Source organism: Streptomyces sp. UW30, from assembly GCF_008042075.1.
Taxonomy (GTDB): Bacteria; Actinomycetota; Actinomycetes; order Streptomycetales; family Streptomycetaceae; genus Streptomyces.
The window spans coordinates 1,648,042-1,704,737 of sequence record NZ_RDBN01000053.1 but is presented as its reverse complement, the minus strand read 5'-3'; the positions used below and the strand labels follow the sequence as shown (position 1 = coordinate 1,704,737).

52 protein-coding genes, 1 tRNA gene and 1 riboswitch (1 of these 54 running past the window's edge) are annotated in these 56,696 nt (G+C 70.0%); of the genes, 22 read left to right on the top strand and 31 right to left on the bottom strand.

Annotated features, from left to right (window positions below; genetic code table 11):
* Positions 1-47: the 3' end of a globin domain-containing protein gene (locus EAO75_RS42265; protein ID WP_261989639.1), read on the top strand. 1,015 nt of this gene lie to the left of the window's left edge; the window shows 47 of its 1,062 coding nt (coding positions 1,016-1,062); the start codon falls outside the window, past its left edge; its stop codon occupies positions 45-47.
* A 14-nt stretch (positions 48-61) separates the two neighbouring features.
* On the opposite strand, the gene EAO75_RS42260 is transcribed toward EAO75_RS42265, so the two are convergent.
* The 5 genes from EAO75_RS42260 to EAO75_RS42240 all read right to left on the bottom strand — a co-directional run bounded on the left by EAO75_RS42260 (position 62) and on the right by EAO75_RS42240 (position 3,893).
* A complete protein-coding gene (locus tag EAO75_RS42260) occupies positions 62-544 on the bottom strand; it encodes an NUDIX domain-containing protein (RefSeq protein ID WP_148000301.1) in 483 nt (160 codons plus the stop codon).
* Positions 545-678: 134 nt separating this feature from the next.
* Positions 679-1,584 (bottom strand): LysR family transcriptional regulator, encoded by a 906-nt coding sequence (locus tag EAO75_RS42255; RefSeq protein WP_148000300.1) that lies wholly within the window; start codon positions 1,582-1,584, stop codon positions 679-681.
* A gap of 230 nt (positions 1,585-1,814) precedes the next feature.
* Entirely contained in the window at positions 1,815-2,969 is a 1,155-nt protein-coding gene (locus EAO75_RS42250) for a cystathionine gamma-lyase (RefSeq protein ID WP_148000299.1), read from the bottom strand.
* A complete protein-coding gene (locus EAO75_RS42245) occupies positions 2,966-3,508 on the bottom strand; it encodes a low molecular weight protein-tyrosine-phosphatase (RefSeq protein WP_148000298.1) in 543 nt (180 codons plus the stop codon). Before EAO75_RS42245 ends, EAO75_RS42250 begins: the two co-directional genes overlap by 4 nt.
* Before the next feature lie 7 nt (positions 3,509-3,515).
* Entirely contained in the window at positions 3,516-3,893 is a 378-nt protein-coding gene (locus EAO75_RS42240; RefSeq protein WP_148000297.1) for a phage holin family protein, read from the bottom strand.
* Between the two features lie 60 nt (positions 3,894-3,953).
* On the opposite strand from EAO75_RS42240, the gene EAO75_RS42235 reads away from it, so the two are divergent.
* The 4 genes from EAO75_RS42235 (at position 3,954) to EAO75_RS42220 (ending at position 6,252) form a co-directional block, all read left to right on the top strand.
* Entirely contained in the window at positions 3,954-4,271 is a 318-nt protein-coding gene (locus EAO75_RS42235) for a cupin domain-containing protein (protein ID WP_148000296.1), read from the top strand.
* A 172-nt stretch (positions 4,272-4,443) separates the two neighbouring features.
* Positions 4,444-4,656 (top strand): DUF5326 family protein, encoded by a 213-nt coding sequence (locus EAO75_RS42230; RefSeq protein WP_148000295.1) that lies wholly within the window; start codon positions 4,444-4,446, stop codon positions 4,654-4,656.
* 200 nt (positions 4,657-4,856) lie between these two features.
* Positions 4,857-5,717 carry an IclR family transcriptional regulator gene (locus EAO75_RS42225; RefSeq protein ID WP_410092791.1) on the top strand — a complete coding sequence of 287 codons (861 nt, stop codon included), beginning with the start codon at positions 4,857-4,859 and terminating at the stop codon, positions 5,715-5,717.
* A gap of 97 nt (positions 5,718-5,814) precedes the next feature.
* Entirely contained in the window at positions 5,815-6,252 is a 438-nt protein-coding gene (locus EAO75_RS42220) for an SsgA family sporulation/cell division regulator (RefSeq protein ID WP_062707976.1), read from the top strand.
* Between the two features lie 453 nt (positions 6,253-6,705).
* Here the strand turns inward: EAO75_RS42220 and EAO75_RS42215 are convergent, their stop codons facing one another.
* A complete protein-coding gene (locus EAO75_RS42215) occupies positions 6,706-8,262 on the bottom strand; it encodes a YibE/F family protein (RefSeq protein WP_261989637.1) in 1,557 nt (518 codons plus the stop codon).
* 353 nt (positions 8,263-8,615) lie between these two features.
* A riboswitch (TPP riboswitch) is annotated at positions 8,616-8,805 on the top strand.
* Here EAO75_RS42215 and thiC point away from each other — a divergent pair.
* Positions 8,798-10,600 (top strand): phosphomethylpyrimidine synthase ThiC, encoded by a 1,803-nt coding sequence (gene thiC / locus EAO75_RS42210; RefSeq protein ID WP_148000293.1) that lies wholly within the window; start codon positions 8,798-8,800, stop codon positions 10,598-10,600. (Overlaps the previous riboswitch by 8 nt.)
* Before the next feature lie 216 nt (positions 10,601-10,816).
* Here thiC and EAO75_RS42205 read toward each other — a convergent pair whose 3' ends face one another.
* From EAO75_RS42205 to EAO75_RS42195, 3 genes are all read right to left on the bottom strand, one after another.
* On the bottom strand, positions 10,817-11,686 hold the full coding sequence (locus EAO75_RS42205; protein ID WP_148000292.1) for a hypothetical protein: 870 nt from the start codon (positions 11,684-11,686) through the stop codon (positions 10,817-10,819).
* A 193-nt stretch (positions 11,687-11,879) separates the two neighbouring features.
* Positions 11,880-12,956, bottom strand: coding sequence for a metallophosphoesterase (locus EAO75_RS42200; protein ID WP_148000291.1), 1,077 nt, complete (start codon positions 12,954-12,956; stop codon positions 11,880-11,882).
* Between the two features lie 242 nt (positions 12,957-13,198).
* A complete protein-coding gene (locus EAO75_RS42195; RefSeq protein WP_148000290.1) occupies positions 13,199-14,311 on the bottom strand; it encodes a LacI family DNA-binding transcriptional regulator in 1,113 nt (370 codons plus the stop codon).
* A gap of 452 nt (positions 14,312-14,763) precedes the next feature.
* Here EAO75_RS42195 and hisC point away from each other — a divergent pair, with 452 nt between their 5' ends.
* Entirely contained in the window at positions 14,764-15,843 is a 1,080-nt protein-coding gene (gene hisC, locus EAO75_RS42190) for a histidinol-phosphate transaminase (RefSeq protein ID WP_148000289.1), read from the top strand.
* A gap of 16 nt (positions 15,844-15,859) precedes the next feature.
* Here hisC and EAO75_RS42185 read toward each other — a convergent pair whose 3' ends face one another.
* The gene (locus tag EAO75_RS42185) at positions 15,860-16,252 is read right to left on the bottom strand and encodes a cyclophilin-like fold protein (RefSeq protein WP_148000288.1); all 393 of its coding nucleotides are present in this window, start codon (positions 16,250-16,252) and stop codon (positions 15,860-15,862) included.
* Positions 16,253-16,395: 143 nt separating this feature from the next.
* Between EAO75_RS42185 and EAO75_RS42180 the strand changes: the two genes are divergently transcribed.
* From EAO75_RS42180 to EAO75_RS42165, 4 genes are all read left to right on the top strand, one after another.
* Entirely contained in the window at positions 16,396-17,904 is a 1,509-nt protein-coding gene (locus EAO75_RS42180) for a cytochrome ubiquinol oxidase subunit I (RefSeq protein ID WP_148000287.1), read from the top strand.
* Positions 17,905-17,924: 20 nt separating this feature from the next.
* The gene (gene cydB, locus EAO75_RS42175; RefSeq protein ID WP_148000286.1) at positions 17,925-18,929 is read left to right on the top strand and encodes a cytochrome d ubiquinol oxidase subunit II; all 1,005 of its coding nucleotides are present in this window, start codon (positions 17,925-17,927) and stop codon (positions 18,927-18,929) included.
* Positions 18,930-18,941: 12 nt separating this feature from the next.
* Positions 18,942-22,442, top strand: coding sequence for a thiol reductant ABC exporter subunit CydD (cydD, locus tag EAO75_RS42170; RefSeq protein WP_148000285.1), 3,501 nt, complete (start codon positions 18,942-18,944; stop codon positions 22,440-22,442).
* A gap of 120 nt (positions 22,443-22,562) precedes the next feature.
* Positions 22,563-23,639, top strand: coding sequence for a peptidoglycan DD-metalloendopeptidase family protein (locus EAO75_RS42165; RefSeq protein WP_148000284.1), 1,077 nt, complete (start codon positions 22,563-22,565; stop codon positions 23,637-23,639).
* Between the two features lie 3 nt (positions 23,640-23,642).
* On the opposite strand, the gene EAO75_RS42160 is transcribed toward EAO75_RS42165, so the two are convergent.
* The 7 genes from EAO75_RS42160 to EAO75_RS42130 all read right to left on the bottom strand — a co-directional run bounded on the left by EAO75_RS42160 (position 23,643) and on the right by EAO75_RS42130 (position 30,514).
* Complete coding sequence (locus tag EAO75_RS42160; protein ID WP_187284790.1) at positions 23,643-24,530, bottom strand: HAD-IIB family hydrolase; 888 nt, start codon at positions 24,528-24,530, stop codon at positions 23,643-23,645.
* A gap of 130 nt (positions 24,531-24,660) precedes the next feature.
* Positions 24,661-25,563, bottom strand: a complete 903-nt coding sequence (locus tag EAO75_RS42155; RefSeq protein ID WP_148000282.1) for an LLM class flavin-dependent oxidoreductase — start codon at positions 25,561-25,563, stop codon at positions 24,661-24,663.
* Positions 25,564-25,604: 41 nt separating this feature from the next.
* Positions 25,605-26,051: a hypothetical protein gene (locus EAO75_RS42150; RefSeq protein WP_148000281.1), complete on the bottom strand. Its 447-nt coding sequence runs from the start codon at positions 26,049-26,051 to the stop codon at positions 25,605-25,607.
* Positions 26,052-26,076: 25 nt separating this feature from the next.
* Positions 26,077-26,625, bottom strand: a complete 549-nt coding sequence (locus EAO75_RS42145) for an RNA 2'-phosphotransferase (protein WP_148000280.1) — start codon at positions 26,623-26,625, stop codon at positions 26,077-26,079.
* 122 nt (positions 26,626-26,747) lie between these two features.
* Positions 26,748-27,680, bottom strand: coding sequence for a MerR family transcriptional regulator (locus EAO75_RS42140; RefSeq protein WP_261989636.1), 933 nt, complete (start codon positions 27,678-27,680; stop codon positions 26,748-26,750).
* Between the two features lie 216 nt (positions 27,681-27,896).
* Positions 27,897-29,654: an SDR family oxidoreductase gene (locus tag EAO75_RS42135; protein ID WP_148000607.1), complete on the bottom strand. Its 1,758-nt coding sequence runs from the start codon at positions 29,652-29,654 to the stop codon at positions 27,897-27,899.
* Between the two features lie 8 nt (positions 29,655-29,662).
* On the bottom strand, positions 29,663-30,514 hold the full coding sequence (locus EAO75_RS42130) for a M24 family metallopeptidase (RefSeq protein ID WP_148000278.1): 852 nt from the start codon (positions 30,512-30,514) through the stop codon (positions 29,663-29,665).
* A gap of 255 nt (positions 30,515-30,769) precedes the next feature.
* Between EAO75_RS42130 and EAO75_RS42125 the strand changes: the two genes are divergently transcribed.
* From EAO75_RS42125 to EAO75_RS42100, 6 genes are all read left to right on the top strand, one after another.
* Positions 30,770-31,759 (top strand): ABC transporter ATP-binding protein, encoded by a 990-nt coding sequence (locus EAO75_RS42125; RefSeq protein WP_148000606.1) that lies wholly within the window; start codon positions 30,770-30,772, stop codon positions 31,757-31,759.
* A complete protein-coding gene (locus tag EAO75_RS42120; protein ID WP_148000277.1) occupies positions 31,749-32,672 on the top strand; it encodes an ABC transporter permease in 924 nt (307 codons plus the stop codon). Before EAO75_RS42125 ends, EAO75_RS42120 begins: the two co-directional genes overlap by 11 nt.
* Positions 32,669-33,580, top strand: a complete 912-nt coding sequence (locus EAO75_RS42115; RefSeq protein WP_148000276.1) for an ABC transporter ATP-binding protein — start codon at positions 32,669-32,671, stop codon at positions 33,578-33,580. Before EAO75_RS42120 ends, EAO75_RS42115 begins: the two co-directional genes overlap by 4 nt.
* Positions 33,581-33,592: 12 nt before the next feature.
* A complete protein-coding gene (locus tag EAO75_RS42110; RefSeq protein ID WP_148000275.1) occupies positions 33,593-34,312 on the top strand; it encodes an ABC transporter permease subunit in 720 nt (239 codons plus the stop codon).
* 129 nt (positions 34,313-34,441) lie between these two features.
* Positions 34,442-34,684, top strand: a complete 243-nt coding sequence (locus EAO75_RS42105) for a hypothetical protein (protein ID WP_148000274.1) — start codon at positions 34,442-34,444, stop codon at positions 34,682-34,684.
* Between the two features lie 307 nt (positions 34,685-34,991).
* Positions 34,992-35,079, top strand: a tRNA-Ser gene (locus tag EAO75_RS42100).
* A gap of 55 nt (positions 35,080-35,134) precedes the next feature.
* Here EAO75_RS42100 and EAO75_RS42095 read toward each other — a convergent pair.
* The 9 genes from EAO75_RS42095 to EAO75_RS42055 all read right to left on the bottom strand — a co-directional run bounded on the left by EAO75_RS42095 (position 35,135) and on the right by EAO75_RS42055 (position 45,219).
* On the bottom strand, positions 35,135-35,914 hold the full coding sequence (locus EAO75_RS42095; RefSeq protein WP_148000605.1) for an HAD family hydrolase: 780 nt from the start codon (positions 35,912-35,914) through the stop codon (positions 35,135-35,137).
* Between the two features lie 98 nt (positions 35,915-36,012).
* Positions 36,013-37,290 (bottom strand): serine--tRNA ligase, encoded by a 1,278-nt coding sequence (serS, locus tag EAO75_RS42090; protein ID WP_148000273.1) that lies wholly within the window; start codon positions 37,288-37,290, stop codon positions 36,013-36,015.
* Positions 37,291-37,811: 521 nt separating this feature from the next.
* Positions 37,812-38,744, bottom strand: coding sequence for a prephenate dehydratase (gene pheA, locus EAO75_RS42085; RefSeq protein ID WP_148000272.1), 933 nt, complete (start codon positions 38,742-38,744; stop codon positions 37,812-37,814).
* Positions 38,745-38,795: 51 nt separating this feature from the next.
* Positions 38,796-40,136, bottom strand: a complete 1,341-nt coding sequence (gene efeB / locus EAO75_RS42080) for an iron uptake transporter deferrochelatase/peroxidase subunit (RefSeq protein ID WP_148000271.1) — start codon at positions 40,134-40,136, stop codon at positions 38,796-38,798.
* Between the two features lie 8 nt (positions 40,137-40,144).
* A complete protein-coding gene (locus tag EAO75_RS42075; RefSeq protein ID WP_148000270.1) occupies positions 40,145-42,181 on the bottom strand; it encodes a copper resistance CopC/CopD family protein in 2,037 nt (678 codons plus the stop codon).
* 13 nt (positions 42,182-42,194) lie between these two features.
* The gene (locus EAO75_RS42070) at positions 42,195-42,650 is read right to left on the bottom strand and encodes a copper chaperone PCu(A)C (protein ID WP_148000269.1); all 456 of its coding nucleotides are present in this window, start codon (positions 42,648-42,650) and stop codon (positions 42,195-42,197) included.
* Positions 42,647-43,300, bottom strand: coding sequence for an SCO family protein (locus tag EAO75_RS42065; protein ID WP_148000268.1), 654 nt, complete (start codon positions 43,298-43,300; stop codon positions 42,647-42,649). Before EAO75_RS42065 ends, EAO75_RS42070 begins: the two co-directional genes overlap by 4 nt.
* 169 nt (positions 43,301-43,469) lie before the next feature.
* Positions 43,470-44,207, bottom strand: coding sequence for a YcnI family protein (locus EAO75_RS42060; protein ID WP_148000267.1), 738 nt, complete (start codon positions 44,205-44,207; stop codon positions 43,470-43,472).
* A gap of 178 nt (positions 44,208-44,385) precedes the next feature.
* Positions 44,386-45,219, bottom strand: coding sequence for a hypothetical protein (locus tag EAO75_RS42055; RefSeq protein ID WP_148000266.1), 834 nt, complete (start codon positions 45,217-45,219; stop codon positions 44,386-44,388).
* Between the two features lie 277 nt (positions 45,220-45,496).
* Between EAO75_RS42055 and EAO75_RS42050 the strand changes: the two genes are divergently transcribed.
* The 3 genes from EAO75_RS42050 to EAO75_RS42040 all read left to right on the top strand — a co-directional run bounded on the left by EAO75_RS42050 (position 45,497) and on the right by EAO75_RS42040 (position 47,848).
* Entirely contained in the window at positions 45,497-45,946 is a 450-nt protein-coding gene (locus EAO75_RS42050) for an ATP-binding protein (protein WP_148000265.1), read from the top strand.
* Between the two features lie 119 nt (positions 45,947-46,065).
* Positions 46,066-47,004 (top strand): intradiol ring-cleavage dioxygenase, encoded by a 939-nt coding sequence (locus EAO75_RS42045; RefSeq protein WP_148000264.1) that lies wholly within the window; start codon positions 46,066-46,068, stop codon positions 47,002-47,004.
* A 10-nt stretch (positions 47,005-47,014) separates the two neighbouring features.
* Positions 47,015-47,848 (top strand): triphosphoribosyl-dephospho-CoA synthase, encoded by an 834-nt coding sequence (locus tag EAO75_RS42040; RefSeq protein ID WP_148000263.1) that lies wholly within the window; start codon positions 47,015-47,017, stop codon positions 47,846-47,848.
* 251 nt (positions 47,849-48,099) lie between these two features.
* On the opposite strand, the gene EAO75_RS42030 is transcribed toward EAO75_RS42040, so the two are convergent.
* Together EAO75_RS42030 and EAO75_RS42025 are read right to left on the bottom strand one after the other, a co-directional pair.
* Positions 48,100-49,584: an aminopeptidase P family protein gene (locus EAO75_RS42030; RefSeq protein WP_410092783.1), complete on the bottom strand. Its 1,485-nt coding sequence runs from the start codon at positions 49,582-49,584 to the stop codon at positions 48,100-48,102.
* 146 nt (positions 49,585-49,730) lie between these two features.
* On the bottom strand, positions 49,731-51,242 hold the full coding sequence (locus tag EAO75_RS42025) for a PP2C family protein-serine/threonine phosphatase (RefSeq protein ID WP_148000261.1): 1,512 nt from the start codon (positions 51,240-51,242) through the stop codon (positions 49,731-49,733).
* A 503-nt stretch (positions 51,243-51,745) separates the two neighbouring features.
* On the opposite strand from EAO75_RS42025, the gene EAO75_RS42020 reads away from it, so the two are divergent.
* Together EAO75_RS42020 and EAO75_RS42015 are read left to right on the top strand one after the other, a co-directional pair.
* Positions 51,746-52,405 (top strand): bifunctional DNA primase/polymerase, encoded by a 660-nt coding sequence (locus tag EAO75_RS42020; protein WP_148000260.1) that lies wholly within the window; start codon positions 51,746-51,748, stop codon positions 52,403-52,405.
* A gap of 55 nt (positions 52,406-52,460) precedes the next feature.
* Entirely contained in the window at positions 52,461-53,132 is a 672-nt protein-coding gene (locus tag EAO75_RS42015) for a hypothetical protein (RefSeq protein ID WP_410092781.1), read from the top strand.
* A gap of 243 nt (positions 53,133-53,375) precedes the next feature.
* Here the strand turns inward: EAO75_RS42015 and EAO75_RS42010 are convergent, their stop codons facing one another.
* The 3 genes from EAO75_RS42010 to EAO75_RS42000 all read right to left on the bottom strand — a co-directional run bounded on the left by EAO75_RS42010 (position 53,376) and on the right by EAO75_RS42000 (position 56,164).
* On the bottom strand, positions 53,376-54,365 hold the full coding sequence (locus EAO75_RS42010; protein WP_148000259.1) for a DUF5926 family protein: 990 nt from the start codon (positions 54,363-54,365) through the stop codon (positions 53,376-53,378).
* A gap of 166 nt (positions 54,366-54,531) precedes the next feature.
* On the bottom strand, positions 54,532-55,170 hold the full coding sequence (locus EAO75_RS42005; RefSeq protein WP_148000258.1) for an ATP-binding protein: 639 nt from the start codon (positions 55,168-55,170) through the stop codon (positions 54,532-54,534).
* A 166-nt stretch (positions 55,171-55,336) separates the two neighbouring features.
* Entirely contained in the window at positions 55,337-56,164 is an 828-nt protein-coding gene (locus EAO75_RS42000) for a glycerophosphodiester phosphodiesterase (protein WP_148000257.1), read from the bottom strand.
* Positions 56,165-56,696: the final 532 nt, after the last annotated feature.

Genomic DNA, 56,696 nt, shown 5'->3' with positions numbered 1-56,696 from the left:
AGCGCATACGCCATGACTCGGTGGAGGAGCTCGTCGCCGCGAACTGACCCACCGTCGACTGTCAGCCCAGGTCGGGCGCGTGCATCGCCCGCACGCCCTCGATGTTGCCGTCGAGATAGTGCCGCAGCGACAGCGGCACGAGATGGACGGACGCGATCCCGACCCGCGTGAACGGCACCCGCACGATCTCGTACTCGCCAATGGGCTCGTCCACCTCGGGGCCATGCCGCAAGGACGTGTCCATGGACCCCAGGCGGCAGACGAAGAAGTGCTGCACCTTCACACCGGTCGCTCCGCCGTCCTCGCCGATGTGCTCCACGGTGTCGACGAAACAAGGCACCACATCGGTGATCTTGGCGCCGAGCTCCTCGTAGACCTCGCGGTGCAGGGCGTCGACGACGGTCGAGTCCGTCGGCTCGACGCCGCCACCGGGCGTGAGCCAGTACGGATCCATGCCGGGCTTCGTGCGCTTGATCAGGATCAGATCGTCGCCGTCCAGCAGAACGGCACGTGCGGTGCGCTTGACCACGGGTCGGACGGTCATGGGAGAAATGTGGCCCGGCTGGTTCCACGTGAAACATCGCGAAACGTCACCGGTTGAGCTCACCGCGTGATGTCCCGGAAAGCCCTGCTCAGCTCGGTGGGGAGTCGCTGCTCAGGTCTGCCGGAAGCCGCTGGTCAGGCCCAGTTCGAAGCCGCCCGCAGCAGCCACTCGTGGGCCCGCGCTATATGCGGCATCGCCAGCGTGCCGGTCCGGACCACCAGGAAATACGTCCGCAGCGGCGGCACCGGCGGATCGTGCAGGGCGACGACCTCGCCGCACTCCAGGGCGGCCGCGCACAGATAGCGGGGCAGCACCGCCAACCCCGCTCCCGCGACCGCACAGGCGAGGACCGCGCGCAGGTCAGGGACGATCACCATGCCCGGGGCAGCAGGACGGGAGTCGTAGACCGAGGCCCAGTAGCGGGAGACGAACGGGAGGGACTCGTGCACCTCCACCACCGGGACGTCCTCCAGAGCGTGCGCTCCCTTGTGATGCAGCTGCCCCGCGCCGATCCGGTCGACCCAGTGGGGGGCGGCGACGAGGACGTGCTCCTCGTCGCAGAGCGGAGTCGCCGTGAGCAGAGCGCCGCGCGGACGGGCCGTACAGATGGCCAGATCGTGATGCCCGGCGGACAGCCCTTCCAGGCTTTCCTCGGCGTTGCCGAAGGACGCACGCAGTGCGAAGCCCAGGCCGTCCTCGCCGGTCAGTTCGGTGAGCGCGGGCAACGCCCGCTCGGCGATGAACTCAGGAGGGCCGGCCAGGTGCAGGGTCCGTAGGGAGGACTCGTCGTCGAGACCCGTCTCGGCGATCTCCACCAGGGCGTCGAGATGCGGCGCGGCCTTGTGGGCGAGTTCGTCGCCGATGGTCGTCGGGGTCACTCCGCGGGCCTGCCGCAGAAACAGGGGGCGGCCCAACTGCCGTTCCAGGGTGCGGATCTGCGAGGTCACGGCCGGCTGCGACAGTCCGAGCAGCGCGGCGGCGCGGGTGAAGGAGCCGGCCCGGTGCACGGTCACAAAAGTGCGCAACAAGGCCAGATCCATGCCACACCCTCCCCTTCCCCGCCCTTCTCCCCAACCCCAGGGCAGGGCCTAACTATAAATAAGTCGATAGGTCGCTGTCGCTACTGTGATTGGACACTGACAGAGAGTCAACTAGCCTTGGTCGCGCGGTTCTTCGCGCGCGGAACCGAGGGCGGTCCGAGCCACGAGGGGGGAGGCTCGGACCGCCCGACCTACGTATCAGGACACCGACGGATGCAGGGCCGGAGCCGTCACCGAGCCGATTCGTCCAGCGCGCCCAGCACATCGGCCACCAGGTCCTCAGGATCCTCGGCACCGACCGACATGCGAATGAAGCCCTCCGGTACGGCGTCACCGCCCCAGCGCCCGCGCCGCTCGGCCGTGGAGCGCACCCCGCCGAAGCTGGTCGCGTCGTCGACGAGCCGCAGGGCGCCCAGGAAACGCTCGGCACGCGCGCGCGTGGGCAGCGTGAAGGACACGACGCACCCATAGCGCCGCATCTGCTGCGAGGCGATCTTGTACGAGGGGTCGCGGGGCAGTCCCGGGTAGCGCACCCCGAGCTCCTCCGGCCAGTCCTGCAGCGCCTCGGCAACCGCCAGGGCAGTGGCGTTCTGCCGCTCCACACGCAACTGGAGCGTGGCGAGGGAACGATGCGCGAGCCAGGCCTCCATGGGCCCCGGAATCGCCCCGACGATCTTGCGCCAGCGGCGCACCGCGGACATGGCCTCGGCGTCGCTGCCCGTGACGTATCCCAGCAACAGGTCGCCATGCCCCGTCAGCTGCTTGGTGCCGCTGGCCACCGAGAAGTCGGCGCCGAGTTCGAGCGGGCGCTGCCCGAGCGGTGTCGCGAGCGTGTTGTCGACGGCGACGAGAGCGCCACGCGCGTGTGCCGCCGAGACGAGCCGGCGGATGTCGCACACGTCGAGGCCCGGGTTCGACGGAGTTTCGATCCACAGCAGCTTCGCGCCGTCCAGGACGCCGAGCTGGGCGTCCCCGCCGGTCGGCGCCGTGCGCACTTCGATGCCGTACGCCTCCAGCTGCGCGCGCACCAGGGGCAGGGCTTGATAGCCGTCGTCGGGCAGGACGACCGCGTCGCCGGCCCGCAGTTGGGAGAAGAGCACCGACGAGATGGCGGCCATGCCCGAGGCGAAGACAAGCGTCTCCACGCCGTCCTCCCCCGGCGCCTCCAGCTCACCGATGGCACGCTCCAGACGGGTCCAGGTGGGGTTCTCGTCACGGCCGTAGGTGTACGGACCCGTGGGCTCGCCCGGCAGGTGGTAATGGGCGGCGAACACCGGACCCGGCAGGGTCGGCTCGTACTTGACCGGCTCGGGCAGTCCGGCCCGCACCGCGCGCGTGCCGTCACCGTCGCCGGAATGCCGCCCCTGGGGGTCCGGATCGCTCATGCCGGCTGTCCCTCCACTTGTGCACGGACCGCGGCGAGCAGCCCCTTGCTCGCCGCCTCCACCATGTCGAGGCACTCCTCGAACCCGTCCCTGCCGCCGTAGTACGGGTCCGGCACGTCGAGGTCGTCGCCTGCGCCTTCAGATGAGGTGTGTGAAGCACTCGTTGAGGGGTCGTGGTCGGGCGACGGACGGGCGTACGAGCGCAGCAGCCGCACCTTCGCCGCGTCCTCCGGCGTGGGAGCGAGGCGGCGCAGGGCCTTGAGATGGCCGGAGTCGAGGGCGATGACGAGATCGAGGCGGGCGAACCAGGACGACTGGAACTGCCGAGCCGCGTGGGCGCTGTCGTACCCGTGCTCCTCGAGGACGGAGACGGTGCGCGGGTCGGCCGGGTCGCCCTCGTGCCAGCCTCCGGTGCCGGCACTGTCGACCTCGACCAGGCCGCCGAGGCCGGCATCCTCCACGCGGGCGCGGAAGACGGACTCGGCCATCGGCGAGCGGCAGATGTTGCCGGTGCAGACGAAGCAGACGCGGTAGGTCATCGGATGCTCAGTCCCCGTCGGGCAGGGCGAGGTTGAGCGCCCAGGAGACGATGGAGATGATCAGGCCGCCGAGTACGGCTGTCCAGAAGCCGTCGACATGGAAGCTCAGATCGAACTTGTCGGCGAGCCACGAGGTCAGCAGCAGCATCAGCGCGTTGACGATCAGCGTGAACAGGCCGAGCGTCAGGATGAGCAGAGGCAGGCTGAAGAGCTTGACTATCGGCTTGACCAGGAAGTTCACCAAGCCGAAGATCAGCGCGACTATGAGCAGGGTGCCGATCTTCTTGCCCGTGCTGTCACCGGTGAGGGTGATCTTGTCGAGCAGCCAGACGGCGACCGCCAGGGCGCCCGCGTTGGCGATCGTCTTGACTACGAAATTCTTCATGTGTCTGATCGTGGCAGACGGGATCGACCATGAGCACTGGGATGAGGGCGAACGACGGCGATGAAGGCATTCCGGCTGGACGAACTGGAGGCGGAGCGCGCCGCCAACGAGGGCGCCTACCTGCAGTTTCTGCGGGAGCGGAACATGTCGGTCGGGCTGTACGCGCTCAACGCGGGCGAGCACGATCCACAGAAGCCGCACAACCAGGACGAGGTCTACTTCGTTGTGAGCGGCCGCGCCCAGATCACCGTCGGCATGGAGACCACACACGTGGCGCGCGGCAGCGTGGTGTACGTGCCGGCCGGCGTCGCCCACAAGTTCCACCACATCAGCGAGGACCTGCGGGTGCTCGTGATGTTCTCTCCGCCCGAGAGCTGACCTTTGGCCTCAGGGTTCCCTAGGGGATCGATCAGGGGAGGACAAGGGCTGCGAGGCCCCCGCCGGGCACCTGTCGGTCCTAGCATCGAGTGCAGGGAATCAGAAGATTCATCAGCAGATTCGAGCAATCGGGACCCGGCACAGGACGGGCAGAGAGGTAAGGACGAGGGCGATGCGTGAGATCTTCGCGGGACTGCCGTGGTGGGTGAAGTGGATCGCGGTGCCGGTCATCGCCTTGGTCGTATTCGGCGGGCTGATAGCCAGCGTCGTCGGATTCGTGATCGGACTGCTCTTCAAGGTGCTGGTCTTCGTGGCGCTGGTCGGTGGACTGGTTTACGTCGTGCGGAAGTTCATGTCGAGCTCTTCGTCGCGCAGCGACTGGTGAGGGCCGTGGGGACCGGTGGGCGGTAACAGGAATCACCGGTTCCCTCGGGCGAGGGAAGTTTCCCGGACAGAGCGTCGGCAGGCAGTGGCTGACCAATAGAGTCCGGAAAATCGACGCGGGGACGACCCCCCGCGAGCGGCGTACACCCCCACCCGTGTTTCCCAGCACGGGCGGCCCCCCTCGCGCTTCGGGAGTGACCCTTGGCCACGGTAGACACCGCAACCTCACAACCCCACGCCCCCCTGGCCCGACCGCGCTCCTCCGTACCCCAGGTGCCGCGGCAGGCCTCTGCGGAACCCGCGGAGCAGCCGAACTCCGCGACGCTGATCGGATCCGTCCAGCGCGCGATGCGCCTGCTGGAATGCGTCGCCGAGCACGCGTACGGCGCCCCCGCCAAGCAACTCGCCCGCGAGACGGGTCTGGCACTGCCCACGGCGTACCACCTCCTGCGCACCCTGGTGCACGAGGGCTATCTGCGTCGCGACAAAGGGCTGTTCTTCCTCGGTGAGGCAGCCGTGCGGCTGAGCAGCAGCGGAGCCGAGCAGAAACGTCGCAGCACGGTCGCCGACACGCTCGCCCAATGCCGTGACGCCATCGGTGTCCCCGTGTACTACGCCCAGTACCGCGACGGCGAGATCGAGGTCGTGTGCGTCTCCGACACCCCGGGCAATCCGGCGGTCGAGGAATGGGCCGACTTCCGTGAGACCGGGCACGCCCACGCCATCGGCCAGTGCCTGCTGTCCCAGCTGGACGAGGACGCCCGGCGCGACCACCTCGAGCGCCACCCCGTGCAGTCCATCACCCCGTACACGGTCCGCGACAGCCGCACCCTGCTCCGGCGTCTCGAACGGATCCGTCGGATGGAGCCGGTGACCGAGCGCCAGGAGTACGCGCTGGGCACGGTATGCGCGGCGATCCCGATCACGCTGGGCACCACAGCCGCGACGATGGCCATCTCGCTGCCCGTCCAGCAGGACGACCGACTGCTGTCCGCGGCGCGGCAGCTCCAGGAGGAGGTCGGGCGGCTCCTGGGGTCACTGGCGATCTCTATCAGTATCTGAAAACTCACTCCTTGTGATCTCTCGTGTACGTTCAGCAAGATTCCACCAGGCCTGGGGTCCGGTCCCGGCCAGTCGAAGGCAACCGACGGGGTAGGCGATGCGAGAGTCCGTACAGGCAGAGGTCATGATGAGCTTTCTCGTGTCCGAGGAGCTCTCCTTCCGCATCCCGGTGGAGCTGCGCTACGAGACCTGTGATCCCTACGCGGTGCGGCTGACCTTCCACCTCCCCGGTGATGCACCGGTGACCTGGGCCTTCGGCCGGGAGCTGCTGGTGGACGGGGTGGGCAGGCCGTGCGGTGAGGGTGATGTACGCGTCTCACCTGCCGGTTCCGAGACGCTGGGCGACGTTCTGATCCGGCTTCAGGTCGGTGCGGACCAAGCGCTGTTCCGGTCCTCGGTGGCGCCGCTCGTGGCCTTCCTCGACCGCACCGACAAGCTGGTGCCGCTCGGCCAGGAGGGCGCGCTCGCCGACTTCGACGCCCATCTCGACGAGGCCCTGGACCGCATCCTCGCGGAAGAGCAGAGCGCCGGCTGAAGCGTTACGCCGGGCATGGGTGGGGGTGGCGTAACGCTTCAGCGGCGCACAAGGGGCGCGTGGGAGCGCTTCCTTGCCGCCGGGTGTACTTTGCGCTCCGCCGGATGGGCGAAGTCGGCCGCGTCGGCTCGGCGCCCTTCAGCCGTCGGCGGGGCGGCTGTACGGCGATCGTCGGCGGGGCTTCTGCCTCTCCGTTGGCGCGGCTTTCACGTCTCTGTCGGCGCGGCTGCCACGGCGTCTACGCCGCTGTCGCCAGAGTCACCCGCTGTTGCCATGGCGTCATGGCTCCGCCGCCGACAAGGCTTGCCCAGTCGGCCGGCACGCCGCCGACATCGGTCGGCTGGCCGCCGCCGTGGCCACCGTGCTGTAGTCGCCGGCCCGGGCTTCCGAGTCGCCCCGCGTCAGCGTTTCCGCCGCCGTCCACGCGTCACCGCTTGCGCGGTCGCCCCTACGTCACCGCTTCCGACGTCGTCCCCGCCCGCCGCGCCCCTGCCCCGGTTGAGCGCCCGTGGGACCCGGCTGAGCGCCTGCCGGGACCGGCTGGGCACCGGTCGGCACCGAGCTCGCCGCCGACCGGTCCGCCGAGACCACCAGGGCCGCGAGGGCGGTGGTGACCGGTACCGACGCCACGAGGCCGATGGAGCCCACCAGCGTGCGCACGATCTCCTCCGCGACCAGCTCGCTGTTGGCGACCGTGCCGACGCCGCTCTGCGCGATCGAGAAGAGCAGCAACAGCGGCAATGCGGCACCCGCGTAGGCGAGGACGAGTGTGTTGACGACGGAGGCGATGTGGTCGCGCCCGATGCGGATGCCCGCCCGGTACAGCCCGCGCCAGCCCATCGTGGGATTGGCCTCGTGCAGCTCCCAGACGGCGGAGGTCTGGGTGACCGTCACGTCGTCGAGGACACCGAGCGAACCGATGATGATGCCGGCCAGCAGCAGACCGCTCATGTCGATCGACGGATACAGCCCGTGGATGAGGCCGGTGTTGTCGTCGGTGTTGCCGGTGAGCACGGCCCAGTCGATGAACACCGAGCCGAGGATGCCGATCAGCAGCAGCGAGATCAGCGTGCCGAGCACCGCGACCGAGGTACGGGCAGAGAGGCCGTGGCACAGATAGAGGGCGATCAGCATGATCGCGCTCGACCCCACCACTGCCACGACCAGCGGGTTCGAGCCCTGGAGGATCGCGGGCAGGATGAAGAAGTTGAGCACCATGAAGCTGATGGCCAGCGAGATCAGCGCCATGACGCCCCGCATCCGCCCGACGACCACGACGGCGACTGCGAAGATGCCGGCGAGCACGGCCAACGGCACGCGCCGGTTCACATCGGTGACCGAGTACTGGAGGTCCTTGGGGGCGGAGGGCTCGTAGGCGACCACGACTTCCTGGCCCTCGTGCAACTGCCGCGACTGGTCGGGCTGCACGATCTCCGTGAACGTACGGCCCTTGTCCTTGCCGGTGTCGACGCGGATCGTCGCTTTCTTGCAGGTGCCGCTCTCCTGTTGCGCTGCGGAGGACCCCTCGGGGGTGGAGGTGTCGCCGGTCGGCGGAACGCCCGAAGCGTTGACGTCCTTGCAGCTCAGCTCGACCACCTTGGTGACCGTGGCCTGCTGGGTCTGCCGGTCGAAGCCGACACCGGTGCGCTCGTGGCCCGGGGCACCGCCCGGCCACAGCACCGCGAGCCCCACCACGACAGCCGCGGCGAACGGGATCAGAATCGCCGCGATGATCTTGCGCAGGTGCTGGGAGACGGGAGCCGCGGGACCGTGAGCGTGACTGTGCGAATGCCCGTGTCCGTGTCCGTGCCCGTCACCGTCGCGACCGCCCCGCCCGCCGCCGGCTCCGGGGCCGTGACCATGACCGCCACCGGCGTCGGGACCGGGCCGATCGCTCGGGCCGGGCCCCTGCCCGGTCGGGCCGCCGGAACCGGGCCCGTGCTCGTGCGGACCACCGAAGTCAGGTCCGCGCTCGTGCCCGCCGCCGGCTTCGCCCCCGTGCTCGTGCATACCGCCGGGCCGGGAGCCGGGTTCATGCCATGCGCCGCCTCCGCCCCGGGGCTCCGGCATCCCACCCGGGCGCGTGCCGTGCTCGTGCCACCCGCCGGTTTCAGCCGTGCGACCGTCGTGGCCGCCCGTGGAGCCAGGGCCGTATCCACCGTCGTATCTGCCTCCGGGGACGCCTGGACCCCGGCCGCCCGTACGGCCGTTGCCCCTAGCGGGGTCGTTTCCGGAGCCCGAGCCGCGGGGCGGCTCGGGCGGTGGGTACGGAGGCTCATGCGGCGAGGTCACCGACCGATCATCGCAAGAACGGCAGGGGCCCCCTGTTCAGCGCGCCCGAATTGACGCTAGCGTGGAGACACCTTTGTACACGCGGGAGCTCGGAGCACCGGGCTGAGAGGGCGCTGACCTCCGTCCCAGCGATGTTTCACATGAAACATCACTCATCGCGAGTGATGTTTCACACGAAACGTCGGCGGACGGATATCGCTGCGTCGACCGCCGAACCTGTTACCGGGTAATGCCGGCGTAGGGAGTAGGTCTCATGACCATCAAGGACGCGCGCACGCCTGCCTCCAGCCAGGACGAACAGTCCATTCAGGGCGAAAACCCCACGGAGGCCGGGAAGTCCATCGGCTGGCACAAGGCGTATGTCGAGGGCTCACGCCCCGATCTGCGGGTGCCGGTCCGCCAGGTGCACCTCACCAACGGGCAGTCGGTCACGCTGTACGACACCTCAGGCCCGTACACCGATCCGCTCGCCGACACCGACGTGCGCAGGGGGCTTGCCCCGCTGCGGGAGAACTGGATCATCGCCCGCGGCGACACCGAGGAGTACGCGGGCCGTCCCGTCCGCCCCGAGGACGACGGGATCAAGCACACCTCTCCGCGCGGCGGCCTGCGCAACCTCGACGCGGTCTTCCCCGGACGTCCGCGCCAGCCGCGTCGCAGCCGTGACGGACAGGCGGTGACGCAACTCGCCTACGCGCGCCGGGGTGAGATCACACCCGAGATGGAGTACGTGGCCATCCGGGAAAACGTCTCGCCCGAGGTGGTCCGCGAGGAGATCGCCGCGGGCCGGGCGGTGCTGCCCGCCAATGTCAACCACCCGGAGATCGAGCCGATGATCATCGGCAAGCGGTTCCTGGTGAAGGTCAACGCCAACATCGGCAACTCCGCGGTCACCTCCTCCATCGAGGAGGAAGTCGAGAAGATGACCTGGGCGACCCGCTGGGGCGCCGACACGGTCATGGACCTGTCGACCGGCCGCAACATCCACACCACTCGCGAGTGGGTGCTGCGCAACTCCCCCGTGCCCATCGGCACGGTGCCGCTCTATCAGGCGCTGGAGAAGGTCGATGGCCGCGCCGAGGAGCTGACCTGGGAGATCTACAAGGACACGGTCATCGAGCAGGCCGAGCAGGGCGTGGACTACATGACCGTCCACGCGGGCGTGCGCCTGCCGTACGTACCGCTGACGGCCAACCGCAAGACCGGCATCGTCTCGCGCGGCGGCTCGATCATGGCGGCGTGGTGCCTGGCGCACCACAAGGAGAGCTTCCTGTACGAGAACTTCGAGGAGCTCTGCGAGATCCTCGCGGCGTATGACGTCACGTACTCGCTGGGGGACGGCCTCAGGCCCGGCTCGATCGCGGACGCCAACGACGAGGCGCAGTTCGCGGAGTTGAGGACGCTCGGGGAACTCAACCGGATCGCGAAGCGTTTCAACGTACAGACCATGATCGAGGGCCCGGGACACGTCCCGATGCACAAGATCAAGGAGAACATCGACCTTCAGCAGGAGATCTGCGATGAAGCTCCGTTCTATACGCTCGGCCCGCTGACCACGGACGTCGCGCCGGCGTACGACCACATCACTTCCGGCATCGGTGCCGCGATGATCGCCTGGTGGGGCACGGCCATGCTCTGCTACGTCACGCCCAAGGAGCACCTGGGCCTGCCCAACCGTGACGACGTCAAGACCGGCGTCATCACCTACAAGATCGCCGCCCACGCCGCCGATCTCGCCAAGGGACACCCCGGTGCGCAGGAGTGGGACGACGCACTGTCCGACGCCCGCTTCGAGTTCCGGTGGGAGGACCAGTTCAACCTCGCCCTGGACCCGGACACGGCACGGGAGTTCCACGACGAGACCCTTCCGGCCGAGCCGGCCAAGACGGCCCACTTCTGCTCCATGTGCGGGCCGAAGTTCTGCTCGATGAAGATCTCCCAGGACATCCGCCGCACCCATGGCGGATCCCGGGCGGAGATCGAGGAGGGAATGGCTCAGAAGTCTCAGGAGTTCGCCGCGGCGGGTAACCGGGTGTACCTGCCGATCGCGGACTGACGTCGGCGGCCTGACGCAAGGCGCGCCATGCCCGGTGTCCGGAGTGCTGCCCTGCGGTCGGGCTTATGGCCCGGCTGTTGGGAGTGCTGCCCGTCTGTTGGGCGTGCTGCCCCGCTGTTCGGCTTGCGCCTCCCCGAGGAGACATCCCCGGGGTTCCGTCGAGGAGGAGGGTCCCCTGATGGGGGCCTTCTCACGGCGGGGGCGCAAGCCGAGGGGCTACTCCGGCTGGTGTTCCGGCCCTCCGAAGTCCGGGCTCGTGTAGTCCGGGCTGCTGAAGCTCGGCCGCGAGCCCCGGGAGGCGCCGTCGTCCGGGCTGCTGAAACCCGGGCGGTCGTAGCCGAGGTTCGGGATGCGGCCGGCCGGAGTCGTCGGTGCCGTGCGGTGCAGGGCCGCCGCCGTGCCGGGGTCGGCGAGTGCCTCCCGTAGGAAAGGCAGGACACCGCGCTCCAGCAGGGCTTCGCGCCAGACTTCCCTGGCCCGGGCCACCTCTTCGCTCAGTTCGCCGTACGGCCCGGAATCGAAGGCCGGACGGTTGCGCAGAGCGGTGAGGAGGAGTCCGACGGCGGCGACCAGGATCGCGGCCGCCGCGATGGCGCCGAACACCCAACCGGTGGTCAGCATCGTCTGGGCGAACGCCGGCTCGGGGTTGAACATCTTCAGGATGTAGCCGACGAGCAGGAAGATCGCCGCGGCGGTGCCGGCGAGGACGGGTGCCAGGACGGCGACCACGGCGACGACGCCCGGGCCGGCCGTCTCGGCGACCTCGCCCATGGTGGTGGCGAGCCCCATTGCCCCTGTGCCCGACTCGGCGGAGTCGGCCTGGCGGGCGGACGACGGGGTGGACGGCGCCGGTTGGCGCAGTTCCTCGCGGACCTTCACGTAGTGCTGGTACTCGGTCGCCGCGGCCGCCGTGATGAGTGCGGTGGCGTTCAGCGCCATGGTGCGCAGCTGTTCGGGGTTGAGCCGCTGTCCCACAGCGGCCAGTTCCGGGCGGTGTGGTGCGGAGCGCAGCGCCTCGTCGAGGATCCGCTCGTACTCCTGGCGGTCCTCGCTGTGCAGGTGCTGCGGAACGCTGTTCATGTGCATCCCCCGATGCTCCGTAGGGCTTGGGGCTCGCATGCCAACGAGCCGTCGGGCAGAAACGGAGGGGAGCCTGCTACGGATAAGCCGATGGTAGAGCGGTGACGGCACACGGTGACAGGGGGTTTGCCAAAATTGGGCCCTGGCCTGCGCCGTCCTCCATCCCTGCGTGATGGGGGGACGTCTGCCCGGTGAACGTTCAGATATCCAGGGGAAGTTGCTGGACCAGCAGCTTTCCGGCCATGGTCACGCCGCCGTCCATCGCGATGGCGAGCCCTTCGGCGTAGACGTGCGGTCCCTCCACCAGGGGCCCGGTGCTGTCCTCGCCGTCCTCGGAGCCGACGTCGCCCAGCAGATACGGAATGGGGCTGTGGCCGTGAACGATGCGGGTGCCGCCGTACGTATCGAGCAGGGAGCGCACGTGGTCCGGGCCGCCCTCGTCGCGGAAGGAGAACCGCTTGGTGAACTTGCGGAAGAGGTCCCAGACCTCGTCGGCGTCATTGCGCGTGAGCGTTTCGCGGACGGTGTCGTTGACCGCTTCGATCGAATCGCCGTAGTCGAGATAGGCGGTGGTGTCCGAGTGCACGAGCAGATGCCCGTCGACCTCTTCCATGGCGTCCAGCCGGGACATCCACTGCAGATGGTGGTCCTGGAGGCGGTCCATGTCGGTCTTCTGGCCGCCGTTGAGCAGCCAGGCCGCCTGGAAGGTGGCGGTGCCCGCGCCGGAGTTGACCGGGGTGTCGCCGAAGCGTTTGGCGCCGATCAGCAGCAGCTCGTGGTTGCCCATGAGGGCCTTGCAGTAGCCGCCGGCCGCCGCGGACTCGGCGGACAGCCTCATCACGAGGTCGACGACGCCGATGCCGTCCGGGCCGCGGTCGGTGAAGTCGCCGAGGAACCACAGCCGTGCGGTGCCCGCGCACCAGTTCCCCGCCGAGTCGATCAGGCCCTTCTCCTGGAGGGCGGCCACCAGCTCGTCGAGATAGCCGTGCACGTCGCCGACGACGAAGAGCGGGCCGGGGCCGCTCGTCGACTGCTGCACCGGCAGGGAGGCGGGGTCGACGTGCACCTGAACAGTGTCGCCGCGGTTGATCACCGGCAGGTCCCGCTGCGTCGGCGTGTACCCCTCGGGATAGGCCTCGTCGGCGGGCGGGGCGACCTCGCCCGGGTGTGTGCTCTGGCCGTACGGACCGGTCTCGTGGACATAAGCGGGCACCCGGAAGTCGCGCAACGTCGCCGTCCGCTCCACCTCGGGTCCCTGACCGGCCCCCTGAGTCATCAGACCCCTCCACCATCGCGCCGCATCTGCACCGCATCGGACTGCCTGGTCGCAGCGGCCCGCGGGTGTCGTGGGCCCATCATAGGAATGCCGATCGCGCCATGTGATGACCCAGGGGTGGTGAATCGGAGCAGGACTCCTGTTCACCGCGGCTTTCGCCCCGATTGGGCAGGTCTTCGACCACTCGACGACCAGGCTCGGCCCGGCCCCCCGACCTGCCCGTACCGTGTTTCGGAGGGCGTTTACCGATCCTCGGGCGACCGGGGCGGGCTGACCGTCGTGCGCGGCGGGCGTCGCTGGGACGAGGTACGCACGATCAGCTCCGTCGGTATCACCTGCTCGACCGGCTGGTCCGAGTCGACCCCCTCGATGGCATCGATGAGGAGCTGGACCACCGCCGTGCCGATGCGGCGCGGCTTGAGAGAGAGCGTGGTGACGGGCGGCTCGGTGTTGGCGTACACCGTGGACTCGCTGCAACACACCAGAAGCAGGTCGTCCGGTACCCGCATGCCGTAGCGGCGGGCGGCGGCGAGCAGGTCGGTGCCGTTCGGGTCGAACAGGCCGTAGACCGCGTCGGGGCGGTCGGGTCGGGCGAGCAGCCGGTCGGCGGCGACGGCGCCCGCGCACGGGTCGTGCGCCGGGTACGCCTCGTACACCGGGTCCTGGCCGACACGTTCGCACCAGCGCAGGTACGCGGTGGTCGACAGATGGGTGTACGTGTCCGTCGTGGTTCCGGTCAGCAGACCGATCCGGCGGGCGCCGGCGTCGGCCAGGTGGTCGAGGATGCCCATTACGGCGGCCTCGTGATCGTTGTCGACCCAGGCCGTGACCGGGAGTGAACCGGCGGGCCGCCCGTCGGAGACGACCGGGAGGCCTTGTCTGACCAGTTCGCTGACGACCGGGTCCTGGTCGGACGGGTCGATGACGACCGTGCCGTCGAGGGCGACGTTCGACCACACGTCGTGGCGCGAGGTCGCGGGGAGGATCACGAGGGCGTAGCCGCGGGCGAGCGCGGCCGAGGTGGCCGCACGGGCCATCTCGGCGAAGTACGCGAACTCGGTGAAGGTGAAAGGTTCATCCCCGTATGTCGTCACGGTCAGGCCGATGAGTCCTGACTTGCCGGTGCGTAGTGTTCGGGCCGCGGCCGAGGGGCGGTAGCCCAGTCGGTCGGCGACTTCGCGGACATGGCGTCGGGTGGCGTCGGGGAGCCGGCCCTTGCCGTTGAGGGCATCGGAGACGGTCGTGATGGAGACCCCGGCGGCGGCCGCCACGTCTCTGATGCCCGCCCGGCCGGGCCGGCTTCCTCGACGTGAGGTTTCCGCGCGGCTCACCTGGTGCTTCCCTGCTGCTGTCATGGCGAGCCGATAGTAGGGCTCATGCGGTGGGGTAGTGCGGACGCATATGCAATCGTTGACAGGCACGTTTCTGCAAGGTCATAGACCGTCAAATTCCTTTGAAAGCAAGGGAGTTGAACGATCCAATGGCAAGACGTGACTTGTCGGCGCGCATGGGCCTGCCAAGTGTCCGATGTTTCGAAGAGGTCTCAACTCACCTTCACGGGTGATGCGCGCCAGGGCGCGAGCCACCGGCGCGTAGATATATGTGTGACGCGCCCCCCAATTCGTACGCCTTCGTATGACGATGCCCCTGATGCTGGTGTGACAGGTGTGATCAACGGACGGGTCTGCACCGTCGGTGGGCATCGGCTCCTCCTCACCTGTACGCATCGGCGCGGAATCCTCATAAGGTGAGAAGTATTGGAGCCGGCGGTGGTGATGGGCCGCCGGTGGTCGCGAGGAGGACTGCGGTGAGCGAGACGAGCCCCAAGCTGCGCGCCGAGCTGGAGGGTATCCCCACCTACAAGCCGGGCAAGCCCGCGGCGGCCGGTGGCCCGGTGGCCTACAAGCTGTCCTCCAACGAGAACCCCTATCCGCCGCTGCCGGGCGTGATGGAGACGGTGACGGCGGCGGTTTCTTCGTTCAACCGTTACCCGGACATGATGTGCACGGGGCTGATGAACGAGCTGTCCGAGCGCTTTGGCGTTCCGGTCACCCATCTGGCCACGGGCACCGGCTCGGTCGGTGTGGCCCAGCAGCTGATCCAGGCCACCGCGGGGCCCGGCGACGAGGTCATCTACGCCTGGCGGTCCTTCGAGGCGTACCCGATCATCGTGCAGATCAGCGGTGCCACCTCCGTCAAGGTGCCCCTGACCTCGGGTGAGGTGCACGACCTGGACGCGATGGCCGCCGCCATCACCGACCGCACCAGGCTGATCTTCGTCTGCAACCCCAACAACCCGACCGGCACGGTCGTGAAGCGGGCCGAGCTGGAGCGATTCCTCGACCGGGTGCCGAGCGATGTCCTGGTGGTGCTGGATGAGGCGTACCGCGAGTTCATCCGCGACCCCGAGGTGCCGGACGGCGTGGAGATCTACCGCGAGCGGCCGAACGTCTGTGTCCTGCGGACCTTCTCCAAGGCATACGGTCTCGCCGGCCTGCGCGTCGGCTTCGCGATCGCCCAGGAACCGGTCGCGGCGGCCCTGCGCAAGACGGCCGTGCCCTTCGGGGTGAGCCAGCTCGCGCAGGACGCGGCCGTCGCCTCGCTGCGCGCCGAGGACGAACTGCTCGGCAGGGTCGGGTCGCTGGTGTGTGAGCGCAACCGCGTGGGCGAGGGGCTGCGTGCCCAGGGCTGGACGATGCCCGAGACCCAGGCCAACTTCGTGTGGCTGCGGCTGGGGGAGCGCACGGCCGCCTTCGCTCAGGCGTGTGAGCAGGCGGGCGTGGTGATCCGGCCGTTCCCGGGCGAGGGTGTGCGGGTGACGGTCGGGGAGGCCGAGGCGAACGACATCTTCCTGAAGGTGGCGGAAGGGTTCCGCAAGGAGCTCTAGGGCTCCGCGGGCACGGTCAGGCGTCCACGAGTTCCACGCGTACGGGGTCGCCGTCGCGGACCGTCGCCAGCAGGCGGGGGTCGCTGTCGAGGCGGCCCAGGATGTTGCACGGGCTCGCGAGGCGGCACTCGTCGCCTCGCGAGATCGGTGTGGGTCCGTAGGGGAGGGCGAGCGCGTCGCCGTCGGTCCAGAAGGCGACCGTGCCCGGCTCGACCACCTGCTGGGCGTCCGTTTCACGTGAAACGGACACTCCTGTGTCGAAGTACACCTCCTCGCCCCAAGTGTGGGCGGTCGAGCTGAGCGGCAGGGCCTTGCTGAGGGCTTGTGCGGTCGGAGTGTCGTCGAGGGTCGCGGTGAGGTGTCCCGCGGGCCAGGAGATCCGTATCTGACGCGGTGTCTGTGTCTGCATGCTGGCGATTCAACAATATGTTGAAGTTTCCGCCAAGGGGTGCGTCGTAACGAGGGACCCCCCTGTGGGGGGTCATAGTGACCGTGCTGCATAATTGCTTGTGAATGTGAACGCTTTCACAAGCGTATGTAAGGAGCGGCGACGTGGACCTGGCTTTGGCGCCGGAGACCTTGGCGCGATGGCAGTTCGGCATCACCACCGTCTACCACTTCCTGTTCGTCCCCCTGACGATCTCGCTGGCCGCTCTCACGGCCGGGTTGCAGACCGCCTGGGTACGCACGGAGAAGGAGAAGTACCTCAGGGCGACGAAGTTCTGGGGCAAGCTCTTCCTGATCAACATCGCGATGGGGGTCGTCACCGGCATCGTGCAGGAGTTCCAGTTCGGCATGAACTGGTCCGACTACTCCCGCTTCGTCGGTGACGTCTTCGGTGCTCCACTCGCCTTCGAGGCGCTGATCGCCTTCTTCTTCGAGTCCACCTTCATCGGACTGTGGATCTTCGGCTGGGACAAGCTGCCGAAGAAGATCCACCTGGCCTGCATGTGGATGGTCTCCATCGGCACGATCCTGTCGGCGTACTTCATCCTGGCGGCCAACTCCTGGATGCAGCACCCCGTCGGCTACCGGATCAACGAGGCGAAGGGGCGGGCCGAGCTCACCGACTTCTGGTTGGTGCTGACCCAGAACACCGCCCTCGCGCAGGCGTTCCACACCCTGTCCGCGGCCTTCCTCACCGGTGGCGCGTTCATGGTCGGCATCTCCGCCTTCCATCTGCTGCGCAAGAAGCACATCCGCGATATGAAGACCTCGCTCAGGCTCGGCCTGGTCACCGTCGCCATCGGCGGCCTGCTCACCGCACTCAGCGGGGACACGCTCGGCAAGATCATGTACGAGCAGCAGCCGATGAAGATGGCCGCCGCCGAGGCCCTGTGGGACGGCGAGGAGCCGGCGCCCTTCTCGGTCTTCGCCGTCGGTGACGTCGACAAGGGCCACAACAAGGTCGCCATAGAGATCCCCGGCCTGCTGTCCTTCCTGGCCAAGGACGACTTCACCTCGTACGTCCCCGGCATCAACGACGTCAACAAGGCCGAGCAGGAGAAGTACGGCCCCGGCGACTACCGGCCCAACATCCCCGTCGCCTACTGGGGCTTCCGCTGGATGATCGGCTTCGGCATGACGTCGTTCGCCGTCGGCCTGGTCGGACTCTGGCTGACCCGCAAGAAGTTCATGCTGCCGCAGCACCTGAGGGTCGGTGACGACGAGGTACCGCATCTGGTGCTGCTCCCGAAGAAGGCCCTCGGCCCGAAGCTGACCAAGTGGTACTGGCGCATCGCGATCTGGACCCTGGCCTTCCCGCTGATCGCCAACTCCTGGGGCTGGATCTTCACCGAGATGGGCCGTCAGCCCTGGGTCGTCTACGGCGTCCTGCAGACCCGCGACGCGGTCTCCCCCGGCGTCTCCCAGGGCGAGGTCCTCACCTCGATGATCGTCTTCACGGCGCTGTACGCCATCCTCGCCGTGGTCGAGGTCAAGCTGCTGGTGAAGTACGTCAAGGCCGGCCCGCCCGAGCTCACCGAGGCCGACCTCAACCCGCCCACGAAGATCGGCGGCGACTCCCGTGACGCCGACAAGCCGATGGCCTTCTCGTACTAGGCCGAGGGAGCTGCACAGTCATGGAACTTCACGACGTCTGGTTCGTCCTGATCGCCGTCCTGTGGACCGGCTACTTCTTCCTGGAGGGCTTCGACTTCGGGGTCGGTGTCCTCACCAAGCTGCTGGCCCGCAACCGGCCCGAGCGGCGGGTGCTGATCAACACCATCGGCCCCGTCTGGGACGGCAACGAGGTGTGGCTGCTCTCCGCGGGCGGCGCGACCTTCGCCGCCTTCCCCGAGTGGTACGCCACGCTCTTCTCCGGCTTCTATCTGCCCCTGCTGCTCATCCTGGTCTGTCTGATCGTCCGGGGTGTCGCGTTCGAGTACCGGGCCAAGCGGCCCGAGGAGAACTGGCAGCGCAACTGGGAGCAGGCCATCTTCTGGTGCTCGCTGCTCCCGGCGTTCCTGTGGGGTGTGGCCTTCGCCAACATCGTGCGGGGCGTGAAGATCGACCAGAGCCATGAGTACGTCGGCAACGTCCTGGACCTGCTCAACCCGTACGCACTGCTGGGCGGTCTGGTCACGCTGACGCTGTTCACCTTCCACGGTGCGGTGTTCACCGCGCTCAAGACCGTGGGGGAGATCCGGGAGCGGGCGCGCAAGACGGCCCTGTGGGTCGGCCTTGCGACCGCCGTGCTGGCGTTGATCTTCCTGCTCTGGACGCAGATCGAGAACGGCGACGGTCAGAGCCTGGTCGCCCTCGTCGTGGCCGTGGCTGCCCTGGTGGCCGCGCTGGTGGCGAACCAGGCCGGGCGCGAGGGATGGTCGTTCGCCTTCTCCGGCGTCACCGTCGTGGCCGCCGTGGCCATGCTCTTCCTGACGCTCTTCCCGGACGTCATGCCGTCCTCGCTCAATGACGAGTGGAGCCTCACGGTCACCAACGCGTCGTCGAGCCCCTACACCCTGAAGATCATGACCTGGTGCGCGGTGATCGCCACGCCGATCGTGATGCTCTACCAGGGCTGGACCTACTGGGTCTTCCGCAAGCGGATCGGCACGCAGCACATCGCCGAATCCGTGCACTGAGGTGTGTTTCACGTGAAACCAATCGATCCGCGTCTCCTCCGATACGCCCGCGCCACTCGCCTCTTCCTGATGGCGGTCGTCGGCCTGGGAGCCGTCGGTGCGGGACTGGTCATCGCCCAGGCGATGCTCATCGCCGAAGCGGTGGTGGGGGCGTTCCAGCAGGGGATGTCCTCCGCCGAACTACGCACTCCCCTACTCCTGTTGGCGGCTGTAGCGGTGGGTCGTGCGGTGATCGCCTGGCTCACCGAACTCGCCGCCCATCGCGCCAGCGCGGCGGTGAAGTCGGAGCTGCGGGGTCGGCTGCTGGAGCGGGCGGCCGAGCTGGGACCCGGCCGGCTGAGCGGGCAGCGGACCGGTTCGCTGGTCGCTCTCGCCACGCGAGGCGTCGACGCCCTCGACGACTACTTCTCGCGCTATCTGCCGCAGTTGGGACTCGCGGTGGTCGTGCCTGTCGCGGTGCTGGCGCGGATCGTGACCGAGGACTGGGTCTCGGCGGCCATCATCGTCGGCACCCTGCCGCTCATCCCGATCTTCATGATGCTGATCGGCTGGGCCACCCAGTCGCGGATGGACCGTCAGTGGCGGCTGCTGTCCCGGCTGTCCGGGCACTTCCTCGACGTAGTCGCCGGGCTTCCCACCCTGAAGGTGTTCGGACGGGCCAAGGCGCAGGCCGAGTCGATCCGGCGCATCACCGGTGAGTACCGCAGGGCGACGATGCGGACCCTGCGGATCGCCTTCATCTCCTCCTTCGCGCTGGAGCTGCTCTCGACGCTCTCGGTGGCCCTGGTCGCCGTCACGATCGGCATGCGGCTGGTCCATGGCGAGATGCATCTGTACGACGGCCTGGTCATCCTCGTGCTGGCGCCCGAGGCCTATCTGCCGCTGCGGCAGGTGGGCGCGCAGTACCACGCGGCAGCCGAGGGGCTCTCCGCGGCCGAGGAGATCTTCGAGGTGCTGGAGACACCGGTACCGGCGTCCGGAACCGGGGCGGTGCCGACCGGTGCGGTGTCGTTCGAGGGTGTCTCGGTCCGCTACCCCGGACGTTCGGCCGACGCCGTCTCGGGTGTGTCCTTCGCCGTCGAGCCCGGGGAGACGGTGGCGCTCGTCGGGTCGAGCGGTGCGGGCAAGTCGACGCTGCTGAACGTGCTGTTGGGGTTTGTGCGGCCGACCGAGGGGCGGGTGCTGGTCGGGGGAGCCGACCTCACCGAGCTCGATCTCGCGCAGTGGCGCTCGCGTATCGCCTGGGTTCCGCAGCGGCCTCATCTGTACGCAGGGACGATCGCCGAGAACGTACGGCTGGCGCGTCCCGACGCGGACGACGCGGCCGTGCGGCGGGCGCTGGCCGATGCCGGAGCGCTGGAATTCGTGGACGCGCTGCCCGAGGGCGTCGACACCGTGCTGGGTGAGGACGGGGCCGGACTGTCCGCGGGGCAGCGGCAGCGGCTCGCGCTGGCCCGGGCTTTCCTCGCGGACCGGCCCGTCCTGCTGCTCGACGAGCCGACGGCCGCGCTCGACGGGGCCACCGAGTCCGAGGTCGTGGAGGCCGTGCGGCGGCTCGCCGTGGGACGCACGGTGCTGCTGGTCGTGCACAGGCCGGCATTGCTGGGCGTGGCGGACCGCGTCGTGCGGCTCGCTGAGATCGCGGCGCCGGTGCGGTCGGAGGCCCTGCCCAAGGCGTCCGACGACCGTCCGAACGAGGTCGGCGAAACGCACGGTGATTCCGCTCCCGCCGAGGCCGAGGCGGTGCCGCTCACGACGAACGCGCGTGGTGTCCTCGCCCGCGTCCGCGCCATGTCCGGCCCCCGACGCGGCCGGCTCGCTCTCGCGTTGCTGCTCGGGAGCCTCGCGCTCGGCAGTGCCGTCGGGCTCATGGCCACCTCCGGATGGCTCATCTCGCGGGCCTCGCAGCAGCCGCCCGTGCTGTATCTGATGGTGGCCGTGACGGCGACGAGGGCCTTCGGCATCGGGCGGGCCGTGTTCCGGTACGCCGAGCGGCTGGTGTCGCACGACGCGGTGCTGCGGATGCTGGCCGACACCCGGGTCGCCGTGTACCGGCGGCTGGAGCGGCTGGCACCCGCCGGGCTGCGCAGTACGCGGCGCGGCGACCTGCTGTCGAGGCTCGTCGCCGACGTGGACGCGCTTCAGGACTACTGGCTGCGCTGGCTGCTGCCTGCGGCCGCCGCGACGGTCGTGTCCGCCGGGACCGTCGGCTTCACCGCGTGGCTGCTGCCCGAGGCCGGAGCGGTGCTCGCGGTCGGGCTGCTGGCGGCAGGGCTCGGAGTCCCGCTCGTCACGGGTGCCGTCGCCCGCCGTGCCGAGCGCAGGCTGGCCCCCGCCCGCGGAGTCCTCGCGACACGCGTGACGGATCTGCTCACCGGCACCGCGGAACTGACCGTCGCCGGCGCGCTGCCCAGCCGTACGGCCGAGGCACGGCAGGCCGACGGGGTGCTCACCCGGATCGCCTCACGGGCCGCCACCGCGACGGCGCTCGGTGACGGACTCACCGCGCTGATCTCCGGCCTCACCGTCGCCGCCACCGCCCTCGTGGGCGCTCAGGCGGTCGCCGACGGGCGGCTGAGCGGTGTGACGATGGCCGTCGTCGTCCTCACCCCGCTGGCCGCCTTCGAGGCCGTCCTGGGGCTGCCGCTCGCCGTGCAGTACCGCCAGCGGGTGCGCAAGAGCGCCGAGCGCGTCCACGAAGTCCTCGACGCGCCCGAGCCCGTACGGGAACCGGAGCGTCCCCGGAAGGCGCCCGCATCGCCCTTCCCGGTCGCTGTCAGGGGCCTGACCGCCCGTCACGCAGGCCAGGACCGGGACGCGCTCGCCGGCCTCGACCTGACCCTGGAGGAGGGCCGCCGGATCGCCGTCGTCGGATCGTCCGGGTCCGGCAAGACGACGCTGGCGCAGGTGCTGTTGCGGTTCCTGGACGCGGACGCGGGCTCGTACACGCTGGGCGGCGTGGACGCCTACGCGGTGGACGGCGACGACGTGCGGCGACTCGTCGGGCTGTGCGCTCAGGACGCGCACCTCTTCGACAGCTCCGTACGCGAGAACCTGCTCCTCGCCAAGAAGGACGCCTCCGAGGCCGAACTGCGCGACGCCCTGGGGCGCGCGCGGCTGCTCGACTGGGCCGACGGCCTGCCCGACGGGCTGGACACGCTCGTGGGCGAGCACGGGGCGTGGCTGTCGGGCGGGCAGCGGCAGCGGCTCGCGCTGGCGCGCGCACTACTGGCCGACTTCCCCGTCCTCGTGCTCGACGAGCCCGCCGAGCACCTGGATCTGCCGACCGCCGACGCCCTCACCGCCGACCTGCTGGCCGCCACCGAGGGCCGTACGACCCTGCTCATCACGCACCGACTGGCCGGGTTGCAGGCCGTGGACGAGGTGGTCGTGCTGGACGAGGGGCGTGTCGTGCAGCGGGGGACGTTTGCGGAACTGGCCGCTGTGGACGGGCCGCTGCGGGGGATGGTGGAGCGGGAAGAGGCGGCGGATCTGTTGGTGGGGATGCAGTGACGCGCAGGCCCCTGTAGTCAGTCGGCTTCACCCCTCGTACTGACCCGTCCGCAGCAACCTGTCCCCCAGGCGTACGTCCTGAACGGGCCACGGACGGATCCTCGGGTCAGGATCGCTGACATGCGTTCACATCGCCGTCGTGTTCTGGCCGTTCCGGCGCTGCTGTGTGCGCTCGTGCTCCTCGTGGCGCGGCCCGCCGAAGCCGCCGGCGACGACGAGGACACCACCGGGGGCCACGGCGCCGGCGGTGGCCTCGGCCTGAGCGCGCAGGTGGTGCAGTTGTACGAGGACGCCTCCCGGGCGACGAAGCGGTACGAGGTGGGGCGCCAGGAGGCCGAGGGACAGCGGGCGCAGGCCCAGCGGATCGAGGGGCTGCTCGACCGCGAGCGGCGGGAGATCGGCGTGCTGCGCGAGGACCTGGGCCGGATCGCGCGCGCCCAGTACCGCACGAGTGGCGGGATGCCGCTCACCGCGCAGATCATCCTCGCGTCGAGTCCGGAGGAGCTGATGCGCGGTCAGCATGTGTTCTCGCAGACGAACCTGGCCGTCAACAACGCCATCGAGAAGAGCCGCCGCGCAGAGACCCAGCTCGCCAAGGACGAGGCCAGAGCCGCGGCCGCCTGGCACGGCCTGGAGAAGCGCAACGCCGAGCTCGCCGAGCTGAAGCGGGGCATCGAGCAGAAGCTCGAGGAGGCGCGGTGGCAGTTGCAGGGCGAGGCCGACGCCTCCGTGGCCGCCGGCTCCTGCCCCGGTGCCGTCCGGCTCGACCAGAAGCAGAAGGAGTACACCGGCGCGTGGGCCACGCCGGTGGAGTCCTACGAGCTGTCCGCCGCGTTCGGCAGCGGTGGGTCGCGGTGGGCGAACCGGCACACCGGGCAGGACTTCGCGGTGCCGATCGGCACGCCGGTGCGTGCGGCCGGGGACGGACGCGTGGCCAAGGTGGCGTGCGCAGGCGCCTTCGGCATGGAGGTCGTCGTCCAGCACACGGACGGCTATTACACGCAGTACGCCCATCTCGCCTCGGTCACTGTCGACCAGGGCGAGCGCGTCGACGCCGGGCAGTGGATCGGCCAGTCCGGCACAACCGGCAACTCCACCGGCCCGCATCTGCATTTCGAGGTCCGGATCACCCCGGAGCTGGGCTCGGCGGTCGATCCTGTGCCGTGGCTGGCGGATCGGGGAGTGCCGCTCGGGTAGGCCCTAGCCGCGCTCGGCCAGCATCTGCTCGATGATGACCGCCACCCCGTCCTCGTTGTTGGCGACCGTCCGCCCCGACGCGGCGGCGACGACGTCCGGGTGGGCGTTGCCCATCGCGTACGACTGCCCCGCCCACGTCAGCATCTCGACGTCGTTCGGCATGTCCCCGAAGGCCACGACCTCCTCGTGCGAGATACCGCGCTCGGCGCAGCACAGGGCCAGCGTGCTCGCCTTGGAGACGCCGGGCCCGCTGATCTCCAGCAGGGCGCTGGGGCTGGAGCGGGTGACATTGGCGCGGTCGCCGATGGCGAGGCGGGCCACGGTGAGGAAGCCGTCGGGGTCGAGGGTGGGGTGGTAGGCGAGGATCTTGAGCACCGGTTCGCCGGCGCCGGGAGCGTCCGGCGACAGGTGGTCCTCGGCCGGCGCGAGCTCGTCCGGTATCTCCATGTGCAGCTTGGGGTAGTCCGGCTCCTGGTAGAAGCCGTATGTCTGCTCCACCGCGTACACCGTGCCCGGCGCCGCCTCGCGCAGCAGGCGTACGGCGTCCAGCGCGTTCTCCCGCGCCAGCTCGCGCACCTTCACGAACCGGTGGGCGCCGGGCCCGCCGTGCAGGTCGACGACCGCGGCGCCGTTGCCGCAGATCGCCAGGCCGTGACCGTGGACGTGGTCGCTGACGACGTTCATCCAGCGGGCGGGGCGGCCGGTGACGAAGAAGACCTCGATGCCCGCCTCCTCGGCGGCGGCCAGCGCGGCGATCGTGCGTGGGGAGACGGACTTGTCGTCCCGCAGCAGTGTGCCGTCCAGGTCGGTGGCGATGAGCCGCGGCCGCACGGCGGCGTCCGGGTTCTGGGGCTGTCGAGTCGCTGAGGTCACCGCGTCATTCTCCCGCATATGCCTGCACGGTCGTGCGGCAGTCCGCACATCTGAGGCGGTCCCTGAGGAGATCCCGCCCCTGAGAACACCGTCGGCAGCGCCCTCACCAGCACTGTCGTGCCCGACTCGGGCACCGCGGCTGCCGTACTCACCGCAGCTGTGCCTCGGCTTCCATCGCGATCTGCTCGAAGACCTTCTCGTCGGCCGCGAAGTCCGAGTCGGGGATCGGCCAGTGGACCACGATCTCGGTGAATCCGAGCTCCTGATGGCGCCCCGCGAAGTCCACGAACGCATCGAGCGACTCCAGCACACGGCCGCGTTCCGGGGTGAATCCGGTGAGCAGCACCTTGTCGAGGTCGGCCACGTCCCGGCCGATCGCCGCGCACGCGTCGGACAGCTTCTCAGCCTGCCCGCGAATGGCTTGAAACGACTGCTCGGGGGTGCCGCTCTCACTCACCTTGGGGTCGCCCGTGGTCACCCAGGCCTGCCCGTACTGCGCCGCCAGCCGCAGCCCGCGCGGCCCGGTCGCGGCCACCGCGAAGGGCAGCCGGGGCCGCTGCACACAACCAGGGATGTTGCGGGCCTCGTGCGCCGAGTAGAAGTCGCCCTCGTACGACACCGAGTCCTCGGTCAGCAGCCGGTCCAGCAGCGCGATGAACTCGGCGAACCGGTCGGCACGCTCGCGCGGCGTCCAGGGCTCCTGGCCGAGCGCGGTGGCGTCGAAGCCGGTGCCGCCCGCCCCTATGCCGAGGGTGATCCGCCCGCCCGAGACGTCGTCGAGGGAGATCAGCTCCTTGGCGAGGGTCACGGGATGCCGGAAGTTCGGCGAGGTCACGAGGGTGCCCAGCCGCAGTTGGTCGGTGACGGCCGCGGCTGCGGCGAGCGTCGGCACGGCACCGAACCAGGGGCCGTCCCGGAAGGTGCGCCAGGACAGGTGGTCGTACGTGTACGCGGCGTGGAAACCGAGCTGCTCCGCGCGCTGCCACGTCTTGCGCCCTCCGTCGGACCAGCGGCGGTACGGGAGGATCACAGTGCTCAGGCGCAGACTCATGGGTCGAGCGTATGCGGCCGAAGGGGTTTCACGTGAAACGGCTACCGCACGCGGCTGCTCAGCCACGGAGTGAGGCTGATCATCGGCATGAACTCGCGATGTGTACGGTCGCCCGGCAGCGGAACGATCAGGAAGTAGCCCGGCGGGAAGCGGCGTGCCTTGACGTGGGCGAGGCCGTCGAAGACCGAGCGGAGGAACGCGGGCACGTCGTCGCGCGGGACGTCGGGACAGTCCACGCCCTCGACGGTGATCAGCGCGTCGTCCTCGGCGTAGAGCCGCACGCTCACCCGGGGTGAGCCGCCCAGGTCGATGCACGCCTCGTGGGGCAGGGAGCCGTCCGGGTCGGTGGTGACGCCGACGCCGGCAGCGCTGCGGCGGGAGGTCTGGTCGGCGCCGATGTCATGGCTCACCTCGATCTCGCGGCCGTACTCGGCGGCTATGGCGCGGAGCGCGGTGACGGCGGCCTCGGTGGTGGGGAATTGGTCCATACCACTGATCATGCCGGAAGGCGGGTCAGTGTGCCTCCGGGAAGTGCAGGTACTCCGGTGGCACGGCCTTCGTCAGCCACACCCCGTTCGCGCTGACGTGGAAGACATGGCCGTCGCGGTGCAGGGCGCCGGCGTCCACGGAGAGCACCACCGGGCGGCCGCGCCGGGCGCCGACCCGGGTCGCGGTCTCGCGGTCGGCCGAGAGGTGCACGTCGTGCCTGTTCATGGGCCTGAGCCCCTCGCTGCGGATCGCGTCCAGGTTGCGGGCCACGGTGCCGTGGTAGAGGTACGGCGGCGGGGTCGCCGGGGGCAGTCCGAGGTCGACGTCGATGCTGTGGCCCTGGCTGGCCCGGATCCGGGTGCCCTCGATCGCGAAGCGCTTCTTGTCGTTGGCGGCGACCACGTGGTCCAGCTCTTCCCGAGTGAACCGGAAGCCGTGTGCGCTCGCGGCGGCGATCAGCACGTCGATCTCGACCCAGCCGCCCTCGTCGAGGATCAGTCCGATGCGCTCGGGCTGATGGCGCAGGTGCTTCGAGAGATACTTCGACACCTTCACGGTGCGTCTTTCGTCCATGCCACCAGACTGCCGGGAGCGACGGGAATCACGCGAATGATTTCGCAGTCGATGTTTGATCCACAACCAAGTGCGGTTATCCACAGGGGAATTGGCGATTCTGTGGACAACGAGCGGTCACTTCAAGAGGTTTCGTCAAGATCAGCTGACGGGTGGTGATTTGCGGCGAGCCGGTCCAAGGCCCGGGCCTGCACCTCGCGTTCGGCGGCCAGCGCGATGAACTCGGAGGCCTGCTCCGGACCAACCAAGGCTTCCACGGCCTGCATTGTCTTTGCCGGAACCGCCACGTTTCGCGCAATTTCTCGATCACCCGGCGCGGCACCCGTGCCCAGGTGCTGGCGCAGGTGCCGCACCGCCAACAGACGCATCGCCCTGGCCAGTTCCGCGTCCACCGTGTGCTGGGCGAGGGGGCGCAGCCGTCGTACGAGAGAGGCCGCTTCCGCCGCGTCCGCGTCCGTCGGGCGGCGCGGTCCATCGAGGTAGCGGGCGAAGACGTGCTCGGTGGTGAACTCCAGGAAACGGGCGGCGATGTGCTCGACCTGTCCCCTCAACTCCCTCAGGTGGCCGGAGATCGCGGACAGCGGCACCCCCGCGGCGTACAACTCGACTGCCACGGCCAGCTCTTGGGGGCTCGGCACGACGAATGAGTCCTCGTCGCCGGGGACCGGCTCCAGGACGCCGAGCTCCACGGCGTCGGCCACCGCCGCGTCGTCCGGAGCGCCGCCGAAGCGGTCGTTCAACTCGGCGCGTGAGATCCGTACCGCCTCTTCGTCGGTCCACGGCCCGTCCACCTCGGCGGCCAGGCCGAGCACCCCGCCGAGGCCGCGGCCGGCGTCCCAGGCCTCCAGGAGTTCCTTGATGGAGGCCAGGGTGTAGCCGCGGTCGAGCAGGTCGGCGATCTGGCGCAGGCGGTCGAGGTGGGCGTCGGAGTAGAGGTTGGCGCGGCCACGTCGCTCGGGGCGGGGGAGCAGGCCCCGGTCCTGATAGGCGCGGATGGTGCGGACGGTGGCACCGCTGAGGTGCGCGAGGTCCTCGATCCGGTAGGTCTTCTCCACGCCAGGCCGCCTCCGCCCGCTGTCGTACCGTTCCTCACCACCCACGGCGGTTGCTGTGCGACTACCGGCGCCGCCGACCACCGCTCCCGCCACCGCTGACTTCCGGCCTTGAAGCGACCACCCGGCCAACGCCCGCATGCCGCACGGCCCCCTCCCCCATGAACCCGGCGATTCTCGCGATGCCGCACACGCAGTTCCTGCCACCAACGAGCCCTCTCACAGAGGCGGCTCCAACCGCGCAACCCGGCGCAGCGCCCTCGGCGTGAACCTCGACATCAGATACGCCCCACGCGCCTCCGGCGTCACCGGCACGACGGCCTCCCCCCGCACCACCGCCCGCAGGATCGCCTCGGCGACCTTCTCCGGCGGATAGTTCCGCAGTCCGTACAACCGCGCGGACTTCTTCTGGCGCCGCTTCTCCTCCTCGGCGTCGACGCCGGCGAAGTGTGCGGTCGAGGTGATGTTGGTGTTGACGAGGCCCGGGCAGATCGCCGTGACGCCGATGCCCTGCCCGGCCAGCTCGGCGTGCAGGCACTCGCTCAGCATCAGTACGGCCGCCTTGGAGGTGCTGTAGGCGGGCAGAGCCTTGGACGGCTGGTACGCCGCCGCCGACGCGGTGTTGACGATGTGGCCGCCCTGGCCGCGCTCGGCCATCTGCTTGCCGAAGAGCCGGCAGCCGTGGATGACGCCCCACAGATTGACGTCGAGGACCTTCTTCCAGTCCTCAGGGGTGGTGTCGAAGAAGGAGCCCGACAGACCGATACCGGCGTTGTTCACCAGGACGTCCACCACGCCGTACTCGGCCGCGACCTTCGCGGCGAGCTTCTCCATGGCCTGCTCGTCCGAGACGTCGACCGTCTCCGCCCAGGCCTCGGGTGCGCCGATCAGCCGGGACATCTCGGCAGTGCGGGCCGCGGCCTCCCCGTCCCGGTCGACGGCGACCACGCGCGCGCCGGCCTCGGCGAACGCGTACGCCGTAGCCCGCCCGATGCCGCTGCCCGCGCCCGTGACCAGGACGAGCTGCCCGCCGAAGCGGTCGGCGTACTTCCCGGTCGCCGTCACTCCTTCCGGGCGCCCGCCCTCCACGGACGTCACGAATTCCGTGATCCAGGCCACCAGTTGGTCGGGCCGGGTGCGCGGAATCCAGTGCTTCGCCGGGAGCGTGCGTCGGGTCAGCTGCGGAACCCACTGCTCCAGTCCGTCGTAGAGCCGCTCCGAGAGGAAGGCGTCCCCCAGGGGCGTGATGAGCTGCACGGGTGCGTGTGCGTACGCGTCGGCGCGCGGCCGGGTCAGCCGGGCCCGTACGTTGTCGCGGTACAGCCACGCCCCGCGCGCCGCGTCCGTCGGCAGGGATGAGGTCGGGTAGTCGCCGCCGGGGACCTGCTCGACGCGCTCCAGGATGCGCGGCCAGCGCTTGCCGAGGGGGCCTCGCCAGGCCAGCTCGGGCAGCACGGGCGTGTGCAGCGCGTACACGTACCAGGACTTGGCTCCCTGGCCGAGGAGCTGGCCGACCCTGCGCGGAGTGGGGCGCTTCAGGCGCTGGTTGATCCAGTGGCCGAAGTGGTCGAGGGACGGCCCGGACATCGAGGTGAAGGAGGCGATCCGGCCCTCGGTGCGCTGGACGGTCGTGAACTCCCAGGACTGCACCGAGCCCCAGTCGTGCCCCACCAGATGCACGGGCCGGTCCGGGCTGACCGCGTCCGCGACGGCCAGGAAGTCGTCCGTCAGCTTCTCCAATGTGAACCCGCCCCGCAACGGCTGGGGCGGCGTGGACCGGCCATGGCCGCGGACGTCGTAGAGCACGACATGGAAGCGGTCGGCCAGTCGCGGGGCGACCTCGGACCACACTTCCTTGCTGTCCGGATAGCCGTGCACCAGGATCACCGTCGGCTGCCCGGGGTCGCCCAGCTCGGCGACGCACAGCTCGACCCCGCCGGTCCGTACGAGGCGCTCGCGCGCGCCCTGAAGAGTCAACGGCACCGTCACTTCTCCTCCGCCCAGCGCCGCACGTGCGGCAGATCGTCGTCCAGCCAGAAGGCGCTCTGCTCGGGGTCCGCGGAGTCGGTGACGACCAGGATCTCCTCGAACTTCGCGCCGGTGCCCCGGAAACCGAGGTGCGGTTCGACCGCCCACAGGCCCGGCTGCGGCGGGTGGTCGGAGAAGCGGTACGGCGACCACAGCGGGGACCAGCCATCGCGGTGGCCGTGCAGCGCGTCGCTCGCAAGCCCCTTCAGGGACTGGGTGCCGAACCCGAACACATGCGGTGACCAGCGGCGCTCCTCGACCCGGTCGACCTTGTGCGCGATCACACCGAAGGGATAGGCGCGGTGCCGGTTGGCGTAGCCCCGGCGGACCATGAGGCGGTCCACGTCCTCGTAGATCTCCCGCAGCGGCCGCCGCTCGCGCACCTCGCGCAGGATCAGCTCCCGGTGCGCCTCCAGGTCGGCCATCAGCTTGTCCTGGACCGGGTTGATGCCGAGCGAGCCCGAGTAACCGATGTCGGCCGTGTAGCCCTCGTACACCGGAGCCATGTCCAGGATGAACGGCATCCCGGGCTCCAGACGGCGGTTGGTGGGGAAGAACTGCAGGGGGATCCGGAAGTTCACGAACGCCGTGCGGTCCCCGAACCAGGCGAAGGGCAGATGGAACCAGTCACGGACACCGCGCGCACGCAGCCACTCGCGCTGCATGCGCGCCGCCTCGCGCKCGGTGATACCGGGCTCCAGCTGCGCCGCGACGGCCTCCGCGCACTCGTACGCCAGCTGCTGGACCCGTCTGAACCCTCGCAATTCCGCCGAATCCGCACGGAGTTCGCCTGTCGCCGCCGTAGTCATGCCACCGCCCCACTATGTCCACACTGACTGCGGTACGTGCCCGTAACTTGACACTGGTGAATGTGACAGTTGTTAGAGGCTGCGTCAATAGGGCTGTTGAGGGCTGTGGAAAACCCCCATGATGTGGAAAATCAGGGCGTCGTTGTTCGACCTCAGGGTGACCCCTAGGGCCCCGTAGTCCTGGAGGTTGACTTCAAGACAGCTCTGCGGGGTGACGCCCGGCGTGGCCCGCGTCACTACCTTCGTGGTGTGACTGTGATCGCGACCGAAAGCCTGAGCAAGCGGTTCCCGAGGGTGACCGCGCTTGACCGGCTGACCATGGACATCGGGCCCGGGGTGACCGGACTCGTCGGAGCCAATGGAGCCGGCAAGTCCACCATGATCAAGATTCTGCTGGGTCTGTCCCCCGCCACCGAGGGCCGTGCCGAAGTGCTCGGACTCGACGTCGCCACCAAGGGCGCCGCCATCCGCGAGCGGGTCGGGTACATGCCGGAGCACGACTGTCTGCCGCCCGACGTCTCGGCCACCGAGTTCGTCGTGCACATGGCCCGGATGTCCGGCCTGCCGCCCACCGCCGCGCGCGAGCGCACCGCGGACACGCTGCGCCATGTCGGCCTGTACGAGGAGCGCTATCGCCCCATCGGCGGCTACTCGACCGGCATGAAGCAGCGCGTGAAGCTGGCGCAGGCCCTGGTGCACGACCCGCAGCTGGTCTTCCTGGACGAGCCGACGAACGGCCTCGACCCGGTGGGCCGCGACGAGATGCTCGGCCTCATCCGCCGCATCCACACCGACTTCGGCATCTCGGTCCTGGTCACCTCGCACCTGCTGGGCGAGCTGGAGCGCACCTGCGACCACGTCGTCGTCATCGACGGCGGCAAGCTCCTGCGCTCCAGCTCCACCACCGACTTCACCCAGACCACGACGACCCTCGCCATCGAGGTCACCGACACCGACGACCACCCGGACGGCACCCGCGCGGTGCGCGACGCGCTCCACGCGCGCGGGGTGGACGTCATCGACGGCAGCGGCGGCCTCCCCGGCGCCGGCCACATCCTGCTGCTCACCGCGCAGGGCGAGGAGACCTACGACGTGGTGCGCGACGTGGTCGCCGATCTCGGACTGGGCCTGGTGCGCATGGAACAGCGCCGGCACCACATCTCGGAGGTCTTCACGGACAGCGAGCAGGGCGGCGACCAGAGCGCCGACGCACAGCGGAAGGAGGCGGTCGGCCATGGCGGTTGAGCAGCCCGTAGCAACACAGTCGGGTGACCAGACCCGGATCCACAACATCGGCTACCGCAACTACGACGGCCCGCGCCTCGGCCGCTCCTACGCGACCCGCTCGCTCTACTCGCAGTCCCTGCGCGGCTCCTACGGCCTCGGCCGCTCGGTGAAGTCCAAGGTGCTGCCGATGCTGCTGTTCGTGGTGATGTGCGTGCCCGCGGCCATCATGGTCGCCGTCGCGGTCGCCACGAAGGCCAAGGACCTGCCCGTCGACTACACGCGCTACGCGATCATCATGCAGGCCGTGATCAGCCTGTACGTCGCCTCGCAGGCACCCCAGTCCGTCTCCCGCGACCTGCGCTTCAAGACCGTGCCGCTGTACTTCTCGCGGCCGATCGAGACCGCCGACTACGTCCGGGCGAAGTTCGCGGCCCTGGCCTCCGCGCTGTTCATCCTCACCGGGGCCCCGCTGATCGTGCTCTACGTCGGCGCGCTGCTGGCCAAGCTCGACTTCGCCGACCAGACCAAGGGATTCGCGCAGGGACTCGTGTCCGTCGCACTGCTCTCGCTGCTGTTCGCCGGCATCGGCCTGGTCATCGCGTCCGTCACCCCGCGCCGCGGCTTCGGTATCGCCGCCGTGATCGCCGTGATGACCATCTCCTACGGAGCCGTCTCCACGCTCCAGGCCATCGCCGACGCGCAGTCCATCAACGGCGGGGGCAGCGCCGACGCCATCGCCTGGATCGGCCTCTTCTCGCCGGTCACGCTCATCGACGGTGTGCAGTCCGCCTTCCTCGGCGCGACCTCCGCCTTCCCCGGCGGGGTGGGCCCGAGCAATGGTCAAGGCGGCGTCTACGTCCTCGTCAGCCTGGGCCTGATCGCCGCCAGCTACGGCCTCCTGATGCGCCGCTACAAGAAGGTGGGACTGTGACCACGCTCCAGATCGACCACGTCTCCCGCTGGTTCGGCAACGTGGTCGCCGTCAACGACATCACCATGACGATCGGCCCCGGCGTCACCGGCCTCCTCGGCCCCAACGGCGCCGGAAAGTCCACCCTCATCAACATGATGGGCGGCTTCCTCGCCCCCTCCACCGGCACCGTCACCCTCGACGGCCAGCAGGTGTGGCGCAACGAGGCCATCTACAAGCACATCGGCATCGTCCCCGAGCGCGAGGCGATGTACGACTTCCTCACCGGCCGTGAATTCGTCGTCGCCAACGCCGAGTTGCACGGACTGGGTGCCAAGGCCGCCCAGAAGGCCCTTGCCACGGTCGAGATGGAGTACGCCCAGGACCGGAAGATCTCCACGTACTCCAAGGGCATGCGCCAGCGCGTGAAGATGGCGAGCGCCCTCGTGCACAACCCCTCGTTGCTGCTGCTCGACGAGCCGTTCAACGGTATGGACCCGCGTCAGCGCATGCAGCTCATGGACCTGCTGCGGAAGATGGGCGACGAGGGCCGCACGGTGCTGTTCTCCTCCCACATCCTCGAGGAGGTCGAGCAACTCGCCTGGCACATCGAGGTGGTGGTCGCCGGACGGCACGCGGCCAGCGGTGACTTCCGCAAGATCCGCCGCCTGATGACCGACCGGCCGCACCGCTACCTGGTGCGCTCCAGCGACGACCGCACCCTCGCGGCCGCGCTGATCGCCGACCCGTCGACGTCCGGCATCGAGGTCGACCTGACCGAGGGCGCGCTGCACATCCAGGCCGTCGACTTCGGCCGCTTCACCACGCTGCTGCCGAAGGTGGCGCGCGAACACGGCATCCGCCTGCTCACGGTCTCGCCGTCCGACGAGTCCCTCGAGTCCGTCTTCTCGTATCTCGTCGCGGCGTAGGAGGCCGAAAAGATGTACGACCCCACAGTCGCCCGGCTCACCTACCGGGCCCTGCTCGGCCGCCGCCGGGCCCTCATCCTGGGGGCCCTGCCCCTGCTGCTCATCGCGATCTCCGTGGCGGTGCGCGCGCTCGCCGGAGCCGACGATCAGACCGCGTCCGACCTGCTCGGCGGGCTGGCGCTGGCCACCATGGTGCCGATCATCGGCGTCATCGCCGGCACCGGCGCGATCGGGCCGGAGATCGACGACGGCTCCGTGGTCTATCTGCTGTCCAAGCCGCTGAAGCGGCCGACGATCATCTTCACCAAGCTGATCGTGGCGATCGCCGTGACGATGGTGTTCTCGGCGCTGCCCACCTTCATCGCCGGGTTCATCCTCAACGGCAACGGGCAGCAGATCGCCGTCGCCTACACGGTCGCCGCGCTGGTCGCCTCCATCGCGTACGCGGCGATCTTCCTCCTGCTCGGCACCGTGTCCCGGCACGCGGTGGTCTTCGGACTCGTCTACGCGCTCGTCTGGGAGGCCCTGTTCGGCTCCCTGGTCGAGGGTGCGCGCACGCTGAGCGTTCAGCAGTGGTCGCTGGCGGTGGCGCAGAAGGTCGCCGGCGGGGACATGGTCACATCGGACGTCGGCCTGACGACGGCCACGGTGTTGCTGGCCGTGGTCACCGTGCTCGCGACCTGGTACGCGGGACAGAAGCTGCGGTCGCTGACCCTCGCCGGCGAGGAGTGAGCAGGCAGCAGCCCGCAGGCGGGGAGTAAGGAAGCGGGCCCCTCAGCGGGCCCGCTCTTGACGGGGACCTCACCCCTGTCCGGTCACACTGGGCAAACCGGGGTGCACTGCACGAACTGGAGGACGGGGATGGCAGGCGGCAAGTCACAGCACGAGGATCGCGAACAGTCCGGGGACGACTCCTGGGACGACCTGGTCCTGGACGACGACTTCATACGTGCTGCCGATACCTCGGAGCCCTCCGCCCGGGCCCGGATGCTGGCCGCGCGCTGGCGCCGGGAGGAGCCCGAGCCGCAGCCGTGGCGCTCCGACGAACCGCCCGCCGGGTGGTTCTTCAGCAAGGGGCGCCGGCGCAAGTGGCGCCGCCGGTAAGGGGCGTACGACGCCGCTCCGGAGGTTCACCCGGGGCTTCTCCCAGGGCCCTTTAATCGGTGGCGCCCAACTCGCCGTACAGGCACAGTGGTTATGTCCACATCGCCGGACGGTGAGTCCGGCGCCACGTTCTGGGAGAGGAGCCGGACGATGTCCATGCACGGCAGTACGTCCCGCTCCCGTCAGGGCAGCCTGCGGCGGACTTCGGAGTATTCGCTACCCCTCCGTTGAGTCCGTACCGCACGGGGAGCTGCCCGGGGCGGCCGCTTCGAGCACGCGATGTCGCTCTCGCGTGGGCCGCCCACCCGGAGGATTGGCCGAGTGGTAAGGCACCGGTTTGCTAAACCGTGGTCGGGCTTGAAAAGCCCGCGCACGTTCGATTCGTGCATCCTCCGCAAGACGTTGTCAGTCGGCCTGGCCGCTGTGCGGGGGTTGGGGTGCGTGGGGACCTCAGCCCAGCAACCGCTCCAGCACCACCGCGATCCCGTCCTCCTCGTTGGAGGCCGTCACCTCGTCCGCCACCGCCTTGAGCTCCTCATGGGCGTTGGCCATGGCCACGCTCCTCGCGGCCCAGGCGAACATCGGGATGTCGTTGGGCATGTCGCCGAAGGCGATCGTGTCCGCCGCCTTGAGGCCGAGGCGGCGGGCCGCCAGGGACAGGCCGGTCGCCTTGGACAGGCCGAGGGGGAGGAGCTCCACGATGCCCTCGCCCGCCATCGCCACCGTGACGAAGCCGCCCGCGGCTCGGCGTGCGGCCTGGGCCAGCTCGTCGTCCGTCAGGTTCGGATGCTGTATGTAGATCTTGTTCAGCGGGGCGGTCCACAGATCCGACGCGTCCGTGAACGGGGTCGACGGGAGCGTCCCGGTGACCGCGTACCCGGGGCCCACCAGGACCTCGCCGTCCAGTCCGTCCCGGCTCGCCGCAAGGAACAGCGGGCCGACCTCGGCCTCGATCTTGGCCAGCGCCACGCCCGCCAGCTGGCGGTCCAGGGTCACCGACGTCAGCAGACGGTGCTCGCCGGCGTCGTAGACCTGCGCGCCCTGGCCGCACACGGCGAGCCCCTCGTAGCCGAGGTCGTCGAGGATGTGCCGGGTCCAAGGGACCGCCCGGCCGGTGACGACGATGTGCGCGGCGCCCGCCTCGGTGGCCGCGGCGAGGGCGTCACGGGTGCGCCGGGAGACCGACTCGTCGGAGCGCAGGAGCGTTCCGTCGAGGTCGGTCGCGATCAGTCGGTACGGGAAGCCTCCAGAGCCCGACGGGAAGCCGTCCGAGCTTGACGGGAAGCCTCCGGACGCGTCCCCGGAATCCCCGGCGGGGGCAGACGCGCTCACTTGGCCACCGGCTCCAGAACCTCACGACCGCCCAGATACGGGCGCAGCACCTCGGGGACCCGGACGGAGCCGTCGGCCTGCTGGTGGTTCTCCAGGATCGCCACGATGGTGCGCGGTACGGCGCACAGCGTGCCGTTGAGCGTGGCCAGCGGCTGCACCTTCTTGCCGTCGCGCATGCGGACGGACAGCCGGCGTGCCTGGAAGCCGTCGCAGTTGGAGGCCGAGGTCAGCTCGCGGTACTTGCCCTGGGTCGGGATCCACGCCTCGCAGTCGTACTTGCGGGACGCCGACGAGCCCAGGTCGCCCGAGGCCACGTCGATGACCTGGAACGGCAGCTCCAGGCCGGTCAGCCACTGCTTCTCCCAGTCCAGGAGCCGCTTGTGCTCGTTCTCCGCGTCCTCGGGGGCGACGTACGAGAACATCTCGACCTTGTCGAACTGGTGCACGCGGAAGATGCCGCGCGTGTCCTTGCCGTAGGTGCCGGCCTCGCGGCGGAAGCACGGCGAGAAGCCCGCGTAGCGAAGCGGCAGCTTCTCGGCGTCGAGGATCTCGTCCATGTGGTACGCGGCGAGCGGGACCTCGGAGGTGCCGACCAGGTAGTAGTCGTCCTTCTCCAGGTGGTACACGTTCTCCGCGGCCTGGCCGAGGAAGCCGGTGCCCTCCATGGCGCGCGGGCGGACCAGCGCGGGGGTGAGCATCGGAATGAAACCGGCCTCGGTGGCCTGGGCGATCGCCGCGTTGACCAGGGCCAGCTCCAGCAGGGCGCCGACGCCGGTGAGGTAGTAGAAGCGGGAGCCGGAGACCTTGGCGCCGCGCTCGACGTCGATGGCGCCCAGCGCCTCGCCGAGCTCCAGGTGGTCCTTGGGCTCGAAGCCCTCGGCGCCGAAGTCACGGATGGTGCCGTGCGTCTCCAGGACGACGAAGTCCTCCTCGCCGCCGACCGGGACGTCGGGGTGCACGAGGTTGCCGAGCTGGAGCGCGAGGCGCTTGGTCTCCTCGTCCGCCTCGTTCTGCTCGGCGTCGGCCGCCTTGACGTCGGCGGCCAGCTGGCTCGCCTTCTTCAGCAGCTCGGCCTTCTCGTCGCCGGAGGCCTTGGGGATGAGCTTGCCGAGGCTCTTCTGCTCGGAACGCAGCTCGTCGAAGCGGACGCCGGACGACCTGCGCCGCTCGTCGGCAGACAGGAGGGCGTCGACGAGCGCGACATCCTCTCCACGGGCGCGCTGCGAGGCGCGCACTCGGTCGGGGTCCTCACGAAGCAGGCGAAGGTCAATCACGCGCTCAAGGCTACCGGGGAGGGGTGACAGCCCACGACCCGCTATTCCGAACTGCGGCTTACGTTCCGTTATGGGGGAATTGCGAGACGTGTCAATGAAAAGCGTCTCACTCCCTGGGACGGGTCAGGCGCGAGGCGTCCGGTTGACTGGAATCCCTTGCGGGGAACGGGACTTGGGTCTCGGTTGTCCACAGGGATCCCCAGCCTCCGAAGAGTTATCCACAGGCTGTGTGGATGGACTGTGGACGCCGGAATTGATCACTCCGAAACGCGGTGATCAAGTAGAGGATTCCCAGGACAAACCGGTTCCACCCGCACTTTCGAGTGGAAATCGGTCGCCCCAAAGGATTGCCCAAAGGAAAAGAGTGGACGAAGGGTGACTTGCGCGCCGGTGGACGCGGAGACGGCCTGGGGAGCGATTTGTCGACAGACTCACCTCCCCCTGTCGACTTGTCCCCAGGTCGAGATGAGTACCTGTGGATAACTCCTGTGGATAACGACGATCGGCTGGTAGGACCGGCCTCAGAACCGCCCGTCCTGGCAGCGCGCGACCCAGCCCGCCGCCGACACGAACGCCTCGTCCGACGTCCCCAGACGCGGCGGATCCACATCTGCCGGCTTGATGTCGGCACGCGGATACGAGCCCAGGAAGCGCACCTCCAGGCAGATCCGCTTGAGCCCCATCAGCGCCTCGGCCACCCGGCGGTCGGAGATGTGGCCCTCGGCGTCGATGCAGAAGCAGTAGTTGCCGATGCCCGCACCGGTCGGCCGGGACTGGAGCAGCATCAGGTTGATGCCACGGGTGGCGAACTCGCCCAGCAGGTCCCGCAGTCCACCGGGGTGGTCGTCGCGCTGCCACAGCACGACGGACGTCTTGTCCGCGCCGGACGGTGCGGCGGGCCGTGCGGGCCGGCCCACCAGCACGAACCGGGTCTGGGCGTTCTCCGCGTCGTGGATCCCGGTCTCCAGGGCCTCCAGGCCGTACAGCGCGGCGGCGAACTCGCCGGCGAAGGCCGCGTCGTACTGGCCCTCCTGCACCAGACGGGCGGCGTCCGCGTTCGATGCGGCCGACTCCCACTGGGCGTCGGGGAGGTTGTTCCTGAGCCAGTTGCGCACCTGGGGCTGGGCGGCCGGGTGGGCGGAGACCGTCTTGATGTCCGACAGCTTCGTGCCCGGCCTGACCAGCAGCGCGAAGGTGATCGACAGCAGCACCTCGCGGTAGATCATGAGCGGCGCGCCCGCGACCAGCTCGTCGAGCGTGGTCGTGATACCGCCCTCGACGGAGTTCTCGATCGGCACGAACGCCGCCTCGGCGTCGCCGACGCGCACCGCGTCCAGCGCGGACTGGACGGACACGTAGGGGATCAGCTCCCGGGTCGCGGCCTCGGGAAGTGTGCGCAGGGCGGCCTCGGTGAAGGTGCCCTCGGGGCCGAGATAGGCATAGCTCGCTGGCATGACCTCACCCTAATGGGCCTTGCGAAACCCGGCGCACGCCTCCTGGTCGTGTCATCCCTCCAGCAACCGCTGCCCCACGTACTCCCCCTGCGCCGCCCCGCCCGGCACGGCGAACAGGCCGCTCGCCTCGTGGCGGATGTACTTCGACAGGGCGTCGCCCCGGTCGAGCTTGCGCTGGACGGTGACGAAGCCGCGCAGTGGGTCGGCCTGCCAGCAGACGAAGAGCAGGCCCGCGTCGGGCACGCCGTCCGTGTCGATGCCGTCGTGGTACGAGAAGGGGCGCCGCAGCATGGCCGCCCCGCCGTTCTGGTCGGGCCGTGTGATGCGGGCATGGGCGTTGATCGGAACGACGAGATTCCCCGCCTTGTCCGTCTTCTCCAGGTCCATCTCGGTCGTCTCGGTGCCCCCGGACAGCGGCGCCCCGTCGGACTTGCGGCGCCCGATGACGTCCTCCTGCGCCTTGACCGAGAGCTGCTCCCAGTCGTCGAGGAGCATGCGGATACGGCGTACGACGGCATAGGAGCCGTTCGCCATCCAGGCCGGGTCCTTCGAGGTCGCGTCCTTCGAGCCGGACTCGGGCACGAAGATGCGCTGGTCGAAGTCGGTGTCCGTCGGCTTCGGATTGCGCGTGCCGTCCATCTGGCCCATCAGGTTGCGGGCCGTCATCGGATGCGCGGTGGCACCGGGCGAGCGGTTGAAGCCGTTCATCTGCCAGCGCACCTTGGCGGCCTGGCCCGCGTCCTTCTGGATCGCGCGCAGGGCGTGGAAGGCGACCAGGGCGTCATCGGCGCCGATCTGCACCCACAGATCGCCGTTACTGCGCGCCTTGTCGAGCTGGTCGGAGGAGAAGTCGGGCAGCGGGTCCAGGGAGACGGGGCGCTGCTTCTCCAGGCCCGTCCGCGCGAAGAAGCCGTACCCGAAGCCGAAGGTGATCGTCAGCGACGAAGGCCCTGCGTCCCGGGCGACATCCGTGTCGTTCTGCTGGGCAGCCTCGCCCGCCATCAGCCGCCGTGCCGTCTCCGACCAGCGGCGCAGCAACGCTGCTGCCTCCTTGCGGCCCGCGCCCGCCGCCAGGTCGAAGGCGACGAGGTGACCGCGCGCCTGGAGTCCCTGGAGGATGCCGGGCTGATGTTTCCCGTGAAACATCACCTGATCGGCCCCCAGCGAGGCGAGCGGCGTCGCCTCGGCCGGCCGGGCGGCGTACCCCACGGCCCCGCCGGCCGCACCGAGCACCAGCCCGGTGGCACCGGCGGTCCCGAGCAGCCGTCGCCGCGAAAGGCCGTCCGCGCGGGCGGCGTTTTCGGAGTCACTGCCCTTGAGCGCGGTCTTGCCCTTGACCGTCGTCTTGGGCGTCCGCGGTGTACGGGCCTCCGGAATGGACTGGTCAGCCATGGTGAGGTTCAGCCGATCTGCGCGTTCTTGGAGACGGTGGCCTGGTCGATGTCGGAGGTCCGCACGGTCACGGCGATCTTCCATTCGCCGGCCATGGGGAGCTGCACCCCGCCCGCCGACCAGTGTCCGGTGGTGATGTGGTCGGGGACGACGGGCAGCGGCCCGATGTCCTGGGACTCCAGGGTGAAGGCGACCTTCACCTCGGGGATGTCGAAGGCGCGGCCGTTGGGACGCTGCACGTACACATGCATCTCGTTGCCGCCCACGCGCGCGGGATCGAGGTCGACCCGTACGACGCCCTTGCCGTCCTCGCCACCGGTGTCGAAGGACATGTCCAGGGTCAGCGCCCCGGCCGCCGCCGCGTCCGCCGCCGAGGACGAGGCGGCGGCCCTGGCCTGCTCCTCCGTACGCCCCGGCTCGGTCGACGTCAGCATGGTGGTGACGGCGAGCAGGACGACGGCGACACCCGCCTCGGCGAGCACCGAGCGGCGCAGCCCGAACCGGTTCGGGTCGGCGTCGCGTCGCTGCTTCTGCCGTGCCGTGTCGATCGCGGCCTGCTGCCGGGCGAGCTGGGTGGCACGCTCGGAGTCGCCGCCCGCCTCGTCGGACACGGCGACGGTGGCGCCCTTCTTGCCGGAAGCCGCGGCGCCCTTCTCCGCAGAAGCGGAACCGGAGGCGCCGGCCCGCGTGGCGGCGGCCCGCGCGGCGGCGGGCTCCTTCTCGCCGGTGCCGGCGCTCACGCCCTCGCCGCTCTCGTTCTCGTCCTCATCCCCGTCCGTGACCGCGTCCGCGGACTCCCGCGGCTTCACCACGACGGCCTCGGCCAGTCGCCCCGTCCACCGCCGTGAGATCCACGCGATCCCCACCAGCAGCACCACGAGCCCGATCTTGATCAGCAGCAGCTGCCCGTATCGCGTGTCGGTGAACGCCGACCACGAGCCGAGCTGCCGCCACGACTGGTAGATCCCGGTCGCGACCAGCGCGAGCACACTGCCGAAGGCGAGGCGCGAGAACCGTCGTACGGCGGACGCATCGACCGGGGTGTCCGCGGGCGCGCGATAGAGGGCGACGAGCAGTGCCGCCAGCCCGCCGAGCCAGCCCGCGACGGCCAGCAGATGGACGACGTCGACCGGCATCGCGACCCCGGCCTGGAGCCCGGTCGAGGCGTGCTCGGACATCGCCCAGCTCGCCGCGAGCCCCGCCGCCACCACGAGTCCGCCGATGGAGAGCCCGAAGGTCAGGTCCTGCTTCTCCTCGTCGTCGCGCTTGTCGTACGCCCCGAACAGCACCGCGATGAACAGCGCCGCCGCGGCGAGCAGCAGCAGCCGGGACACCAGCGCCGCACCGGTCTTGGTCTGGAGCACCTGCCCGAGCAGGTCCAGGTCGAAGATGTCACCGACCTTGCCGGTGCTGGTGTACGAGCCGCGCACGAGCAGCAGGCCGAGCGTGGCGGCGGTCAGCGCCAGCCAGCCGGAGACGGTGAGCCGCTGCAGCGCCCGCACACCCGCCCCGCGCTGCCAGCACGCGAGCACGAAGGCGGCGCCGCCGACCATGACGATGAAGCCGGCGTACGACACGTACCGCCCGAAGCCGTAGAGCCGGCCGACGACACCTCCCCCCGCCTCCTGGTCGGAGACCGAGACGGTCGTCCGGGAGGGCGCGCCGATGGAGAAGGTGTAGGCGCCGGCGACGGGATGGCTGTCCTCGGACACCACCTGGTAGGTGACGGTGTACGTGCCGTCGGGCAGGCCGCCGTGGAGTTTCACGGCGTACGTCGTGCCGCCGGAGCCGGCCGGGTCGCCCTGGTCGACGCGCTTGCCCTTGGGGTCGAGCACGCGCAGGGAGTCGTCGGACAGGGCGACCTTCTCGGAGAAGGTCAGCGAGACCTGCGTCGGGGCCTTGGCGACCACCGCCCCCTGCCGGGGGTCGCTGCCGGTCAGCGCGGCGTGCGCGGAGACCGGCCCGGCGCCGGCGAAGAGCAGGCCGGTGGCGGCCAGGAGCAGCAGCACCAGGGTCCGGACGCGGGGCGCGATGGTCTGGGTCAAGGCGATCTCTCCCTCAGTGTCCGGTCTTCGGGTTGTACGTCGCCGACTTCACGGGCATCCGGACCGTGACGGTGCCGGACTCGGCGAAGTGGAGCTTCACGGTCAGCGTCTCGCCCTGCACCGGCTTGCGCTTCAGCTTCTCGAACATCAGATGGTTGCCGCCGCTTTTGAACACGAGTTGACCGTGCGCGGGGACGGGGACGTCCTTGACTTCCTGCATCGACGAGTCGACGGTCTCGTGGGCGGTCACCTCGCCGACGTCGCTGGTGACGGACGTCAACTCGTCCTTCGTACCGCCCTTGTTGGTGATCGTCAGGTAGCCGGCCGCCATGGAGTCGGACACGGGCTGCGGCATGTAGGCGCCGCTGACCGACACCTCGGCCTTGGAGTCCTGGCCGTCCCCGGAGCCGCAGCCCGCGAGGACCAGGGCCCCGGTCAGTACCGCGACGGGCGCGACGACACGCCTCACGGCTTCTCCCCCTTGATCAGCTTGGGGAGGTCCTTGGTGTAGTCGTCGACACTGGCTTCCTCGGTGTAGAGGACGTACCCGCCGTCGGTCTTCGGCGAGAACGCGACGACCTGAGTGCCGTGGGTGGAGACCGTCTTGCCGTTCTTGTCCTTGTGCGGCGGCTCGATGGTGATGCCGAGGGTGCGGGCGCCGGCCTGGATGGTGTCGAAGCCGCCGGTCAGGCCGACGACCTGCGGGTCGATGCCCTTGAGCCACTTGCCGAGCGCGGACGCGGTGTCGCGCTGCGGGTCGGTGGTGACGAACACGACGCGCAGCTCGTCCTGCTCCGCCTTGGGCAGCTGCTTCTTCGCGACGGCGATGTTGTTCATCGTCAGCGGGCAGACGTCGGGGCAGTTGGTGTAGCCGAAGTAGACCAGGGTCGGCTTGCCCGCGGTCTCCTTGCGGAGGTCGTACTTCTTGCCGTTCGTGTCGGTGAGGACCAGGTCCGGCTTGTCGAACGGCTTGTCGAGGACGATGGCGGCCTTGTCCGCGCCGGCCTCCTCGGACACCACGGTCACGGGCTGCGCGTTGTCGTCACTGCTGCCGCAGGCGGAGAGGGTGAGGGTGGCGGCGGCGAGCAGTGCGGCCGCGGCGAAGCTCTTCTTACGCATGCCAAGTCTTCTTACACATAGAGAAATGTCCCAGTGATCTCAGTGATCTCAGTGATCTCAGTTATCTCGGCTATCTCGGTTATCTCGGATGTCCGAGTTGTCGCGATGGTGAGGTCTCCGGCGCGCACCGGGTGCGTGCCCCGGTGCGCGCCGTGAACCGAAGGGGCTGTCAGGCGTCCGTGCGCCGACGGCCGGCGAGCACGCCGTACGCCACACCCAGCGCGCCGACGACGATGCCGACGATGCCCAGGACGCGGGCGGTGGTGTCGCTGCTGTCGGCGGGCTCCGCGGCGTCGGTCTTCGCGGCGGCGGCCTCGCTCTCGTCGGAGTCGGAGGCCTGGTCGGAGGAAGAGGAGCCGTGGTGGCCCTCCTCGGCGGCGGACAGTGCGAGCACCGGCGCCGGGTTCTCGGGCTCGTCCTGCCCCTCCTGCGGGACCTCGATCCAGCGCACGACCTCCTTGTTGGAGTACGTCTGGATCGCCTTGAAGACGAGTTCGTCGGTGTCCTCGGGGAGGGTGCCGACGGAGAGGGGGAACTTCTGGAAGAAGCCGGGCTGGATGCCCTTGCCCTCGGCGGTCCAAGTGACCTTGGTGACGGCCTCGGTGATCTTCTTGCCGTGCATTTCCAGCGGCTTGTCCAGCGTGGCCTTGGTGACCTCGGCCTTCCAGCCGGGAACGGCCTCGGGCATCACGGAGGCCAGCGGGTGGTCGGTCGGGAAGCTGACCTCGAGCTTGGTGGTCGAGGCGTCGTCGCGCTCGTTGGGCACCTTGAAGTCGACGACCGCGTAACCGCCCTTGGCGGCGGTGCCCTCCGGCTGCACGCTGACGTGGGCGAAGGCGGGGACGGACAGGGCGAGCACGGCCGAGCCGGCGAGGACGCCTGCGGCGGCGATACGAGAGGCCTTCATGCGGAGCACTCCACTGTGAGTGAGATTCGGATTCCGGTGGTGAAGAGGGGTACGTGCGCGCAGTGGTGCCCGATCAGGCAGAGCGGGATGTGCCTCGATCGGAAGAACTCGCGCGCGCATGCGTGCCGCACGACGGCGGCCCCTCATCCCACGCAAGTGGAGTGACGGTCGCGTCGTGTCAGGCCGCGAGGGCGAGCACGTCGGCCGGCGGGCCGCGTCTGATCACCGTGTGCTGGAGGGCCACGGTGCGCGGCGCGCGGCGCGCGAGTGACTCGGTGCGCAGGAAGCGCGGGCCGGTCTCGGGCGCCCCGGGCAGTCCGGCACGCAGGGCGCGCACCAGCGCGAGCGCCCCGCGCAGGGAACGTACGAAAGCTCCCTCGGCGACCGAGTGCGCCGACAGCGTGGACATCTCGACGATCCGCAGCAGGGCCAGGTCCCCGCGCCGCAGCAGCCACCCCGCGACGAGCGCCGCGAGCAGGTGGGCCAACACCATGGGCAGGGACGGCAACAGGGCGGCGGAGGAGTCGGTGGCGGCGGACATGCCGTCCGCGGAGGGGTGCGAGGCGTGCGCGCCCGCGGCCGGGCCGATCCGCGCGTCCGTGAGAATCCGCTGGGCCTGGACGGGGCTGATGGCCGCCGCCGCGGTCCCGCACACGAGCCGCGCGGCCCGTTCGACGAGCGCGGCGTCGGAAAGGGATGCCGAGGTCGAGGCCGACGAACCGGCGGCCGCCGTCACATGCTGCCCCAGCCCGAACAGCGAGTGCAGGACGGTCTGTCCGACCGCGAGCAGCGCCGCGATCCCGGGCAGCGAGCGCTCGCGCCCCGCGAACGGCACGGTGACGAGCAGGATTCCCAGGAACCCCGCACCCAGCGCCCACAGCGGAATCGTGGCGCAGGAACCCAGCACATGCCCGACCCCGGCCAGCGCGACGCAGACCGCGGCGAACACCGCGGCCCGCAGTATCCGGAGATCGCTTCCGGCGCGCAATGTGCGCGGGTGGGGGGCAGACATGGCGGGCTCATCATCGCACTGGCCTTATGACCGCCATACGGCAGGTCCGCAAGATGACATACGAGCGGTTGGGGGGTGTACGAGTCGTACGAGACGTACGGGGTATAGGGCCCGTACAGCCGGAAGATCACATTCTGGTGTGGGCCGCCACCACATACACCGATTCCGGCGTGGGCGCATCGACCATATGGGCGGCATCACGTCAAGGATGTGCTTACAGCCGGGCACTCGCGGCAATACGTAACGGTATGTCGAGCCGCGGCCAGGAGGCTGGAGCATGAGCATCTGGTGGTCACTCCATCTGCGCCGTGAAGCCGCGAGCGTTCCCCTCGCCCGGCGCCTGCTGCTCGGCACCATGGAGACGGCGGGCGTCGACCCGGACGTCTCGTACGACCTCTCCGTCGCCCTCAGCGAGGCCTGCGCCAACGCCGTCGAGCACGGCGGTGGCCTCACCCCCGACGGCTCCCCTCAGGCGTACCGCGTCACGGCCTATCTGGACGGCGAGAAGTGCCACATCGAGGTCACCGACTCCGGTCCCGGCTTCACGGCACCCCATCGCGCCCCGCGCCTCGCGTCCTTCGACGCCGAGGACGGCAGGGGCCTGTGTCTCATCAGCGAGCTCGCCGACCACGTCCAGATCGGCAACAAGCCGGACCGGGGCGGGGCCGTGGTGAGCTTCGACAAGATCCTCAAGTGGCGCAAGGACGCCCCGCTGATGGCGGTCTAGCGCCGACCGGGAGCCCCGCCCGGCGGTGAGAGCAGCCCGCTTCGGCTTCCTCGGCATTCACAGCCGACGGACAGCGCGACCCCAACCCTCTGATGGGTGGCGTCCCTAATTTCCTGGCCATGACGGGAAACCACAAGGACAAGTCGATCACCCGGCGCCGGGCCCTCGCGGTGACCGGGGGCACCGTGGCGGCCGGCGGGCTTGCCGTCGCGGGTTACCAGGCCGCCTTCGCGGACACCGCCGCCACGGCGACCGACGCCGCCACGGCCTCCGCGAGCGCCTCGGAGAGCTCCGGCTGCATGACGCTGATGTCGAGCGTCACCGAAGGCCCGTACTACCTCGACGGTGCCCTGGTGCGAAAGGACATCACCGAGGGCAAGAGCGGCGTCCCGCTGACGCTGCGCCTCACGGTCGTGGACGCCACCGACGGCTGCACCCCGGTCAAGGGCGCCGCCGTCGAGATCTGGCATTGCGACGCCTGGGGCTACTACTCGGGCTACACCACGGCCAACCCCGGCGGCTCCGCGCCCGCCGAGAGCGAGGACGGTTCGACCGCGAACGACAAGACCTATCTGCGCGGTTACCAGGTCGCGGGCGCCAACGGGGTCGTCAAGTTCGAGACGATCTTCCCCGGTTGGTACACCCCGCGCACCTGCCACATCCACCTCAAGGTGCACACCGGCGGCCAGAAGGAGGACGGCACCTACGAGGGCGGCAAGGTCAATTACACCGGCCAGCTGTTCTTCGACGACGAGATCGCCGAGGAGATCTTCACGCTGGAGCCCTACTCGAAGCACTCCGGCAGCTACACCACCCTCGACAACGACATGGTCTACGACGGCGGCGGCGCCTCCAGCGGCCTGCTGACCCTGAAGGCCGTGCACAAGAAGGCCCCCTCCAAGGGCTACAAGGGCTTCCTCACCGTCGGGATCGACCCCGACGCCGAGAACACCGGCGCGGGCAGCGGCGGTGGTGGTGGCACGCCTCCGAGCGACGCCCCGACGGGCACCCCGCCCAGCGACGCCCCGTCGTCCTCGTCGGCCTCGTCGTCCTCCTAGGGGTACGGCCATGAGCAGCCGCCAGGACGAGGCGCTGGCGCAGGCCGCCGTGACCGCGCTGACCGGGCAGCTGGCCCTGGCTCCCAAGCCGGGCCTGCCCGACCCGCGCGACCTCGACGCCGGCGTCACCCGCCGGGACCACCGCATGCTGCGCTGGTCGGCGAAGGCGCTCGCCCCCGGCCTCGCCGCAATGGCCGCGGCGGCCCGTCGCACGGGCGAGCCGACCTTGACGCTGCGCACCGAACTCGGCGCGATCGGCAGGTGCACCGAGCACTCGGTGCACCTCGCGGGCGGCGGTCACCGGGGCGCCCTGTGGACGCTCGGCCTGCTGGTCGCCGCGGCCGCGCTGGACCCCCGGGCCGGCGCGCGGGACGTCGCCGCGACCGCCAAGCGCATCGCCGCGCACACCGACAAGCGTGCCCCGCGCAGGCCCTCCCGGGGCTCCTCGGTGTCCGCGAAGTACGGCGCCGCCGGGGCGCGCGGTGAGGCACGGGCCGGATTCCCGCACGTACGGCGGGCGTTGGACGCGCTCACCAGGGCCCGCGCGGCCGGCGCCAGCGAGGAACAGGCCCGCCTGGACGCCCTGCTCACGGTGATGTCCACGCTCCAGGACACCGAACTCCTCTACACCGCGGGCCCCCTCGGCCTACGGCACGTCCAGGCGGGCGCCCGCGGCGTCCTGGAAGCGGGCGGCGCGGCCACCGATGCGGGCGCGCAGGCCTTGTCGTCCCTCGACGCGGACCTCCACACGCGCGCGTGGAGCCCGCGGGGGAGTGCGGGCCTGCTCGCGGGGGCGCTGTTCCTGGACTCATTGCCGATCACGGCACTGGCGCGGGCTGCCTGACCGTCTCCCGCGCCCGGCGACCGGCGGCCCACCGCGCCGCTCCCATGGCGTACGACGCGGCCGGCATCGCCCCGCCCAGCAGCAGCCGGCCAGGCGTCCCCCACTCCACCAGCAGGGCCGTCAGGAGGAGCGGGCCGAGGGTGCGGGCGTATCGATATGCGGCTCCGCCGCGTGGGCGCGACCAGCCCGCACAACCCGCAGACGGCGACGACGGCCGGGTACCCCCTTGGCACCCGGCCGTCATCACGACGTCAGCCCTTCAGAGAGGCCATCCAGCTCTCGACCTCGTCCGAGCGCCGAGGCAGCCCGGCGCTGAGGTTCCGGTTGCCGTCGGCCGTCACCAGGATGTCGTCCTCGATCCGCACCCCGATCCCCCTGTACTCCTCCGGCACGGTCAGGTCGTCGGCCTGGAAGTACAGCCCCGGCTCGACGGTCAGCACCATGCCGGCCTCCAGCGTGCCGTCGACGTACGACTCCACGCGCGCGGCAGCGCAGTCGTGCACGTCCATACCGAGCATGTGCCCGGTCCCGTGCAGCGTCCAGCGCCGCTGCAGCCCGAGCTCCAGCACCCGCTCCACTGGCCCCTCGACGAGGCCCCACTCCACGAGCTTCTCGGTCAGCACTCGCTGCGAGGCGTCATGGAAGTCCCGGTACTTCGCACCCGGCTGCACGGCCGCGATACCGGCCTCCTGGGCCTCGTACACGGCGTCGTAGATCTTCTTCTGGATCTCGCTGTAGCGGCCGTTGATCGGCAGCGTGCGCGTGACGTCGGCGGTGTAGTACGTGTGCGTCTCGACGCCCGCGTCGAGCAGCAGCAGGTCACCCGAGCGCACCGGCCCGTCGTTGCGCACCCAGTGCAGCGTGCAGGCGTGCGGTCCGGCCGCGCAGATGGAGCCGTAGCCGACGTCGTTGCCCTCGACCCGCGCGCGGAGGAAGAACGTGCCCTCGATGTAGCGCTCGGAGGTCGCCTCGGCCTTGTCGAGGACCTTCACGACGTCCTCGAAGCCGCGCACCGTCGAGTCGACGGCCTTCTGCAGCTCGCCGATCTCGAACGCGTCCTTGACCAGCCGCGCCTCGGACAGGAAGACCCGCAGCTCCTCGTCCCGCTCGGCGGTGACCTTGTCGGTCAGCGCGGCCTCGATGCCGGCGTCGAAGCCACGGACGACCCGGACCGGGCCGGTGGCCTCGCGCAGCGTGTCGGCGAGCTCGCGCACGTCGGAGGCCGGGATGCCGTACAGCTTGCCCGCCTCGGTCAGCGAGTGCCGGCGGCCGACCCACAGCTCGCCCTGGCCGGAGAGCCAGAACTCGCCGTTCTCGCGGTCGGAGCGGGGCAGCAGATAGATCGTCGCCTCGTGGCCGTCCGCGACGGGCTCCAGGACGAGCACGCCGTCCTCGGTCTGGTTGCCGGAGAGGTACGCGTACTCGACGGACGCCCGGAAGGGGTAGTCGGTGTCGTTCGAGCGCGTCTTCAGGTTGCCCGCGGGGATCACGAGCCGCTCGCCCGGGAACCGCGCCGACAGCGCGGCGCGCCGCGCGGCGGTCTCGGCGGCCTGGGCGATCGGCGCCAGGTCGCGCAGCTCAGTGTCGGCCCAGCCGGACTGCATGTTCTCGGCGAGCTCGTCGGACACGCCCGGGTACAGGCCGTTCTTACGCTGCTTGATCGGCTCTTCTGGGCTCTCTTCCGGGCCCGCTGCGGTAGCAGCAATAGACTCGGCCGGGGTGAGCTCGTCGGCCACGGTCATCCTCCTCGATACGGCACTGGACCCCGTCCATCGTACGGTCGTACGGGACGGAACCCGGGGCCGATGGGCAGGATGCCCGCCGGTGCTATGACGCAGGCCACGTGCCTGTTATGGGTGAGTGACCGAAGGGCCACGGGCCGCTACTCGAAGCGAGCGGCCAGCAGGACGACGTCCTCGTCGCTGTCCGCCAGGTCCGCCCCGTCCGGCAGCACGGTCCGCAGTACATGGTCGACGACGGCGTCCGGATCGTGCCGGATCGCCCTCGGCACCCCGGCCGCCGCCGCGTGCAGCCGGGCGAAGGCACGGTCGGTGGCGTCGCCGGTGCGGTGCAGCAGCCCGTCGGTGTACAGCAGAACCGTCTCTCCGGCTTCCGCCGTGACCTCCACGCTCGGCGCTTCCCAGCAGGCCAGCATGCCCAGCGGGGCGGAGACGGACGTCTCCACGAACTCCGTGCGCCGGTCGCCGATCAGCAGCGGCGGGGAGTGCCCGGCGCCGGCGAGCGTGATCTTGCGCAGGGCGGGCTCGCAGTAGGCGAACAGGGCGGTGGCGGAGCGGGCCGGCTCGGTGAGCCGGAGCAGCAGCTCCAGGTCGGACAGGACCGCGACCGGGTCCTCGCCCTCCATCACGGCGTACGCCCGCAGGCTGGCCCTGAGCCGGCCCATCGCGGCGACCGCGCTCGGCCCGGACCCGGTCACCGAGCCGACCGCGAGGCCGAGCGCGGCGTCCGGCAGCGGCAGCGCGTCGTACCAGTCGCCGCCCCCGCGCGGGCCGGTGCGGTGCCGGACGGCGAGCTGGACGCCGGCCATGCGCGGCAGGCGGGAGGGCAGCAGTTCATCGGACATCGTCCGCATGCACGCGCGCGTGCGCTCGACTTCGAGGAGCCGGGCCAGATGCTCGGTGGCGTAGCGGGTGTACAGGCCGATGAGGTGGCGCTGGCGCTCGGCGGGTTCGGCGGGCTCGTCGTACAGCCAGACGGCGGCGCCGAGACGCCCGGCGGCCTCGGTGGACAGCGGCAGGGCGTAGCTGGCGGCGTAGCCGAGGCGGGCGGCCACCTCGCGATGGCGCGGGTCGAGTCCGTCCTCGGAGAGCAGGTCGGGCTGGGCGATCTCGCCGTCGCCGCCGGGCAGCCCGTCGAGGATCCTGCCGTACGACATCGCGCTGCGCGGCACCGTCTCGATGTGCCCGAGGTCGGCCCGCGCGAGGCCGAGCCCGATGGTCGTGTCGGGGCCGAGCCCGTCCGCCGGTTCCAGTACGACCAGACCGCGCCGGGCGCCGACGAGGGCCGATCCGGCGCGCAGGAGTTCCTCGAGGGCTTCGGCGAGCGAGGCCGTGCGGGCCAGGCGTTCGGTGAGTTCGTGGAGCGTCGTGAGGTCCGAGACCCAGCCCGCGAGCCGGTCCTGAAGCAGTGCGCCGGGTGGGGTCGGCGGGGCGACGGACGAGGCGCCCGAGGTCGCGGGCGCGGGCGTGACAGTGTGTGCGGGCGACGGAACCGTCGAGTCGATTCCGGCCACTTTCGGAGGGTGAGGGGCGTTCATGGCGTCCGGCTTTCCGACCGGTGCGTATTGCTCAAAAGCATCGCAAACCCCCATGTCATTCTGCGCCGCTAGCAGTGTCTCCACATGTACACGCACTCGTAAGGGGATGTCCAGCATTGTCCTGCTGGGATTCCTGGTGTCCGTGGGTAACCGGAGCACTCCTCGTGGACCTCTTGCATTAAGGCAAAGTTGGCTTAAAACTGCCTCAGGGAACGGGGTATTGCGGTCGACTGGTTTCGTTCCACGGAGCGTCACAGCGGTCGTGATGGGTACGTACTCGGTGAAGGCCAGGGGTGGTTCGCAACCTCCCGGAACCTGGTGACGGACCCGGGCGTCTTAGCCACCGACGATCGTGCCCCATCCTCCCGTGGCGGAGGCGAAGAGAAATACGCGCGACGGTAAAACGCCAGACTTCGCCACCCCACGCCACGCCCATGCTTTTGGTAGACGCAGTATGGACGAGGCTGCCGCGGAAGCAGCCAACGCTCGGCCCATAGGGGTTCCCCTTGCTCGTGGCAGGGGTGTGATGCGCCAACAGGTACGCACAGTGAAGTGATCGACACATGGTGTGATGTGGACCACGGTGTTGCCAGCGGTGCAACGGAAAGGAACGAGCGCTCATGCGCGAGATCCTCGGAAGGCGACGCAGGCTCCTGCGCGGTGACGAGAGGCCTGAGCTGATCAGTGCGGCCCTGACCTTCGCGACGGAATGGCAGTGGCCGGTACTCCCGGGCGTGACGACGCACCCGCAGGGGCACTCCCGCTGCGGCTGCCCCGACCCGGACTGCACGGTTCCCGGTGCCCATCCCTTCGACCCCGGACTCCTCGCCGCCACCACCGACGCGCGCATGCTGCGCTGGTGGTGGACCAACCGGCCCGCGGCGCCGATCATCCTCGCCACCGGCGGCAAGGCCCCCTGCGCGGTCAGCCTGCCCGCCCTGCCGGCCGCGCACGCCCTGGCCGCACTCGACCGCAGAGGCATGCGCCTCGGCCCGGTCGTCGCTTCGCCCGCCCGCTGGGCGATCCTCGTGAAGCCGTACTCCATGGAACAGCTGGGCGAACTGCTGTACGCCCAGGACTTCGTCCCCGGCTCCCTCCGCTTCCACGGCGAGGGCGGCTACATCGCCCTGCCCCCCTCCGAGACCGGTCAGGGTCCGATCAGCTGGCAGCGCGCCCCGCTGCCCGGCTCGGCCTCCCCGTGGGTGCCCGATGTGGAGGCAGTCGTCGACGCGGTGGTCGAGGCCCTCACTCGTACGGGTGTGAGCGCGCCCGAGTTGTAGGGCTGTCCGGCGCGCGCGGAACGGTGCACGCACGCATGGTCGTTATCTTCCGGATATGCCGCGTCATTCCAGGGGAAAAAGGACACCGTTGTCGCATCGCCGCGGGTCGAACCAGCGAAGAGTCCGTCTGATCGCCCTCGCGTCCGTCGCGGCGGCCGCCGTCGCGTTGCCGCTCGCCTGGGCCGCCGCCGGCCAGGTCGTCGAGGCGGGCCGGGCCGCGGTGGGCGCGGCCCCGGCCCGCGACGCCGTACGGTCCTCCCCGCCCGCCCCGAAGGGCGGTGCCGTACGTCCGTCCCCGCACGGCGACGCCAAGGCGCCCACGGCCACGCCCACCGACTCCCCGGTCCTGCTCGACCTGGGCCTGTCCACCGCCGTGCGCTGCGGTCCCGAACTCACCTCGCCGGAGGGCGTCGAGGCGCAGACCTGTGTCCTCACGCAGGGCGACGACACCTGGGCGCGCACCTACTTCCGCAATGCGACCGGCGGTGCGCTGAACTCCGTACTGAGCCTCATGGGGCCCGACGGGCGCACGGTGCAGATGCGCTGTGAGGTGGGCGCCGACGACGAGCCGGGGACGTGCGAGACGCCTCGGGAGCGCACGCGTGCGGGACTGGATGCCTACACGGCCGTCACGGAGTTCGCGGAGCGGGCCGGTGGCGGGGCACTGCTGCTGCGTTCCGCGAGCAACTCGGCGCCGGGCAAATCCGGGTCGGACACGGGCAGTTGACGTTCGACGTCATTCCGTAAAGAACAGTGCACATGGAAAGACCCGGTTGCTGGCGACGGGGGATGCACCAGCAACCGGGCTAAAAGAACGGTAACAAGAGATCGGCGGTTCGCAAATTCGATCCGGGCTTTCAAGTCACGGATTCCCTTGCTCCGCATGGGAGTTGTGATCGGATTCACCTCTCCCGGGCGGGCCTGTTCGGCTGAACGGCCGTTCAGCCGAACCCGATCTTCGCCCCGCGCGTCAGCTGAGCGTGACCTGCCGGTTGGTCAGGCCGCCACGCGCGCGACGCTCGTCCGGCGTGAGCGGAGCGTCCGTGGCCAGGGCCGCGGCGAGGCGCTCGGCGAACTCGGCCGCCGGCTTCTCCACGTCCTCGGCGCCGACGCCGCTCGGCAGGTCCCAGACCGGCACGGTCAGGCCGTGGGCACGGAAGGAGCCCACGAGGCGGGTGCCCTCGCCGAGGTTGGACCTGCCCGCCGCGTGCAGCCGCGCCAAGGCGTCCAGAAGCTGCTCCTCCTCGTGCGGCATGACCCAGCGCAGGTGGTTCTTGTCCGGCGTCTCGCACCAGTAGGCGGAGTCCACGCCGGTCAGCTTCACGGTCGGGATGGCCGCGGCGTTGGCCCGCTCCAGGGAGGCGGCCACTTCCGGAGTGGCGTTCTCCGCGTCCGGGACCCAGAACTCGAAGCCCGGGTGCACAACTGGCTCGAACGCGCCTTCGGGGTCGAGCAGATCCTGCAGCCGCGGACCGTCGGCGGGAGCGCGGCGGCCCTGGACCGGGGTGCCCGGCTGGGCGGTGAGGGCCTGCTGGAGGGTGTCGGCGAGGTCGCGGCTGATGTCGCCCGACGCCGTGTCGTTCTGCAGGCCGAGCAGCACCGAGCCGTCGTCGCGGCGCAGGGCCGGCCAGGCCATCGGCAGCACCGTGGCCAGCGTGACCGACGGGACGCCCTCCGGGAGGCCGCCCTTCAGGGGCAGTTCGACGGTGGCGGCCGGCACCAGCTCACGCAGGGCCACCCAGTCGCACTCGCCGGGCAGGCCCTCGAAGGGGCGCTGCACCAGCTCGGTCACCGCATGCGCGGCGGCCCGGCCGTGACAGGCCTTGTAGCGCCGGCCGCTGCCGCAGGGGCAGGGCTCGCGAGCGCCGACTACCGGAACCTGCCCGTCAGCGCCTACGGCGGAGGCCCCGCCGCTGAGCTGCGGGCGCTTGGCCTTGGTCTGGGGTCGCTTCTTGGCCATCTGGGTGTCTCCCGGTTACGGCTCGTCTGGTACGGCGCGAGCCTAGCCGTTCACGCCGAAGCCGACGGGAGGCTGTGGACAACCGACCGCGTCGTGCCGGGAGAAGAGCCGGTTCGCGGCACGAGCAGGGCTTGTGCCGAAACCGGTGCCTGGGCGGCAGTCCGTCTCAGTCCCGGTCGTCGAAGGCGTCCGCGAAGTCGAGACGGGCCATGGCGCCCACCGACGGTGCCGTGACGCGCGTAGCGAAGTCGTCCCGGCGGTGCCCGACGTCGGGATCGTGCACGTCGTCGTGGACCACGACCCAGACCGTGACCTCGCCCCGGGCGTCGTCCCGTACGCCCCAGTCGTCGGCGAGAGCAGTGATGATGTTCAGCCCGCGGCCGCCGTGTGCGGTGACCGAGGGCGTGGCCGGAGCAGGGCGGGTGGGCCCGCCGCCGTCCGTCACCTCCACCGTGAGCCTGCCGCCCGCGTCCACGCGCCATGCGGCCCGGACGTCGCCGTCCCCGGACAGCGCGTCACCCAGCGGCCGGCCGTGTTTGCACGCGTTGCTCAAGAGTTCGGAAAGAATCAATACGGCATCGTCGATCACCGATTCCGCCACGCCGCCCGTGCGCAACTGCGCGCGCATACGGTGTCTCGCTTTCCCCACGCCCGCAGGACCATGGGGTACGGCCATGCTCGACGACGTGGGCACCTCCTGTGCCACCACCAACGCCACCCCCGAGACCTCCTTTGCCCCACGCCACGGAGTGGATGCCCCATTGGCCTGTACCGGAAACCGGCCAATCAATGTCCGGAGACGCATTCGCAACGATCGAATACGGACCGAACGCGCCGGAGCACTCCCTGTAATCGAGATGGCTGGAATTCTTCGGTGTGGCCGAGAGTGGAGGATGAGGCTGGAGGGGTGGTGGGGTCAAGAGGTTGCGCAGGGATTCAAGGGGACCAGGGGGTTTCCCCTGTGCGGTGTGTCAGCGGCCGAGCTGGTGCAGCACCGCGCGCGGGCGGTTGGTGATGATGGCGTCGACGCCCAGCTCGACACAGAGGTCGACGTCCTCGGGTTCGTTCACGGTCCATACGTGCACCTGGTGGCCGGCCCGCTTCAGGCGCTCCACATAGGCCGGGTGGCTGCGCACGATGCGGATGGAGGGACCTGCGATGTGGACGCCCGCCGGCAGCCGACCGTCGCGCAGCCTCGGTGAGACGAACTGCATGAGAGAGACCGTCGGCAGCGTCGGGGACGCGGCACGCACGCGATGCAGCGAGCGCGCCGAGAAGCTCATGACACGCACCGGGGACTCGGCCGCCGAGGCGGGCGTATCGAGCCCGAACCGCTTCAGCAGGAGCAGCAGCCGCTCCTCGACCTGCCCCGCCCACCGGGTCGGATGCTTGGTCTCGATCGCCAGCTCCACGCGCCGCCCCGCGTCCGCGACGAGCTCCAGCAGTCGCTCCAGGGTCAGTACGGAGGTGTCCTCGGGGTCCTCGGGCCGGAACTCCCAGTCGGGCTCCTCGGCCCGGTTCTTCCACGAGTCACGGTTCTTGCGGGAGCCGAAGTCCAGGGCGGCGAGCTCGGCGAGCTCCAGGGCCGAGACCGCGCCACGGCCGTTGGACGTACGGTTGACGCGACGGTCGTGAACACAGACGAGGTGGCCGTCCGCGGTGAGGCGTACGTCGCACTCGAGGGCGTCCGCACCGTCCTCGATCGCCTTCTTGTACGCGGCCAGGGTGTGCTCGGGAGCGTCTTCGGAGGCTCCGCGGTGGGCGACGACTTGGATCTGGTGCTGCCGTGCGTGGGTCACCGCGTCATGGTGCCACCGCACAAGGGTGCGCGTGCGACCGGAGCGGTAGTGAGAGCGCTGGGATTGCGCCCGTTTAGTCGCTCATGACCTATATAAGGAATGGCCGTGGACCCACAGCAACCGCTTATGGTGCTCTGACGGCCCGTGGGAAAAGCTGACGACATACAAAAGGCATGCACAGCTGAAGCGCACCGGCCATGAACGTACGTGAACGGGCGTGACCGAGTGCGACCGACAACACCAGCCGTGGATCTATAGGAGAGAAGCTGTGAGCACCGAGAACGAGGGCGCCGCGGTCCCCCCGGCCCCGTCCGCACCCCCCGTGCCGGCGGATGCTCCTGCTGCTCCGGCATCCCAGGAGCGCCCGGCTCCGCAGGCCGACGCCGCGCCCACCACTGAGCTCCCGCCGGTGCCGGACACCGCCCCGGCGAGCTCGAACGGCGCGCAGCCGCCTGCAGATGGATCGCAGCCGCCCGCCTCCCAGGGCTCGGCCCGATCATGAGCCGCTTCAGATTCCGGTCCAGGATCACCC

Coding starts and splice junctions, on each gene's coding strand:
- pheA (WP_148000272.1), bottom strand. CDS start 38,744: ATGCCAGCGAGCTATGCCTATCTCGGCCCCGAGGGCACCTTCACCGAG.
- EAO75_RS42235 (WP_148000296.1), top strand. CDS start 3,954: ATGAAGGCATTCCGGCTGGACGAACTGGAGGCGGAGCGCGCCGCCAAC.
- thiC (WP_148000293.1), top strand. CDS start 8,798: ATGACCATCAAGGACGCGCGCACGCCTGCCTCCAGCCAGGACGAACAG.
- efeB (WP_148000271.1), bottom strand. CDS start 40,136: ATGGCTGACCAGTCCATTCCGGAGGCCCGTACACCGCGGACGCCCAAG.
- EAO75_RS42120 (WP_148000277.1), top strand. CDS start 31,749: ATGGCGGTTGAGCAGCCCGTAGCAACACAGTCGGGTGACCAGACCCGG.
- EAO75_RS42230 (WP_148000295.1), top strand. CDS start 4,444: ATGCGTGAGATCTTCGCGGGACTGCCGTGGTGGGTGAAGTGGATCGCG.
- EAO75_RS42155 (WP_148000282.1), bottom strand. CDS start 25,563: ATGAGTCTGCGCCTGAGCACTGTGATCCTCCCGTACCGCCGCTGGTCC.
- EAO75_RS42065 (WP_148000268.1), bottom strand. CDS start 43,300: ATGCGTAAGAAGAGCTTCGCCGCGGCCGCACTGCTCGCCGCCGCCACC.
- EAO75_RS42255 (WP_148000300.1), bottom strand. CDS start 1,584: ATGGATCTGGCCTTGTTGCGCACTTTTGTGACCGTGCACCGGGCCGGC.
- EAO75_RS42185 (WP_148000288.1), bottom strand. CDS start 16,252: ATGCAGACACAGACACCGCGTCAGATACGGATCTCCTGGCCCGCGGGA.
- EAO75_RS42200 (WP_148000291.1), bottom strand. CDS start 12,956: ATGACTCAGGGGGCCGGTCAGGGACCCGAGGTGGAGCGGACGGCGACG.
- EAO75_RS42220 (WP_062707976.1), top strand. CDS start 5,815: ATGCGAGAGTCCGTACAGGCAGAGGTCATGATGAGCTTTCTCGTGTCC.
- EAO75_RS42245 (WP_148000298.1), bottom strand. CDS start 3,508: ATGACCTACCGCGTCTGCTTCGTCTGCACCGGCAACATCTGCCGCTCG.
- EAO75_RS42145 (WP_148000280.1), bottom strand. CDS start 26,625: ATGGACGAAAGACGCACCGTGAAGGTGTCGAAGTATCTCTCGAAGCAC.
- EAO75_RS42110 (WP_148000275.1), top strand. CDS start 33,593: ATGTACGACCCCACAGTCGCCCGGCTCACCTACCGGGCCCTGCTCGGC.
- EAO75_RS42045 (WP_148000264.1), top strand. CDS start 46,066: ATGACGGGAAACCACAAGGACAAGTCGATCACCCGGCGCCGGGCCCTC.
- EAO75_RS42055 (WP_148000266.1), bottom strand. CDS start 45,219: ATGTCTGCCCCCCACCCGCGCACATTGCGCGCCGGAAGCGATCTCCGG.
- cydB (WP_148000286.1), top strand. CDS start 17,925: ATGGAACTTCACGACGTCTGGTTCGTCCTGATCGCCGTCCTGTGGACC.
- EAO75_RS42165 (WP_148000284.1), top strand. CDS start 22,563: ATGCGTTCACATCGCCGTCGTGTTCTGGCCGTTCCGGCGCTGCTGTGT.
- EAO75_RS42040 (WP_148000263.1), top strand. CDS start 47,015: ATGAGCAGCCGCCAGGACGAGGCGCTGGCGCAGGCCGCCGTGACCGCG.
- EAO75_RS42010 (WP_148000259.1), bottom strand. CDS start 54,365: ATGGCCAAGAAGCGACCCCAGACCAAGGCCAAGCGCCCGCAGCTCAGC.
- EAO75_RS42205 (WP_148000292.1), bottom strand. CDS start 11,686: ATGCACATGAACAGCGTTCCGCAGCACCTGCACAGCGAGGACCGCCAG.
- EAO75_RS42240 (WP_148000297.1), bottom strand. CDS start 3,893: ATGAAGAATTTCGTAGTCAAGACGATCGCCAACGCGGGCGCCCTGGCG.
- EAO75_RS42050 (WP_148000265.1), top strand. CDS start 45,497: ATGAGCATCTGGTGGTCACTCCATCTGCGCCGTGAAGCCGCGAGCGTT.
- EAO75_RS42260 (WP_148000301.1), bottom strand. CDS start 544: ATGACCGTCCGACCCGTGGTCAAGCGCACCGCACGTGCCGTTCTGCTG.
- EAO75_RS42005 (WP_148000258.1), bottom strand. CDS start 55,170: ATGCGTCTCCGGACATTGATTGGCCGGTTTCCGGTACAGGCCAATGGG.
- EAO75_RS42215 (WP_261989637.1), bottom strand. CDS start 8,262: ATGCACGAGCACGGGGGCGAAGCCGGCGGCGGGCACGAGCGCGGACCT.
- EAO75_RS42150 (WP_148000281.1), bottom strand. CDS start 26,051: ATGGACCAATTCCCCACCACCGAGGCCGCCGTCACCGCGCTCCGCGCC.
- EAO75_RS42025 (WP_148000261.1), bottom strand. CDS start 51,242: ATGCTGGACATCCCCTTACGAGTGCGTGTACATGTGGAGACACTGCTA.
- EAO75_RS42020 (WP_148000260.1), top strand. CDS start 51,746: ATGCGCGAGATCCTCGGAAGGCGACGCAGGCTCCTGCGCGGTGACGAG.
- EAO75_RS42250 (WP_148000299.1), bottom strand. CDS start 2,969: ATGAGCGATCCGGACCCCCAGGGGCGGCATTCCGGCGACGGTGACGGC.
- EAO75_RS42160 (WP_187284790.1), bottom strand. CDS start 24,530: ATGCGGGAGAATGACGCGGTGACCTCAGCGACTCGACAGCCCCAGAAC.
- EAO75_RS42105 (WP_148000274.1), top strand. CDS start 34,442: ATGGCAGGCGGCAAGTCACAGCACGAGGATCGCGAACAGTCCGGGGAC.
- EAO75_RS42015 (WP_410092781.1), top strand. CDS start 52,461: ATGCCGCGTCATTCCAGGGGAAAAAGGACACCGTTGTCGCATCGCCGC.
- EAO75_RS42195 (WP_148000290.1), bottom strand. CDS start 14,311: ATGACAGCAGCAGGGAAGCACCAGGTGAGCCGCGCGGAAACCTCACGT.
- EAO75_RS42060 (WP_148000267.1), bottom strand. CDS start 44,207: ATGAAGGCCTCTCGTATCGCCGCCGCAGGCGTCCTCGCCGGCTCGGCC.